The sequence below is a fragment of the Sphingomonas sp. DC5200-1 genome (assembly GCF_049897245.1).
Taxonomy (GTDB): Bacteria; Pseudomonadota; Alphaproteobacteria; order Sphingomonadales; family Sphingomonadaceae; genus Sphingomonas; species Sphingomonas aquatilis.
Genome location: NZ_JAFCVW010000013.1, coordinates 1 through 56,149 on the forward strand (window position 1 = coordinate 1; position 56,149 = coordinate 56,149).

At 67.4% G+C, this 56,149-nt stretch carries 51 protein-coding genes, 1 tRNA gene and 1 other RNA gene (1 of these 53 cut by a window edge); 27 read left to right on the forward strand and 26 right to left on the reverse strand.

The window, feature by feature from the left end; all coding sequences use genetic code 11:
- Positions 1-529 precede the first annotated feature (529 nt).
- Positions 530-5,059, forward strand: coding sequence for a hypothetical protein (locus ACP7A3_RS18570; RefSeq protein WP_426256912.1), 4,530 nt, complete (start codon positions 530-532; stop codon positions 5,057-5,059).
- 234 nt (positions 5,060-5,293) lie between these two features.
- Complete coding sequence (locus ACP7A3_RS18575; protein WP_426256911.1) at positions 5,294-6,796, forward strand: serine/threonine-protein kinase; 1,503 nt, start codon at positions 5,294-5,296, stop codon at positions 6,794-6,796.
- Between the two features lie 98 nt (positions 6,797-6,894).
- Here ACP7A3_RS18575 and ACP7A3_RS18580 read toward each other — a convergent pair whose 3' ends face one another.
- Positions 6,895-8,298, reverse strand: coding sequence for a helix-turn-helix domain-containing protein (locus tag ACP7A3_RS18580; protein WP_426256910.1), 1,404 nt, complete (start codon positions 8,296-8,298; stop codon positions 6,895-6,897).
- A 589-nt stretch (positions 8,299-8,887) separates the two neighbouring features.
- On the opposite strand from ACP7A3_RS18580, the gene ACP7A3_RS18585 reads away from it, so the two are divergent.
- Both ACP7A3_RS18585 and ACP7A3_RS18590 read left to right on the forward strand, forming a co-directional pair.
- Positions 8,888-10,123, forward strand: coding sequence for a toll/interleukin-1 receptor domain-containing protein (locus tag ACP7A3_RS18585; protein WP_426256909.1), 1,236 nt, complete (start codon positions 8,888-8,890; stop codon positions 10,121-10,123).
- Between the two features lie 88 nt (positions 10,124-10,211).
- Positions 10,212-10,766 carry a hypothetical protein gene (locus ACP7A3_RS18590; RefSeq protein WP_426256908.1) on the forward strand — a complete coding sequence of 185 codons (555 nt, stop codon included), beginning with the start codon at positions 10,212-10,214 and terminating at the stop codon, positions 10,764-10,766.
- A 234-nt stretch (positions 10,767-11,000) separates the two neighbouring features.
- Here ACP7A3_RS18590 and ACP7A3_RS18595 read toward each other — a convergent pair whose 3' ends face one another.
- The 4 genes from ACP7A3_RS18595 to ACP7A3_RS18610 form a co-directional block, all read right to left on the reverse strand.
- Positions 11,001-11,555, reverse strand: coding sequence for a toll/interleukin-1 receptor domain-containing protein (locus ACP7A3_RS18595; protein WP_426256907.1), 555 nt, complete (start codon positions 11,553-11,555; stop codon positions 11,001-11,003).
- 6 nt (positions 11,556-11,561) lie between these two features.
- The gene (locus ACP7A3_RS18600) at positions 11,562-12,944 is read right to left on the reverse strand and encodes an SIR2 family protein (RefSeq protein ID WP_426256906.1); all 1,383 of its coding nucleotides are present in this window, start codon (positions 12,942-12,944) and stop codon (positions 11,562-11,564) included.
- A 93-nt stretch (positions 12,945-13,037) separates the two neighbouring features.
- Complete coding sequence (locus ACP7A3_RS18605; RefSeq protein ID WP_426256905.1) at positions 13,038-13,535, reverse strand: TIR domain-containing protein; 498 nt, start codon at positions 13,533-13,535, stop codon at positions 13,038-13,040.
- Between the two features lie 104 nt (positions 13,536-13,639).
- The gene (locus tag ACP7A3_RS18610) at positions 13,640-14,416 is read right to left on the reverse strand and encodes a hypothetical protein (protein WP_426256904.1); all 777 of its coding nucleotides are present in this window, start codon (positions 14,414-14,416) and stop codon (positions 13,640-13,642) included.
- A gap of 377 nt (positions 14,417-14,793) precedes the next feature.
- Between ACP7A3_RS18610 and ACP7A3_RS18615 the strand changes: the two genes are divergently transcribed.
- Positions 14,794-15,138 (forward strand): DUF1203 domain-containing protein, encoded by a 345-nt coding sequence (locus ACP7A3_RS18615; protein ID WP_426256903.1) that lies wholly within the window; start codon positions 14,794-14,796, stop codon positions 15,136-15,138.
- 55 nt (positions 15,139-15,193) lie between these two features.
- Here ACP7A3_RS18615 and ACP7A3_RS18620 read toward each other — a convergent pair whose 3' ends face one another.
- Genes ACP7A3_RS18620 through ACP7A3_RS18635 form a run of 4 tightly spaced genes read right to left on the reverse strand, consistent with a single transcriptional unit; the run spans position 15,194 to position 21,193 of the window.
- On the reverse strand, positions 15,194-15,454 hold the full coding sequence (locus ACP7A3_RS18620) for a hypothetical protein (RefSeq protein WP_426256902.1): 261 nt from the start codon (positions 15,452-15,454) through the stop codon (positions 15,194-15,196).
- Between the two features lie 6 nt (positions 15,455-15,460).
- Complete coding sequence (locus ACP7A3_RS18625; protein ID WP_426256901.1) at positions 15,461-18,724, reverse strand: error-prone DNA polymerase; 3,264 nt, start codon at positions 18,722-18,724, stop codon at positions 15,461-15,463.
- A complete protein-coding gene (locus ACP7A3_RS18630; protein WP_426256900.1) occupies positions 18,724-20,511 on the reverse strand; it encodes a DNA polymerase Y family protein in 1,788 nt (595 codons plus the stop codon). The genes ACP7A3_RS18625 and ACP7A3_RS18630 overlap by 1 nt, the downstream gene beginning before the upstream one ends.
- Positions 20,429-21,193, reverse strand: a complete 765-nt coding sequence (locus ACP7A3_RS18635; RefSeq protein ID WP_426256899.1) for an ImuA family protein — start codon at positions 21,191-21,193, stop codon at positions 20,429-20,431. Before ACP7A3_RS18635 ends, ACP7A3_RS18630 begins: the two co-directional genes overlap by 83 nt.
- Before the next feature lie 73 nt (positions 21,194-21,266).
- Between ACP7A3_RS18635 and ACP7A3_RS18640 the strand changes: the two genes are divergently transcribed.
- Positions 21,267-21,647: a hypothetical protein gene (locus tag ACP7A3_RS18640; RefSeq protein ID WP_426256898.1), complete on the forward strand. Its 381-nt coding sequence runs from the start codon at positions 21,267-21,269 to the stop codon at positions 21,645-21,647.
- A 12-nt stretch (positions 21,648-21,659) separates the two neighbouring features.
- Entirely contained in the window at positions 21,660-22,286 is a 627-nt protein-coding gene (locus ACP7A3_RS18645) for an SOS response-associated peptidase family protein (RefSeq protein ID WP_426256897.1), read from the forward strand.
- Here ACP7A3_RS18645 and ACP7A3_RS18650 read toward each other — a convergent pair.
- The gene (locus tag ACP7A3_RS18650; RefSeq protein ID WP_426256896.1) at positions 22,279-22,560 is read right to left on the reverse strand and encodes a DUF427 domain-containing protein; all 282 of its coding nucleotides are present in this window, start codon (positions 22,558-22,560) and stop codon (positions 22,279-22,281) included. The two genes, ACP7A3_RS18645 and ACP7A3_RS18650, sit on opposite strands and share 8 nt — an antisense overlap.
- Before the next feature lie 133 nt (positions 22,561-22,693).
- Here ACP7A3_RS18650 and dinB point away from each other — a divergent pair, with 133 nt between their 5' ends.
- From dinB to ACP7A3_RS18670, 4 genes are read left to right on the forward strand one after another with little or no spacing between them, the layout of a single operon-like run.
- Positions 22,694-23,776: a DNA polymerase IV gene (dinB, locus tag ACP7A3_RS18655; protein ID WP_426256895.1), complete on the forward strand. Its 1,083-nt coding sequence runs from the start codon at positions 22,694-22,696 to the stop codon at positions 23,774-23,776.
- Entirely contained in the window at positions 23,773-24,336 is a 564-nt protein-coding gene (locus ACP7A3_RS18660; RefSeq protein WP_426256894.1) for an alpha-ketoglutarate-dependent dioxygenase AlkB, read from the forward strand. The genes dinB and ACP7A3_RS18660 overlap by 4 nt, the downstream gene beginning before the upstream one ends.
- Positions 24,333-24,503: a hypothetical protein gene (locus ACP7A3_RS18665; RefSeq protein WP_426256893.1), complete on the forward strand. Its 171-nt coding sequence runs from the start codon at positions 24,333-24,335 to the stop codon at positions 24,501-24,503. The genes ACP7A3_RS18660 and ACP7A3_RS18665 overlap by 4 nt, the downstream gene beginning before the upstream one ends.
- A complete protein-coding gene (locus ACP7A3_RS18670; protein ID WP_426256892.1) occupies positions 24,500-24,775 on the forward strand; it encodes a hypothetical protein in 276 nt (91 codons plus the stop codon). The genes ACP7A3_RS18665 and ACP7A3_RS18670 overlap by 4 nt, the downstream gene beginning before the upstream one ends.
- On the opposite strand, the gene ACP7A3_RS18675 is transcribed toward ACP7A3_RS18670, so the two are convergent.
- The 4 genes from ACP7A3_RS18675 to ACP7A3_RS18690 all read right to left on the reverse strand — a co-directional run bounded on the left by ACP7A3_RS18675 (position 24,772) and on the right by ACP7A3_RS18690 (position 29,028).
- Complete coding sequence (locus tag ACP7A3_RS18675; protein WP_426256891.1) at positions 24,772-26,697, reverse strand: DUF6538 domain-containing protein; 1,926 nt, start codon at positions 26,695-26,697, stop codon at positions 24,772-24,774. The two genes, ACP7A3_RS18670 and ACP7A3_RS18675, sit on opposite strands and share 4 nt — an antisense overlap.
- Positions 26,698-26,795: 98 nt before the next feature.
- Positions 26,796-26,870 (reverse strand) — tRNA-Glu (locus ACP7A3_RS18680).
- A 56-nt stretch (positions 26,871-26,926) separates the two neighbouring features.
- Positions 26,927-28,681, reverse strand: a complete 1,755-nt coding sequence (gene recJ / locus ACP7A3_RS18685) for a single-stranded-DNA-specific exonuclease RecJ (protein ID WP_426256890.1) — start codon at positions 28,679-28,681, stop codon at positions 26,927-26,929.
- Positions 28,682-28,758: 77 nt separating this feature from the next.
- A complete protein-coding gene (locus ACP7A3_RS18690) occupies positions 28,759-29,028 on the reverse strand; it encodes a hypothetical protein (protein WP_426256889.1) in 270 nt (89 codons plus the stop codon).
- 83 nt (positions 29,029-29,111) lie between these two features.
- On the opposite strand from ACP7A3_RS18690, the gene ACP7A3_RS18695 reads away from it, so the two are divergent.
- From ACP7A3_RS18695 to ACP7A3_RS18705, 3 genes are read left to right on the forward strand one after another with little or no spacing between them, the layout of a single operon-like run.
- Positions 29,112-30,761 carry a DNA polymerase III subunit gamma/tau gene (locus ACP7A3_RS18695; protein ID WP_426256888.1) on the forward strand — a complete coding sequence of 550 codons (1,650 nt, stop codon included), beginning with the start codon at positions 29,112-29,114 and terminating at the stop codon, positions 30,759-30,761.
- Positions 30,758-31,081, forward strand: coding sequence for a YbaB/EbfC family nucleoid-associated protein (locus tag ACP7A3_RS18700; protein WP_018251134.1), 324 nt, complete (start codon positions 30,758-30,760; stop codon positions 31,079-31,081). The genes ACP7A3_RS18695 and ACP7A3_RS18700 overlap by 4 nt, the downstream gene beginning before the upstream one ends.
- Positions 31,081-31,260, forward strand: a complete 180-nt coding sequence (locus ACP7A3_RS18705) for a hypothetical protein (RefSeq protein WP_017977875.1) — start codon at positions 31,081-31,083, stop codon at positions 31,258-31,260. The genes ACP7A3_RS18700 and ACP7A3_RS18705 overlap by 1 nt, the downstream gene beginning before the upstream one ends.
- A gap of 328 nt (positions 31,261-31,588) precedes the next feature.
- Here the strand turns inward: ACP7A3_RS18705 and ACP7A3_RS18710 are convergent, their stop codons facing one another.
- The gene (locus tag ACP7A3_RS18710) at positions 31,589-32,245 is read right to left on the reverse strand and encodes an alpha/beta hydrolase (protein ID WP_043059448.1); all 657 of its coding nucleotides are present in this window, start codon (positions 32,243-32,245) and stop codon (positions 31,589-31,591) included.
- Positions 32,246-32,378: 133 nt separating this feature from the next.
- Here ACP7A3_RS18710 and ACP7A3_RS18715 point away from each other — a divergent pair, with 133 nt between their 5' ends.
- The 5 genes from ACP7A3_RS18715 to ffs all read left to right on the forward strand — a co-directional run bounded on the left by ACP7A3_RS18715 (position 32,379) and on the right by ffs (position 35,482).
- Positions 32,379-33,395 (forward strand): cysteine desulfurase family protein, encoded by a 1,017-nt coding sequence (locus ACP7A3_RS18715; RefSeq protein WP_426256887.1) that lies wholly within the window; start codon positions 32,379-32,381, stop codon positions 33,393-33,395.
- Entirely contained in the window at positions 33,392-34,453 is a 1,062-nt protein-coding gene (locus ACP7A3_RS18720) for a cysteine desulfurase family protein (protein ID WP_426256914.1), read from the forward strand. The genes ACP7A3_RS18715 and ACP7A3_RS18720 overlap by 4 nt, the downstream gene beginning before the upstream one ends.
- Entirely contained in the window at positions 34,450-34,758 is a 309-nt protein-coding gene (locus tag ACP7A3_RS18725; RefSeq protein ID WP_426256886.1) for a 2Fe-2S iron-sulfur cluster-binding protein, read from the forward strand. The genes ACP7A3_RS18720 and ACP7A3_RS18725 overlap by 4 nt, the downstream gene beginning before the upstream one ends.
- Before the next feature lie 263 nt (positions 34,759-35,021).
- A complete protein-coding gene (locus tag ACP7A3_RS18730; RefSeq protein WP_294284407.1) occupies positions 35,022-35,345 on the forward strand; it encodes a hypothetical protein in 324 nt (107 codons plus the stop codon).
- A gap of 43 nt (positions 35,346-35,388) precedes the next feature.
- An RNA gene (gene ffs, locus ACP7A3_RS18735) (signal recognition particle sRNA small type) lies at positions 35,389-35,482 on the forward strand.
- A gap of 208 nt (positions 35,483-35,690) precedes the next feature.
- Here the strand turns inward: ffs and ACP7A3_RS18740 are convergent.
- The 3 genes from ACP7A3_RS18740 to ACP7A3_RS18750 all read right to left on the reverse strand — a co-directional run bounded on the left by ACP7A3_RS18740 (position 35,691) and on the right by ACP7A3_RS18750 (position 38,086).
- Positions 35,691-36,371, reverse strand: coding sequence for a 2OG-Fe(II) oxygenase (locus ACP7A3_RS18740; protein WP_017977881.1), 681 nt, complete (start codon positions 36,369-36,371; stop codon positions 35,691-35,693).
- An 83-nt stretch (positions 36,372-36,454) separates the two neighbouring features.
- Complete coding sequence (locus ACP7A3_RS18745) at positions 36,455-37,402, reverse strand: RcnB family protein (RefSeq protein WP_426256885.1); 948 nt, start codon at positions 37,400-37,402, stop codon at positions 36,455-36,457.
- A 138-nt stretch (positions 37,403-37,540) separates the two neighbouring features.
- The gene (locus tag ACP7A3_RS18750; RefSeq protein ID WP_147035494.1) at positions 37,541-38,086 is read right to left on the reverse strand and encodes a (2Fe-2S)-binding protein; all 546 of its coding nucleotides are present in this window, start codon (positions 38,084-38,086) and stop codon (positions 37,541-37,543) included.
- Positions 38,087-38,163: 77 nt separating this feature from the next.
- Between ACP7A3_RS18750 and ACP7A3_RS18755 the strand changes: the two genes are divergently transcribed.
- Positions 38,164-38,964, forward strand: coding sequence for a DODA-type extradiol aromatic ring-opening family dioxygenase (locus tag ACP7A3_RS18755; RefSeq protein WP_426256884.1), 801 nt, complete (start codon positions 38,164-38,166; stop codon positions 38,962-38,964).
- A 98-nt stretch (positions 38,965-39,062) separates the two neighbouring features.
- Entirely contained in the window at positions 39,063-40,355 is a 1,293-nt protein-coding gene (locus ACP7A3_RS18760) for a sugar MFS transporter (protein ID WP_426256883.1), read from the forward strand.
- Position 40,356: 1 nt separating this feature from the next.
- On the opposite strand, the gene ACP7A3_RS18765 is transcribed toward ACP7A3_RS18760, so the two are convergent.
- From ACP7A3_RS18765 to ACP7A3_RS18790, 6 genes are all read right to left on the reverse strand, one after another.
- The gene (locus ACP7A3_RS18765; protein ID WP_426256882.1) at positions 40,357-41,475 is read right to left on the reverse strand and encodes a CaiB/BaiF CoA transferase family protein; all 1,119 of its coding nucleotides are present in this window, start codon (positions 41,473-41,475) and stop codon (positions 40,357-40,359) included.
- 236 nt (positions 41,476-41,711) lie between these two features.
- The gene (locus tag ACP7A3_RS18770; RefSeq protein ID WP_426256881.1) at positions 41,712-42,896 is read right to left on the reverse strand and encodes an acyl-CoA dehydrogenase; all 1,185 of its coding nucleotides are present in this window, start codon (positions 42,894-42,896) and stop codon (positions 41,712-41,714) included.
- A gap of 121 nt (positions 42,897-43,017) precedes the next feature.
- Positions 43,018-45,126: a TonB-dependent receptor gene (locus ACP7A3_RS18775; RefSeq protein WP_426256880.1), complete on the reverse strand. Its 2,109-nt coding sequence runs from the start codon at positions 45,124-45,126 to the stop codon at positions 43,018-43,020.
- Between the two features lie 130 nt (positions 45,127-45,256).
- Positions 45,257-46,039, reverse strand: a complete 783-nt coding sequence (locus ACP7A3_RS18780; protein WP_426256879.1) for a tryptophan 2,3-dioxygenase — start codon at positions 46,037-46,039, stop codon at positions 45,257-45,259.
- A 24-nt stretch (positions 46,040-46,063) separates the two neighbouring features.
- Positions 46,064-46,357: a hypothetical protein gene (locus ACP7A3_RS18785; RefSeq protein WP_426256878.1), complete on the reverse strand. Its 294-nt coding sequence runs from the start codon at positions 46,355-46,357 to the stop codon at positions 46,064-46,066.
- A complete protein-coding gene (locus ACP7A3_RS18790) occupies positions 46,354-46,530 on the reverse strand; it encodes a hypothetical protein (RefSeq protein ID WP_167509714.1) in 177 nt (58 codons plus the stop codon). The genes ACP7A3_RS18785 and ACP7A3_RS18790 overlap by 4 nt, the downstream gene beginning before the upstream one ends.
- 118 nt (positions 46,531-46,648) lie before the next feature.
- Between ACP7A3_RS18790 and ACP7A3_RS18795 the strand changes: the two genes are divergently transcribed.
- Positions 46,649-47,239 (forward strand): S24 family peptidase, encoded by a 591-nt coding sequence (locus ACP7A3_RS18795; protein ID WP_426256877.1) that lies wholly within the window; start codon positions 46,649-46,651, stop codon positions 47,237-47,239.
- Here ACP7A3_RS18795 and ACP7A3_RS18800 read toward each other — a convergent pair.
- Positions 47,236-47,406 carry a hypothetical protein gene (locus tag ACP7A3_RS18800; protein WP_017977893.1) on the reverse strand — a complete coding sequence of 57 codons (171 nt, stop codon included), beginning with the start codon at positions 47,404-47,406 and terminating at the stop codon, positions 47,236-47,238. The two genes, ACP7A3_RS18795 and ACP7A3_RS18800, sit on opposite strands and share 4 nt — an antisense overlap.
- 177 nt (positions 47,407-47,583) lie before the next feature.
- On the opposite strand from ACP7A3_RS18800, the gene ACP7A3_RS18805 reads away from it, so the two are divergent.
- The 5 genes from ACP7A3_RS18805 (at position 47,584) to ACP7A3_RS18825 (ending at position 55,730) form a co-directional block, all read left to right on the forward strand.
- Positions 47,584-47,793 carry a hypothetical protein gene (locus tag ACP7A3_RS18805; protein ID WP_043059437.1) on the forward strand — a complete coding sequence of 70 codons (210 nt, stop codon included), beginning with the start codon at positions 47,584-47,586 and terminating at the stop codon, positions 47,791-47,793.
- 142 nt (positions 47,794-47,935) lie between these two features.
- Positions 47,936-48,085: a hypothetical protein gene (locus ACP7A3_RS18810; RefSeq protein WP_156021399.1), complete on the forward strand. Its 150-nt coding sequence runs from the start codon at positions 47,936-47,938 to the stop codon at positions 48,083-48,085.
- Between the two features lie 193 nt (positions 48,086-48,278).
- Positions 48,279-50,249 carry an autotransporter assembly complex protein TamA gene (locus ACP7A3_RS18815; RefSeq protein WP_426256876.1) on the forward strand — a complete coding sequence of 657 codons (1,971 nt, stop codon included), beginning with the start codon at positions 48,279-48,281 and terminating at the stop codon, positions 50,247-50,249.
- 8 nt (positions 50,250-50,257) lie between these two features.
- Positions 50,258-54,367: a translocation/assembly module TamB domain-containing protein gene (locus tag ACP7A3_RS18820; protein ID WP_426256913.1), complete on the forward strand. Its 4,110-nt coding sequence runs from the start codon at positions 50,258-50,260 to the stop codon at positions 54,365-54,367.
- A gap of 49 nt (positions 54,368-54,416) precedes the next feature.
- Positions 54,417-55,730: a chloride channel protein gene (locus ACP7A3_RS18825; protein ID WP_426256875.1), complete on the forward strand. Its 1,314-nt coding sequence runs from the start codon at positions 54,417-54,419 to the stop codon at positions 55,728-55,730.
- A gap of 133 nt (positions 55,731-55,863) precedes the next feature.
- Here ACP7A3_RS18825 and ACP7A3_RS18830 read toward each other — a convergent pair whose 3' ends face one another.
- Positions 55,864-56,149 carry the 3' end of an MBL fold metallo-hydrolase gene (locus ACP7A3_RS18830; RefSeq protein ID WP_426256874.1) on the reverse strand. It continues 950 nt past the right edge of the window, so only the last 286 of its 1,236 coding nucleotides appear in the window; the start codon falls outside the window, past its right edge; the stop codon is at positions 55,864-55,866.

Here is a 56,149-nt window from a genome sequence, read left to right on the forward strand (position 1 = left end):
GTAGAACAGCGCGCCTTGCGCCACCTGCCGACCCATCATGTCCATACTCCCGCCGCCTGGCAGGAGTGAATCACGCCTTCCTCGTCGTCGCAAGCACGCGTTTTTCAACAGTCTCGAGCGGTTGTGGTACCAGGAAGCCGCGCCATCGTGGGATGATCGAATGGCAGAAACTGAACCTGCGAAAATGGGACTGTCAACGTCTGCACTTGGTCGCCAGGAAAGAAGGGAAGAGCGGCAGATCCCGACCAAACCCGGTCATTCACATCAACCGACAGGAACGTCTGCTCTGGACAAAAGCGGCCAAACGGTAGTTCCGAAGCGGAATGTCAGCAAGGTGCCCTTTTATCGGACGTTCGGGGTGCTGACAGCCGATCCTGAATGCCGCCGCTTGTTTGGGTCGCGCCGGCAAGCTCGACCGCGCAAAGGCTGTAAACCACAGCCATCCCGTTGAATCTCTAGCTGCGCTTCCGATTAGTGACTAACCACCATAAATTGCCGTAAGCGCAACGGCGATTTCGGAACGATTATAGTGATTAAATCTACGTCGCCGACCGGCGGCCAAATCAATCTTTCCGGTATTTTATACCAGTTGCTGGCGAGCCTCGCCGATGGCCTCGACGCTGTTGTGACCACGCTCACCGCCGATGAGGAGGCGGCGACGATCGAGCTGCAGGTCGAGCCATTCGAGGGTGGCGACTATACGGTGCTGAAGCCGCACCGGACCGTCGTGCAGGTCAAGCGTCGCGCGGCGCACCGCCACTGGACGCTCGGCGCGATCATCGCCGACGTGCTGCCCGATCTCTTCAAGGCGGTGCGGCCGGGCACGGACGACGCCTACCAGTTCCTGACCGACAATGACGCCGGCTGCGAGGATTTCCGCCGCTTCCTGCAATGGTATCGGGCACGGGCGGCCAATGAGCTCACCAATAACGAGCCGTTTCGGCTAGGGCGGGGCGGCCGCAAGTTGAGCGGGGAGGCGGTGCTCGACTCGGTGCTCGAGGCGCTCGATATATCCGGCCCAGAAGACCCGCGGCTGGCGGCGTTGCTTTGTGCACTGACGATCGTGCGGCGTAGCGAAGGCGATCTCGACGAGGCGATTGCGCGGCCCTTGCAGATCATGGTCGAGAATGTCGAGGACGTCGCCGCCAAACGTGCGCAGCTGGTCGGCGAGCTGGTCCGGCTCGGCGGCCGCGGCGCCACGCTGCGTACGTCTGAGTTCCTGCGGGCAGCCCAGCTCGACCCCCGCCGGCTGGTCCATGCCGGGCGACTGGCGGCGAAGTTGCGCGACGAGCTCATAGGCGCGTTCCCGCGGTTCCGCTACGACCCCGCGCGTGACGTGCGCCGACCGCTTACCGCGCCGACCCGGTCGGTGACGGTACTGCGTGGCGAGTCCGGTCTGGGTAAGAGCTGGCGGCTATGCGCGACCGCGCTGCGGATGGCCGAGGCGGGCCGCCCCGTCGTGCTACTGCGCGCGACCGCCGACGTCGATCGCCTGCGGGAGGCGATCGCTTCGCTGGTGTGGAACCCGGTTTATACCGCGGCGGCGCCCTTGCGCTCGATCGCCGACCGTCTCCGGGCGGCGCTCGGCGACGAGCGCGGCGTCTGGCTCACCGTCTTCCTCGACGATCTCAACGATCCCGCGCTTGCTGGCCGGGTGATCGAGGACGGCTGGGACCGGCTCGGTATCGACCTCGTCATTTCCGCGCAGCCCGCCACCGCCGAATGGCTGCGCACATCGTTCGCCGCGCCGCACATGATCGACGTACCCGAGTTCACCACGCCTGAGCTGATTGCACATCTCGAAAAGCATCGTATTGATCATTCGCACGTCCCCGACGATGTCTTCTCGCTCCTGCACAAACCCGTACTGGCGAGCCTCTATTGCCAGCTCCCGCATGGCCTAGTGCTCAACGAGGAGACCGAATATCAACTGATGCAGAGCTTCTGGAGCCATGTCGCGAGCGAACGGCCGGCGTCCTTGGCCGAGACGTTCGACCTCGACCAGCTCCAGCTTTTGGTCGGCGACATGCTTGCCGCGCCGCCGACCTATCCCTGGCCGCCTTCGGCGTTCGTGCGCACGCTCGATTTCGACGCGGTCGAGCGGCTGGTGCTGCGCGGGCTGGTCGAACTCGACGGCGATCGCCGACTAGCGATGACCCACGACCGGCTGCTCAACTGGACGATGGCGCGCCACCTCGCCGATACCGCGCGCGACCGCGACCTCGATTCCACCCAGCTGCTCGACCTGCTGCGCCAAGTCCAAGATCTGGTGACAGTTGCCGGGGTGAAGATCGGTGCGCGGTTCGGCTATGTGCTGATGGACCTTTTGTGGCTGTTGCTCGAACCCGCGCGCTGGCCGGCGGCACGCGTCGCCGAATTGCTGCTCGGCTACATGCGTGACCCCGAATTCGAGTCGCACGACCACCGCTTCTTCTGCCGAACCCTGCCGACACTCGGCGAGCGCGCGGTGCCTTTGCTCCGCGCGCTCGCCGAAAGCGGTATGGGCGGCGATCGCGAGGCGCTTTGGCCGGCCTGGGTCGCGCTGGGCTTGCGCAAGGCGGCCGACGTCGCCTCGGACGATGTGCGCACCGCCGCCGTCGAGATGTTTCAGAACAACGATCCCGCGATTGCCGAGATCGCCTTACGGGTGCTCGGTAAGGTCGCTGCGCCCGCGTTGCTTGAACAGCTCCACGCGCTGAACGTCGCCCGTGCCGCCGCGCTCGACGAGGCGGACCCCGACATCCGGATGGATCGCATCCACGACAAGGAGCGCTCGACCGCGGCGTTCGCGCGCGCCGCGGCGGCCGATCCGGCCTGGCTCGACCGGAAGATCGCGGCGACCACCGAAAACCTCGAGGCCGAGCAATTGTTGTGGGCGCTACGCGAACTCGACCGTGCCGCGGCCTTCCCGATCTGGCGGGCGCGGCGCAGGCACCTGTTCGCCGTCATCCGCCCGACCGCGCGGGTCCTGCCGCAAGCGGTGCGGACCTTCGCCGACCCGGCCGACCTGCCGCGCCTCGTCCTGCCTGCGCCGGAGGGAGCGGACATGCTGTTCGGGGCAGCGACCTTCGATGCGATAGCTCGGCTCGATCCCGAGCGCGCGCTCGCCTTGCTTCACGCCGACCGCGGCGATGAAAGTGCGTTTGACGAGATCGGTGCGGACGGCTGGTGGGTGCCCGGGCTGCACTACCGCGCGCGCGGGCGGCTCGGCGCGGCGCTGCGCGAGCGCGCCGGCCGCGGCGACCCGGCCATGAGCATCAACGGACTGGCCTCGATCTACCAGCGCCACCCCGAGCTGATCGACGAAGAAACTGCCGACCTGTTGCTCGACGCACTCGCCGCGCGGCTCGAGGCGCCCGCAACCGACACCGACGATCCGCTGCGCGGCAGTTGGCGCCTGTTGTCGACGCTCTCGTCGCTACGCACCGCTGCGGCGCTCGATCGGATCGCCGCACGGCGCGGCACGGCCCTTGAGGCGGCTTTGGCCCAGCTCGCCGTTGGGCGGCCGCCGAACAGCTCACGGGTGGTGGACCGGGACGGGGAGATGGTCGCGCGGCTGCTGGCGGTCATGGCTGGCGAGGGGTTCGACCGGCTGACCGTCGCCCAGATCGACAGCCCGGGTAAGACGACGCGCGACTACGGGCTCGGCCACGCCTTGTGGACGACCTCGCCCGCGGTAGGCGCCGCGCTCGACCGGCTGTCAAACGCGACCGATCCCAACGACGATCGGCCCTATCATCTCATGCAGGCGCTGGCGGCGCATCGCGGCGACAGCGGCATCGCCCGCCTGATCGGGGCGAGAAGTCCGGTCTACACCCATGCTGTCGACATCCGGCAGGGCCATGCCGGGGAGGACGAAACGCTCGTGACGGCGATCCGCGCGCGGGTCGCGACCTCTGACCCGCAGGCCCATATCGAGGCCGTCGACCTCTCGCATTTCCTGCCGCCGCAGACGGCGCTCGACCTGACCGCGCCGCTGATCGCGGTGGCGGCACGAGGTGACGCGCTCGCGCGCCGGCTTATGATGCTGCATTTCCATCACGGCCATTACGAGCCGGCGTTGCGCGCCAAGCTTGCACCGCTTTCTGACGGGGAGGACGACGCCGGCGAAATCGCGGCGCTGCATCATGCGTTACATGGCGACGCGGGTGGGCGCGCGCTCGCCGTGTGCTGGCTCGAGGGTCGCGGCATGGATCGATGGCGCAGCGTGCAGGTCGCGATGACGCTGCTTGATCATGCCGACAGCCGCACCGCGGCGATCTCGTTTCTCGACCGCCATCGCGACCGGCGGTTCCATATGGGCCGGCTTGACGCCGAGGTGCTCGACGCGCTCGCCCGCCACGGCGATGCGCTCGCTTCGGAGGAGCTGGTCCAGCTTGCGTTCGGGACCGGTGCGCGCGATCTCGACGCGGTCGCTGGCGCGGTCCGGCTTGTAGCCCAACAGGGAACGCCTGGGATATTCCAAGCGGCGCGCCGGCTGTTCGCAAAATCGGGTCAGCAGGAAGCCGCCCGGCTACTGATCGAGACCAACGCGCGCGAAGGCCTTACCGAACTGGTCACCGCTTATGTCGGCGCTCCCTTGTCGCGGCGCCTCGCAATCGCCCGGACCTTGCGCTGGAACGTCTCGCGCGCACGGCTCGCCCCGGCACTCGTGGGGATGAGCCGGGCGAGCGACGAGGCGACCCGGCAGATGGCGGCTGAGATCGCGGGCTGGCTGCCGCACCGATGGCAATTGCCGTGGCTGGCGGACCTCGCTGCCGACCCGGTCCGCGAGGTCGAGGAGGCCGCGCTCGCCGCGTTCCACCGCCGCGCCGCCGGGGCAGCCGCAGTCGAGTTGATGGCCGTCATCCCGGGGCTCGCCAAGCCCGCGCAATGGGCTTGCCTCAGCGCGTTGGTCGAGCTGGTCGATCCGCATCTCCTGATTAAGACAGGCGATACCCTCGACATCCGGCCGTTGCTCGAGCGCCTGCCGCCCGAATTCGGGATCGAGGCGAAGCGCACGCTTGAACGCCGGCGTGAGGACATCGATCGCAAGGTCGCGCGCGAGGCCAAGGACTAGCCCGAGCTCAGGCCGCGCCGTCAGTCTTGGCGGCGCCCCCGGCATCGTCGTCGATCGGGCCCCGTTCGCGCCGCCCTTCGCGTTCCCAACGCCGCTTCATTTGGTGATCTCGATTTATTACCAGCCCATATTCGCGAGATTGGCGGTTCATTCGAGTTGATAAGCATGCTGGATGTTCGCTAGGCGTTCTAAACCACACTCGCCAATCATTGCAGCGCAATTTCGGGGGTTTTTGTGCCGACGATCCGACTAGAAAAGGGTCAATGGACTTTCAGTGAAACTGACCAACTTGGACCGCCAGGTGGATTTGGTGAAGTGTTTCGTGGTGAGGGCGATGGGAGACGGGTCGCGGTAAAAAGGCTCAAAATTTCAGCCGGTGCGGCTTCACACCGCGAAATGGCCATCGGGTCCGCACTAGCGGAACGGGATCATGCTCACATTGTCCCCATCTTTGATTATGGCCAGGATGCCGAGAGTGATCGCTATTATCTGGTGATGCCAGTGTGCGACCATAGCGTTCAGGACCTTTTGAACACCACCGGTCCACTTTCTTATGACGCTGCCAAGTCCGCTGCGCTCAGTGTCATTAAGGCCTTGTTGGAAGTCAAAGACATTGTTCATCGCGATCTGAAGCCGGGTAACGTTCTCTGGCACGAAGACCGATGGAAGATAGCTGATTTCGGCATCGCCAAGTTCGTAGAAGATGCCACGTCTCTTGAGAGTTTAAGGTCGTCCCTCACGCCAGCTTATGCAGCCCCCGAACAGTGGCGAGGCGAACGTCCAACAAATGCCACCGACGTTTACGCGCTTGGTTGCATGTATTACGCCATGTTGGCCGGTCAGGCTCCGTTCGTTGCTGACTTGGATACGATCCGCGAGTCACATTTGCATCAGCCAGCTCCGGCTTTATCGGGCGTTGACCCCCGCCTCGCCGGCTTGATTGCCACAATGTTGAGAAAGTCGCCGGTCGCTCGACCATCGTTGGAGCGCTGCAAGACTGTGCTTGAAACGCTTGCTGCTGGCGTGGCTTCGACCGGTCGCGCCGCGCTTGCGGCTGCGGGGAATGCCGTTTCTCAGCAGGAAGCTGCTGCCGAATCTGAACGAAAGGCGAAGGAAACAGCCGCCGCTCAGCGCCAAGAGCTAGAACGTGAAGGGCTAGCCGAGTTAGACGGCATTATAGGGCGGCTGTTCGACGTGATTGCTGCGAGTGCTGAAAACGTCCGGCGCGAACCGCGAAGCGTTCGGCTTGGGCCGGCTCACCTAACGTTGGGCGAAGGTAGCACAACAGCCTACGGCCGTACGCAGCTATATGCAGGTGGGGACAATCCCTACGATCACGGCTGGGACGTAGTGGCAAACGCCTATCTGACGTTAAAATGCGACCTCGGTGGCCCAAGTTCGTATCGGCCCAGCGACTATAGCTTCAGCACCACGCTAGCATTCGCAACCATGCCCGGCGATAGTGACTACCGCTGGCGTGAGTTGTCGTTCATGGAGGTTTTCTCCGCCAAACCGATGCACGAACAGCCGATTGCTCTGAATCCACTAAGCCAAGAATTCGCTGTTGCACTCTCGAATGTCATTGGCCGCCATCAAGTTGCGTGCGGACCTTGGACGATTGATGGTGAGGACGAAGGTCTGTTCGAAGAGCGCTGGTTGCGGCTATTTGCGAAGGCGGCGAATCGTCAGCTTCAGCCTCCCAATCAACTCCCGTTGCCTGACAGCTTCTTCGCATAGGAGTGGTCGGGCGATAGCGGCCTCGATGAACAACGATCTTTTGAGGCAGCTCCCACCGGCGGTGGGTCACCTGCCCCGTGCCGGAGGCTGATCGCGCTTTAACCGTCCATCTTGCGTTCGATCAGCTTGCGGACGCTCGTCTCGACCAACTCGGCTGAAGGCTCGTAACCCTCAAAGACCGAAAAGAGCGGGGCGACAGCGGCGCTCACATAGGGCGCCAGCGCCGCGCCGGGTGTTTCAAGTGGAACAGTGACGTAGGCTTCCGCCGATGAGCTGCGCGAGGTGCTGCCGCTTCGTCCGACTGAGCGAAAGGCGTTCACCCAGGGTCGCAATGCCCGATCCTTGAGGCCGGTCCAAGAAAAAGCAAATCCCGCTTCTTTCTGCGCCTCCCATCCCAGGCTTCGGCCGAGGATCGTGCCTACCGCCAGCACTTCCGCGACGCGATAGATCATCAAAATAACATCAAGCGCAGTACCCGGCGCGACCTTCTCGGTGAGGTCGTCCTGCATCACACGGTGCAAGTAGAAGTCACCGCGCGGGTCTAAGCGGAGAAAATCGACGTGCTCTGACCACCCACCGTCGAGATCGACGATCAGCGCTTCCCACATGCCGCTGGCCACGTACGGGCGATCCAGCTTTTCGGTGAACCCGCGGCTGTCGAGCCAAACCGGCCACCCGGAGTAGTTGGGATTGCTCGACGAAACCTTGTTCAGAAATTCCTGTGTCGGTAGGGCGTCGGGCCGTGGCGGATCGAAAGCCAGTCCGACATGCATCGTCAGCGCATTGTCGATGCGCTTGCGCTGCTCTGGTGTCGCGCGCTCAGCGATTGCTGTACCGGCAACGGCGGTACCGGACTCCAATATGGCGAACGCACGCTCGCGGAGCTTGCTCTCCTCGCTTTCTATTCTAAGCGCTGACGACAGGGTCGCGGCCGACCCGACACCCGCCAGATGGCGCCGGAAGAATCGCCCGATATCAGCCTCGCGGTTTTCGAAGCAAACATCGAGCAGGTCGGCGTAGTCGAGCGGCAGAATGCGCGCGCTGCTGGCTGTGCCGTTTGAGTTGAACGTGCGGAAATAGAGATCTCCTTCAGCGAGCAGTTTCTTGCCACCTTGGCCGATCAAATCCCGCCTCACGACCGCAGGCACCTGCACGCCTTCGGGAATGAAGATTACCGGGTAGACTTGGCCGTCGCGATCAGCAAACGCGATCTCGATCTCGAATGAGGGGTTGACGTACCGCGAGACCAGACCCTGCAAGGTATCGATATGGAACAGCGTCTCGACGGGCTGATCGAAGGCGTAGGGATCGGGCGCCCTCGTCGCATTGTCGAATCCAATCAGCAGGAAGCCGCCATTGCGATTTCGAATTGCGAACATCGCCTTCACCAGTTTCGCAATTCCGTCCTCGGTACGCGGATCGAGCCACGTCTTTAGTTCGACCTGCAGGGCCTCGACAGGTTGCTCGACAAGAGCTCTTATCTGATCAGGATCGACAGCCATGGCGCAAATTTAACGCGCCTTGGCCGTCAACGCGAGCATGGGAAACATCGACGTGCTCGGCACCGTTGGCAGGGTGACCGGAGTCCGCTCAAGCCCTAACTTGTAGGGCGAAGTGTCCGCGAGGCCGAGCGGCGATATGAAGCGGCGCAGGGCGGCTTCAGCCGGCACTGGCGTAGTACGAGTTGCGGCCAGTAGTTATCAGACGTATCCGCGCTGGCGCGCCAATCGCCGACCCAGTCGGCGACAGCAAATGGCGGGCCCTACCAGCCAACGCTAAATGTCGGTTCCCCCGTTCGCGTCGCGGAAAGCTGCCAGCGGCTAACGGCCCATCTACGGTCGCACATCGATGGCCGGTCCGGGAATCACCGGACGTCGGCTATTAGCGAGACCTGCCGTTCGACACTGTCCTTTTGGACGGCGGCAAGGTCCCACGACCCGACATTCGCTGGCGGCGGCCGTCGACCAGTTCAAGACGTTCAGCATCGTGCATGTAAGCGTCATCTTTTTGCCGGAACCCGCCGTTTAGATCGCGCAAACCCGATGGGCAGTTGACCCCTAATGCGTTTGCCTTTGTATTGGCGGGATGACGATGACCTTTAAGCGCAACGGGCGAACGGTTACGTCGCGGCAGTTCTTTGACGGGCTGAAGGATGACGCAGTCGAGGTGGCGATGTCCGCAATTGCCGATGACATGCGCGGCAAGGCGGCCGCGATCGTCGACCCGGCGACCGGCAAGCACGCCGCGGTCATGGTGCGACGGATAGGGACCGATCGCCTTTCGATCCATGCGGACGCGTCCCCGGCGTTCGCCCGAATACTGGAGGGCCGCTTGGGATTAAGAAACGGAGAAGTGAGGAGGATCACCGAGCCTGCGGCGGGGACACGCCTGGTCTACCTCGCTCACGCGACCGACGATAAGACGATCGCCAAGCCCATCGCGGAGGGTCTGCGCGCCCGCGGCATCGAGGTTTGGTTCGACGATTGGGAGATCGGGATAGGCGACAGCCTACGACAACGCATGGAAGAGGGGTTGGGCGACTGCACGCACTTCCTCGTCCTGCTGACGCCCACGTCGATTACAAGGCCTTGGGTCGCGGAGGAGATCGACGCGGGTCTGATGCGCGCTGTCGAAGGATCCGCCCGTTTCCTGGGCGTCCGCCACGAGCTCGAGTTGGACGCCCTTTCACCTTTTATGCGGACTAGGAAGACACCATCGCTCGGCGAGGGGGAGGCAGGCATCGGCGAACTGGCCGACGACATCCTCGGCGTCCGGTCCAAGCCACCCCTCGGGGATGAACCGAAGCACGTCCAGAGCTTCGACACCACAAACGGATGGTCCGTCCCCGCGCAAGCCGTAGCCAAGTGGTTCGTTGATAACAGCCAGCACGGGGGGCTATTCGATCCCCAGACGACGCTCGCAGACTTAGTCACGAACACGGGCATGCCGCTTAATTCGGTGAGGGTGGGGGTGCTCGACCTCGCCGGGTCCGGACTGCTAGCACGTCAGGACTATTACGGCGGCCAAGTGGACCTTCATCCGAAGCCCGATCTCTTCGTGACGTTCGATGCTCAATTCAAGGAATGGGACCCGAGCAAGGACGCCCAGAACCTAGCGGTCGCGCTGCTGAACCTTGAGGCCGACCAGGCGGACGCGACTGAGGTGGCAACCGCGCTCGGGTGGCCGCCTCGCCGGTTCAATCCGGCCGCAGCATACCTCGTCTCTGCCAACATCATCAGGGCAATGGAGTATAGCGCGGAGGACGACTATTGGCCGCCAGCGTTCATCCTCGGGGACGAGCTCCTGCGCTTCGTCAGCGACCTTTGACGTCGTCGCCACTCGCCACGAGCTATGCTGCCTTGTGGCCGTTCCGCCTCGATCGAGAAGCGGCCGCCCATGCAGGATGGGCGCGTCGATGCTGACCGTAGATCAGGTGCGCGCGGCGGCCGGTGCGGAAAGGATCCGCACCTCCAAGTCGGACAAAGAAATCCTGGAGGCGGCGGCCAGAAAAATTGCCGATCGCTACGACATCTTCCTTTCTCACTCCTTCCGCGACCGCGACCTGATCGTTGGCACCCGAAAGCTCATCATGCGGATGAAGCTGTCAGTCTACGTCGACTGGATCGACGACGGCGACCTCGACCGTAAAGCGGTGGACGGCAAAACCGCAGCGCGCCTGCGGGACCAAATGCACAGATGCGACACGCTCTTCTACGCCCACTCGCCATCCGCGACACTCTCGCGCTGGTGCCCATGGGAGCTCGGCTACTTCGACGCCTTGCAGCACCCCGACGAACAGGTCTTTGTTTTACCGATCGTGGACGGCGACGAGGGCTACTCGGGACAGGAATACCTTTCGCTGTACCCTGTCGTCGACCTCGCGACCTACAAGCACGAGCCGCGCAGAGTACGCGAGGAGCGCGAGTTTGAGTTGAGGATGCTCCGATCGGCAATTGGCGTCCGTAAGTAGCAGCGAACCCGTCTGCCCCGCACCCATGTCGCTGCGTCAGCCGCAAACCGGCGACCTCTTATTGTTCGGGTCAAAGCCCAACCGGTTGAGGAACGGCGCTGGACTGCGCCACTTGGAAGGGATGGTCGACTAGTTCGTCAAGCTCTCCGCATCCGCGAGAAGCGTGCCTCTCGTCGCGCGACAACGCGCCGTTACAAGCCTCCAGCGGCTGTTTGCCGTCCATATATGACAACTTTAATGGCCTCTGAGCCATTTGCTCAATTCGGTGGCGGTGTTCGTCTTCTCGTCGAGCACCATCCAGACATTTCCCTGATGTCCCGCCAGTTCGCCATACGCGATCCGGTCGTAGAGGCCGAGATATTCCCAGGATGCCCAGGACTGATCGTAGTTCGAGTCCGAAGCGGGAAAGAGCGCGATGCTGGTCCGAGGTTTCATGCCATCCGCGATGCCGAGCTCCCAGGGGACCCACTTGCTCTCCTTGCTGTTCTTGCTCGCGAGAAGGACGAAGCGGCTCGTGTCACGGATGCGCGTCTTCAGTAGGGCGGCCGTATTCGCATTCGTGTAGGGCGGCATCTCCGGGTCGATCTCGTCGACGTACACCTTGGTCCCATGATTTTCGAGGATGAGGATCGCTCCGGCCACCAGATCGTCGTCCTTGCTCGAGTGCGAGAGGAAGGTGGAGCCGGATGGCGACCGGGATCCCGCCGTGCGTCGAAGGTTGGCGGCCCGCTCCGCACCGACCTCCCGCGCGAAGCGCCGCAGATCGTCCCGCGAGGCATATAGCGCCATGCTGGATCAGATCCGCTTGTCGATGCGGGTCAGGATGGCGGCCACTAGCTTGACGACCTCCTCTACCGTTATGTCGGCCCGTGCGAGCTCCCCGAGCTCATCGTCCGTCGGGCGCATCGCGTCCCGGCCGGAAGTCTCCACTGCGGACCCGGTGAGGAGTTCGGAGATCCGGGCGGCCGCGCCACCTGTGGAAGCGATGGGGATCATGAAGCAGTCGGCGGCTTTGGCGGCTTCGAACTCATCGAGCACGCCACCCGCGACCGTGGGGGAGCCGGTGGCCGGATCGATCTTCACGCCTCCGACGAACACGACGATGCCGGCAATCCTGGCAAGTTCGGCCCGCAGGGCTACCCACTGGTCTTTGTCGGGCATACCTCCGGCGATCGGCTGGGGAAATGGGCGGGCGATCAGGCGCCGCTCGAGGTCCCAACCGCCGCCGGATCGGAGCACGTCGAGGAACCCCGCGACGGAAGCCGACCCGACGACGAGCCCCGCTCCGCTGACCAGGTCGCGGTCGCGATCACCCACCAGCCGGCCGATGGCATGGGCGATGCCATAGGCCTTCGCCATCCCGTCCCCGACCTCGGGCGGCCAGCTGCCGCTCACCCAAACCCGCCGCGCGGCCACCCGCCGTTCGACCTGCCGCAGGAGTTCGGGCACCTCGGAATAGTTGTCGATCTCGACCACTAGCAGTCCGTAGCGCTTCAGGTCGCGGCTCCAGTGCTTGTGCTGGGTGCTCCGCGCCTCGAATTCGGCGTCCGTGTCGTAGTCGTCGCGCTGCGGCGGGCGTACGATGGCGAAGTGCTCGGGCGGCGCCGACGTGAAGCTCTCCCGGATCAGCGACAGGACGTGGCGGATGTTCGGATCGGTGAAGCTGATGCCAAGGAAGAGCATCGACATGCTGGAGAGGTGCGCTTGCAGCAAGGGCAGGAAGGCGCCGCGCTTGGATCGATAGAGTTCGTAGTCGTCGGTCGAAATGACGACGTCGTCCAGTCGCTCGACCGAGCCATGCATCTTGAAGAGGCGGGTCGCCCCCGGCTTCGCGCGGAGGGCGAGATCGGCGGCGCCGGACACGGTGTCCAGCGGCCGGTTGACGCCGCCGAACGCGCGTTCGACCAGCGTGTCGTAGTTCGTGGTCCAGATGAATTTGGCCGGCAGTCGGGCGATGACCTCGAGGGTCGCCGGCACGGGGCGCTCCACCCCGATCTGCTCCTTGATGACGTTCCTGACGCGGGTCGCGGATCCGTTCTCCTGGATGCTCCACTGTGCAAGCGCGGCCAGGTCGTGGAGCTCGCCGGACTTCACGCCCAGTTCCTCGCCGACCTCCGTAAGGAGCGAGGCCCACGAGGGATACCCGGCGCCCATGGACACGCCGGCGCCGACGAACACGGCGCCACCTCCTGAGATGAGGGCTTCAGTATAGTCCTTCAGGAATCGCTCAGTTGTCGCTGCACCGGCCATCTCGTTGCCTCTCTCAAACGTTCAGTTGCGACCCCGGATGGCAATCGCGTTCTCGATCCACTGCTCTATCCCGTTCGAGATCGAGGCGTAGACTGCCCTGCTGTCGCTGCCGCTTGGGGTGATCAGCGGCGCGACGGACGACAGCTTGCGGTTGGTGCCGCCGATGGTGATCGCGTCGAAGGGGTTGGCGCCGGCTACCGACGTCTGACTGTGCCGATCGAGCAGCCTGTCGATCCGAATCCCCAGAACTCCCCTCCTGTCGTCCCAGGCCTTGATGATCTCGTGTATCACCCAGGGGCGGCTTGCGGTCTGCGCCCCAACAAGGACGACCACACAGCTCTTCCCGTACATGTTGTCGGCGATCCATTTCTCGATGGATGCCTTGCCCTTGCGCTTGACCTCCTCCCAGGCGTTCGGCGTACACAGGGGTTGCCCCTCGAGCGCGCCGATGTTCCTGACCTGCTGCGTTCGCCAGTAATCCTGGTCGAAGTGGAAACTGAAGAAGACCCGACGTGCCACGCTATTCCCCTAATGATCGATCATAGATTGATGTGTTCGAAGGCGAGATTTTGCCACGGCGTCTGACGGAGCGATCATGATCGCAAGGTTGGTCTAGTGTCCGTTCAGGCCCGAGGTCTCGCCGGCGCTACCAAGTCGTATAGCCGAGTGAGCGCAGCGGGACCGGTAATGCCCTTCGTTTGATCCTCCCAATTTTTGTAGACCTGTCCATTTATTTGGCTCAGGTGATCGAGGTCGACGTCGTAGCGCACCTTGAGCTCCGCATCGTAGCTCTCGGTGACGGCGGTTGTCTTGGTGCGTCTATGCGCTTCGGGCGAACGCTTCTCGATCAGGCGGGTCATCGCGATCTCGGAATAGATCCACGGAGAGTCCGTCGTGTCGCCCTGAATGTAGTCGCGCGAGGATATCGAATGCGGGGTGTTAACGAATATGATGCATTCGCAACGGTCGATCATCCGGGACAGGGCGACCGAGAGCATCATGTGGACATGAGAGGTCGAACGGTTCCGCTTCTGGTAGTTGTAGGATCGCGCCTCGTCGTTGTAGCAAAACTCATCGTCCAGTATCCTTAGCAGATCGTTCGCATAGCCCCAGACGGCGGAATCCACGAACGACTTGAGACCGAAACGCTTGTGAAGATGTCCGGAGAGACCCAGCGCGAGTTCGCTGTCCTTGTGGGCATGCGAAATGAACACCTGAGCGTCGATCTCGGGAAACCAAGCGGCCGTCATCTCTTTCGAGAGCAAGTCGCCCGATTGATCGCGGAAATGGCTTAGTCGGCCGTCAACCTGCCGCTTGATCTCGTGGTGCTGCGATAGGCCCGCATCCTTGAAATCCTTGAAGAAGCTGTCGCTCACGGAAAGTTCAAAACCACGGAACATGCGAGATCCTCGGAAGATGGCGGCGTAAGGTTGGTGATCGCCGATCCGCTTCTAGCCCGTCAGCCTGCGCCATCGCGACCGGCGGGTCTAGCCGCCGGGCCCGATTTTAGTTCCATTTCGGTAGCGGCGATCGGGACACGTTCCCCCGTGATGCAGGTGAGTGGCCACCTCGACACGATTGTAAACAGAACCGGCAATTTAAACAGAAAGCGTTACCGTTTCCGTTGTCCTGCGACATCGGTCGAGTGCACGGTGAACGTCGGCCTCTGGCAAAAGCTGCCGCTTGAGATGTACGATGCGAACGTCGGGAATGTCCCATTTTTCGCCGCTCCGCGCTCTCGATACGTCACTTACGGGGAGCGGACCAGTCTACATGAATGAATGACCGAAGCTGGGAAGTCGACATCGGTGATGCGGCCATCCTTCTCAACTACGAGCATCAACCCGCTGACACACCCTACCGGTCGCGGCATGCCATCTTCGTGCGCGAGGGAGCGCAGCAGGCCCTTGATGTGGTCGATGAGGTTCCGGAGGTGATCCGCATACGTCCCATCTCGCTGCGGGCCTTCGATGCAGCCGGCCACATGCTGCACGCCGAACTGGAGGATGGCAGCAAGCTCGAGCCGCTGATCGTGCGCTTCCTTGCCGACCCCGAGGTCGCGTACCTCCATGCGCATTATGCCAAGCGAGGCTGCTATGCGGCTCGTATCGTCCGAGCCTGAACGAGCGTCTGCTTCTGGAAAGCCACCAAGGGCACCGGAATGAACGGAACTGGGTCTATTCTGTATAGTTGAGCCCAAGCTGCCGTTTGATGCCGTTCAACGCCGCGGTGCAACCCTGCGCACGGCCGATGTCGTGGTCGGTGCCGGCCGAGTTCCAGAACATGTCGAGCGGCCACCGCTCCGGGCAGTGGGCGATCAGGCAGCGCAGGGCGAGGCGGACCTCGATCGTGTCGACCTTGCCCCGTCCTGAGCGGGCGGCGGCGGCGCGCAGGATGTGGAGGGACAGGGCGATGATGATCCGCTGGTGGCGCGACATGCGCGATCAATGGAAGTCGCGGGATTTGATACGCACGGCCGCCTCCGGATCCACGCCGTTGGCGTGCGGCGGCCAGTAGCTGTCGCGGGGGCCCGGCCGCCAGCCGGCATCGCCGCGATCGGGGCTGCCGGCGTGGCGCGCGCCGTCGCCGCGGCCGGTGGCATGCGGAAAGTCCATCTGGCCGACCTGCGCGAGCAGCGGGCCATGGTCGATGATCCGGTCGCAGATGACGTGGATCACCTGCCCCTCCTTCTGCACCCGGCCCTTCATCCCGATCATTGCCGCCGACATGACGGTGCGGCGCTGCGCCTCGAACCGGTCGGGCCAGAGGATGCCGTTCGCGATGCCGGTCTCGTCCTCGATCGTGATGAATAGCACGCCCTTGGCGCTGCCGGGCTTCTGGCGGACGAGGATGATCCCGGCGACCTCGACATGGCGGCCGTCCTTGATGTGGGCGAGGTCGGCGCAGCGGACGATGCCGCGTCGGGTGAGATCCTGCCGCAGGAAGGCGAGGGGGTGCGCGCGCAGCGACAATTGTAGCGCGCGGTAATCCTCCACCACCTCGCGGCCCTCGGTCAGCGGGCGCAAGAATACGTCCGGCTCCAGTCCCTCCGGGCTGAACGAGGCTTCGCGGGCATCGGCGGCGGCGAACAGGGGTAGCGGTGCCTCGCCCAGCCCCTTCACCTTCCACAGGCCCTGCCGGCGGTCCTCGCCGAGCGTGTGAAAGACATCCGCCTCGGCAAGCCGTTCGATCGCCGCGCGCGGCACGCCCGCACGCCGCCAGACCTCTTCGACCGACTGGAAGGGCGCGCTCCCCCGCGCCGCGACGATCGCCGCGCCATGCGCATTGGCGAGGCCGCGCACCTGCCGCAGGCCCAGCCGCACCGCGAGATAACGGCCGCGGGTCGGTTCCAGCGTACAGTCCCAGCGGCTGGCGTTGATGCAGGCCGGCCGGACCTCGACGCCGTGCTCGCGCGCATCGCGCACGACCTGTGCGGGCGCGTAGAAGCCCATCGGCTGCGCGTTGAGCAGCGCGGCGCAGAAGACATCGGGATGATGATGCTTCATCCAGCAGCTGGCGTAGGCGATCTTGGCGAAGGAGGCGGCGTGGCTCTCGGGAAAGCCGTAGGAGCCGAAGCCCTCGATCTGCTTGAAGGTCCGTTCGGCGAAGTCGCGGGGGTAGCCCCGGCTGACCATGCCCTCGACCAGTTTGTCGTAGAAGTGGCTGACCCCGCCGGTGAACTTGAAGGTCGCCATGGCGCGGCGCAGCTGGTCGGCCTCGACCGCGGTGAAGCCGGCGCCGACGATCGCGACCTTCATCGCCTGTTCCTGGAACAGCGGCACGCCCAGCGTCTTCTCGAGCACCGCGCGTAGCTCGGGACGCGGATAGTCGGGCTTCTCGCGCCCCTCGCGGCGGCGCAGGTACGGGTGGACCATGTCGCCCTGGATCGGCCCGGGGCGGACGATCGCGACCTCGATGACGAGGTCGTAGAAGCGCGCGGGCTTCATGCGCGGCAGCATCGACATCTGCGCTCTGGACTCAATCTGGAAGGTGCCGAGCGTGTCGGCCTTCTGGATCATCGCATAGACGTCCGGGTCGTCGTCCTGCAGATCGGCCATGCCGACCGCCACGCCCTTGGCCTCCTCGAGCAGGTTGAAGGCGCGGTTCATGCAGCCAAGCATGCCGAGGCCGAGCACGTCGACCTTCATGAACTTCAAGGCATCGATATCGTCCTTGTCCCATTCGATCACCTGCCGGTCGACCATCGCGGCGGGCTCGATGGGGACGAGATCGTCGAGCCGATCGTGGGTCAGCACGAAGCCGCCGGGATGCTGCGATAGATGGCGCGGCACGCCGATCAGCTGGCGGGAGAGGTCGAGCGCGAGGCGCAGCCGCCGGTCGTTCATGTTGAGGCCCAGCTGCGCGACCTGCTTCTCGCCGACGCCCTCCTGGCTCCAGCCCCAGACGAGGCCGGCGAGCGCCTTGGTCAGATCCTCGGGCAGGCCCAAAGCCTTGCCGACCTCGCGCACTGCGCCGCGCGCGCGATAGCGGGTGACGACAGCCGTCAGCGCGGCGTGGTTGCGGCCATAGGTATCATAGATCCACTGGATGATCTCCTCGCGTCGCTCATGCTCGAAGTCGACGTCGATATCGGGCGGTTCGCGGCGTTCGCCGGAGACGAATCGCTCGAAGAGCAGCTCGTGCTTGATCGGATCGATGCTGGTGATGCCGAGCACGAAGCAGACGCAGCTGTTGGCGGCCGATCCGCGCCCCTGGCAGAGGATGCCCCGCCTGCGGCTCTCGGCGACGATGCTGTTGACGGTCAGAAAATAGGGGGCGTAGCCGAGTTCGCCGATCAGCCGCAGCTCGTGCGCGATCTGGTCGCGATAGGCTTGTGGCAGGCCGTCGGGGAACATCCGCGCCGCGGCGGTCTCGGTCAGCTGTTCTAGCGCGCCCTGCGCGGTCAGCCCCTCGACCACCCGCTCGTGCGGATATTGGTAGCTGAGTTCGCCGAGGTCGAAGGTGCAGGCGCGCGCGATCGCGGCGGTGGCGGCGATCGCATCGGGGAAGGCGGCGAAGCGCCTCTCCATCTCGGCCGGGGATTTGAGGTGCCGGTCGGCATGCCGCTCGCGCCGGTAGCCGAGCGTGTCGACCGTGCATTTCTCGCGGATCGCGGTGACGACGTCCTGCAACAGCCGCGCCGCGGGAGCATGGTAGAGGATGTCGCCGAGCGCCACCGCGCGGATACCCGCCGCCCCGGCGAGCGCGGCGAGATCGTGGAGCCGCAGCGCATCGTCGGGCCGGCGGCGGAAGGCGAGGCCGCAATAGCCACGCGCGCCGAAGGTCGAGCGCAGTTCGGCGAGATGCGCTGCGGTCACCGCGTCGGCCTCGCCCGGCAGCAGGATCGCAATCAGCCCCTCGCGCCACGCGACGACGTCGCTCCAGCCGAGCGTGCAGCCGCCCTTGCCGGCGCGCGCCTTGCCCAGTGTCAGCAGCCGGGTCAGCCGCGACCAGGCGGGCTTGTCAGTCGGGTAGAGCAGCAGCGCGCGGCCGTCGTCGAGGTCGACCCGTGCGCCGGCGATCATCCGCAGGCCCGTCGCCTTCTGCGCCTCCCAGGCGCGCACCAGACCGGCGACGCTGCCGCGATCGACGATGCCGAGCGCGGTGTGGCCTTGCAGCGCGGCGGCGGCAAAGAGTTCGTCGGGGCTGGAGGCGCCGCGCAGGAACGAGAAATGGCTCGTCACCTGAAGCTCGACATACGTCGTCATCAGCCGAACAGCCCGTGGAGATACCAGCTGAGGTCGCCGGTGGCGGCGTCCACTCCGTCACCGCGGCGGAATAGCCAGAAGCGCGCACCGCTCTCGTCCTCCACGCGGAAATAGTCGCGCACCGCCCAGACCTCGCCGTCGCGCCGCCACCATTCGCCATGGATGCGCTCCGGCCCATCGCCCGCGACCACGGCATGGACTTGGCCCCGCCAGGTGAAGCGGCGCGGCGGCGCGTCGGGGAGGAGCGCGAGCACGCCGGTCAGCGGCTCGGGCCGGCTGAGCCGCCGCACCGGCCGCCGCCAGACCGGCCAGCCGGTCGGCGCAGCGAGCGGGTGCGCGCGGCGCACCGCGCGTTCGGGCACGTCGCTCTCGACCGGCGCGGCGGTGAATAGCGCCGCCTCGCCGACCCGGCCGGCGATCTGGTCGACGAGCGTCGCGACATCCGGCACCGCCGCCTCACCGGTCAGGTCGCCCACGACCGCGGTCGCACCGAGCGGATCGGTGCGGGTCGCGGCGAGGCGCATCGTCTCGATCCCGTCGCCCGGATCGATCCGCTCGATGCGCAGGTGGAAGAGGCGGGCGAGATGCACGGCATCGCGGGTCGCCCGCGCGGTGCCGATCGCGAGCCGCTGCTCGCTGCCGTCGATCCGCTCGAGCAGCAGCACCAAGGTGCGCGCGCCGCGCCCGCGTTCCTGCAATAGCAGCATCATGTCGGCGAGAAGGTCGGCGATCACCTGTTCGATCGCCTCGGCGGTGCCGATCGGTTCGAGTAGGCGGCGCTTCGCGACCGGCGTTTCCTCGGGCACGACCGGTACGATCGGCTCCGCCACCCTGCCGAGCGCCGCATCGAGCCGGGTGACGCTGGCAAGCCCTAGCCGCCGCGCGAGCGGCCCGCGTGGCAGCGGCAACAGGTCGGCGATCCGGTCGAAGCCGAACCGCTGCGCCGCGGCGATCGCATCGGGGGTCAGGCGCAGCGCCGCGGGCGGCAGCCCGCTGATCGCCTGTGCCTCACCGCCTGCCGGGACCAGCGTCACCGCCTCGTGCCCGTAGCGCGCCAGCGCATGCGCCGCGCCCGGAGTCCCCGCCACCGCGACCCTTGCGGTATAGCCGAACTGCCGGCAGAAGCGGACCAGCCGCGCACAGAAGCGCGCCTCGCCGCCATGAAGATGCGCAGCGCCCGTCAGGTCGAGCCACAGCCCGTCCGCCCCGCTCGGCGCGGCGGTCGGGGTCCAGTGGCGCACCGCGTGGAGTGTCAGCCCGTCGAGCACCGCCCCGTCCGCCGCCGGATCGGCGGGGCGGATGTCGAGATCGGGCACCAGCGCGCGCGCCTGGGTGATCGCCATGCCGGGCACGAGGCCGAGCGCCAGCGCCGCGGGGCAGGCGGCGGCGATCACCTGCCGCTGGCCGATCGCCTCGGCGAGGATCAGCGGCACCGCATGGGTCATCGCCGCCGCCGCCACCGGCCGGGGAGCCGCAGCGGTCGCCGCTGCCCGCTTGAACGGATGCTCCGCCGCCTCCGACCGGCGGCCGAGTTCGCGCATCGTCGGCTGCTGGTGGAGCGGCAGCGCCGCGGCTTCCTCGGCGATCGCGGCGCGCGCGCTCTCCGCCTGCGCCCAGCGCGCGCCCGGCCGCCAGCCGCCGCCCCGCGGCACCGAACAGGCGCCGGGGTCGTCGTCGACCGGCAGCAGCGGCAGCGCGGGCGCGTCAGGCAGCGCGCGCGGCCGCTCCCGCCGCCGCAACCGCTCGATCGCGAGGTGCGGCAGGTAGAGCGAGGCGACCCGTGGCATCGCAAGCCTCCAGTTCGAGGGTGAAGCCCGGTCCGCCGCGCTGGCGGGCGAGCTCGACGGTCCAGCGCGGCCGGCCGACGCCCGGCGCGGGGAGGGGGGCGGACGGCGCACAGGCGATCCGCCAGCGCGTCATGGCGGCGGAAAGTTCAGTCAGCGGATCGATGGCTTGGCGACGCCAGCGCCGCGACAACAGGGCAGGGGTGTCACCCGTCATGGCGGCGAGCTGGAGCCGGCGACTGGCGACCATGTCGGCCCGCTTCACCTCACCGACGACGGCGGCGAGTCCGCCGTGGCGCAGGGCGTCCTCCATGACGGCGAGCACATCCTTGTCCTCGCGTGTCTCGACAAACAGCAGTGTCGCCGGGTCGAGCCCCGCCTGTTCGAGGCCGGGCGCATAGAGATCGAAGCGGGTCACCGCCCACAGCACGCGTCGACTTCGATCGGCTGCGGCGCGCGCCGCGATGCCCACCGCAAACAGCGTGGCCGCAGCATCGTCGCTCAGCGTCGACGTTGCAGGCGATACCTCGTGCAGCCCGTTCAAGGCGAGGCCTCCTGCCGCCAGTCGTCCGTCCATCGCCTCGATCCCGAAGGGCAGGATGGTCGTGTCGTCGACGCGCGCAGCGTCGCTGCACTCTCGCAGGAGCGCCTCGGCTTCTTGGCGGCGAAGGGCAGCGGACATCATTGCAGCGACTCATGTGTTCGCTTTATGTTCCGTATTTCTTGATGAAGGGTCAAGGCGTTGCGGAGCCGAATCGATGAACCGAACAGCGGGGGAAGGCCCAGTCGCCAGCACACGCCATGCCTCGTCCGGCAGCGACTATGACCATGTCGGCCGCCGCCTGCGGACGCTCGAACAGTGCGCGTTGCACAAGCGGACGCTGCGGCTCGCCTGTCCCGAATGCGGCTACATCCGCGTCCTCGACGCCGTGTCGCTGTGGTGGCTGTTTCATCGGCGTGGCTGGGAGGACACGCTGCCGGCTGTCTGCGGAAGGCTGCACTGCTCGGCCTGCCGGGCTCGTGACGGCCTCAAGGCACGACCGCGGATCACCGTGGGTCGCGATCCGCCGACGGGCGAACCGCTGCCCTATCCCGACGCTGCGACCTGGAAGAGGCTTGTGTCGCGCTACCGCTCGTGATCGAACGGCGAAATGTGCAATCTTTACAGCCTGAAGGTCGACCCGCGCGGCTATTTCGACGCGCTGGCCGCCGCCGAGGACCCGGCCAACACCCTGGCGGTCGAGAAGGATTACGCCGCTCCCGGCAAGCCCGGCTTCGTCGTGCGGCAGGAGGGCGGGAGCCGCGTGCTGAGCACGATGCGCTGGGGCTTTCCGACCCGCAAACCGCGCAAGCGACCGGCGCGGGAGGGCGAGATGCCCTTCCTCTACGACTGGTGGACCAACGCGCGGAACATGCAGAGCAACATGTGGAAGCCGTGGCTGCTCAAGGCCGAGCACCGCTGCCTCGTGCCCTTCACCCGCTTCGCCGAGCCGAAGGCTGCTGCCGACCGGCAGGGGCCCGGCGACACCAATTGGTGGTTCACCGTCGCGGATCAGCAGACGCCGTGTTTCGCCGGGCTGTGGAAGTTCGACCAGGACCACGACCGCGTCTACGCCTTCTGCACGACCGAGCCCAACCCGCTGGTCGCGCCCAAGCACCCGAAGGCGATGCCGGTCATCCTGCTGGCCGAGGATCAGCAACGCTGGCTGACTGCGCTCGTCCAGGAGACGGTGGGGCTGCTGACGGCATATCCGTCGCAGCTGATGGGCGTCAGCTGACCGTCACGCCTTTCCAGAAGGCGACCCGGTCTCGGATTGCCTCAGCCTTTGGCTTCGGGTCGGGATAGTACCAGACGGCGTCGGCATTCGTCGCACCATCGACGTCGAGGCTGTAGTAATGCGCCGTGCCCTTCCACGGGCAGACCGACGTCGTGGCGCTAGACCGGAGCACCGACTGGTCGACCGAATTCGCTGGGAAATAGTGGTTGCCTTCGACCACCACGGTATCGTCGCTCCTCGCAATCACCGCGCCGTTCCACCGTGCCTCAACCATCGTGCTTCTCCTCTGCAGGGGTACAGGTTGGGCGGGGCGGGCCCATGGTCAAGCCGGAGCGCGCGCCGGTGCATATTCCCCAGCGTCCCCAACAGGATGTTCCCATTCCGTTCCGACTGCGGTAGAAGGCGCCATGGCGGTGCGCAAGATCATCCACGTCGACATGGACGCCTTCTTCGCGTCGGTGGAGCAGCGCGATGATCCGTCCTTGCGCGGCAAGCCGGTCGCGGTCGGTCATGCCGCCGCACGGGGCGTGGTGGCGGCGGCCAGCTACGAGGCGCGCACGTTCGGCGTTCGCTCTGCTTTGCCCTCCGTCACGGCGTTGCGCTGCTGCCCCGACCTCGTCTTCGTCCCGCCGCGCTTCGAGGTCTATCGCGACGTATCGCGCCAGATCCATGAGGTGTTCGCGCGCTACACCGACCTGATCCAGCCACTGTCGCTCGACGAGGCGTATCTCGACGTCACCGCGAACAAGCGCGGGCTGGAGACCGCCTGGCTGACCGCCAAGGCGATCCGCGCCGACATTCTCGCCGAAACCGGGCTGACCGCGTCGGCGGGTGTTTCGTACAACAAGTTCCTCGCCAAGCTCGCCTCCGACCATCGCAAGCCCAACGGACAGTTCGCGGTGACGCCGGACATGGGCGCCGCCTGGGTCGAAACGCTGCCGGTCAGCCGCTTCCACGGGGTCGGGCCGGTGACGGCGGAGAAGATGAAGCGGCTGGGAATTGAGACGGGCGCCGACCTCAAGGCGAAGTCGCTGGCGTTCCTGCAGCAGCATTTCGGCAGCGCCGCCGAATGGTATCATGCCATCGCGCGCGGGCAGGACGACCGCCCGGTCAATCCCAACCGGGTGCGCAAGTCGTCCGGATCGGAGACGACCTTCGACCGCGACCTGACGCAAGCGGCGGAGATCGAGGCGGGCGTGCTCAGGATGGCAGACGACGTGTGGTCGTGGTGCGAGCGCCGGCAGGCGTTCGGCCGGACGGTGACGGTGAAGGTGAAATATGCCGATTTCCACCAGATCACCCGGCGCCGCAGCCAGCCCGTGGCGGTCGCCAGCCGCGAGGCGCTGCACGCCGCCGCGCTGGCGCTGATCCGATCGGTGCTGCCGACGCAGAAGGGCATCCGGCTGGTCGGCGTGACGGTGTCCAACTTCGCCGAAGTGACGACCGATGCCGCCGACGAACTGCCGATCTTTGTCGAGGCGGCGGCATGATGCTGGACCTGTTCGACACGCCGCTACTGCCGGGTCTCGCACAGCGTCCGTCGCTGATCAGCGTGGAGGAGGAGCGCCTGCTGATCGAGCGGATCGATGCCACCGAATTGGCGCCGTTCCGGTTCCAAGGCTGGACGGGCAAGCGGCTGACGACCTCGTTCGGCTGGAGCTATGACTTCGAGGTGGGCCGTCCCAAGGACGCCCCGCCGATGCCCGACTGGCTACTCCCCATCCGCGACCGCGCGGCCGGGTTCGCCGGCCTGACACCGGCAACGCTGATCCAGGCGCTGCTGATCCGCTACGACCCGGGCGCGGGGATCGGCTGGCATCGCGACCGGCCGATCTACGGCCATGTCGTCGGCCTGTCGCTCGGCGAGCCTGCCACCATGCGCTTCCGGCGCCGGCGCAGCGACGGGTTCGAGCGCGTATTGGTGCCGCTCGACCCGCGCGGTGGCTATCACATGACCGGCCCCGCACGACACGAATGGGAGCATAGCATCGCACCGATGGAACGACCGCGCTGGTCGATCACCTTCCGCAGCCTGGCAGACACGCGATGACCGGCGTGACGGGAAGTCTCGTGACGGAGCAGGCCGGCGGCATCGACGCACCCGATTTCGTCGTCGTCGACGTCGAGACGTCCTGCTCGCAGGTGAGCAGCATCTGCCAGATCGGGATTGTCGGCTTCAAACGGTGGAGAGGCCTTCGCGTATTAAGCGTTGCTTGATCCATGCACCGCTTTTCGTCATTAAGCACATGTACCACGGCATCGCCGCCAACCATATCGTGGGGCTGTCGACATTTGCCGACGCTCACATGGTCATCGCGGGCAATTTGTCAGGCCGGGTCATGGTTACTGACTGTGCTGTTCGACAAGAGCACAATGGCCGCCGCCAGTCTGGTTCACTGGCGCGTTCCAATCCAGACATCGTGACTCGACAGCGTGCGCATGATGCAATAGCCTCGGTCAAGCTGCCAAATTGCCGGCTGAAAAATTAGTTCTGAATTAAAGCGCCACCTTTGGTGATACCCAGGCGGATGAGGCGTTTCTGGGCACAGGCTACGACGTCGTCCCACGCTACACTTCGAAACTCCAGGCGATCGAGGTCGGCCTTCAGCGTTTCGGTGGATGACCCTTGTCCGTAGCGGCCCCCCACCGACACCGGAGCATGGCCGGCAAGTTGGTCGAGGCTTTGGTGGTCGATCCTGAGCCGCCTCCCCTCACGCTTCATGGTATGGCGTGTGGAGTAAAAGGACTTATCGGGTTCATGGATGCCGAGCTTGCGCAAAGCGTCGTTGATCCGGCGTGACAGGTACTTGTATCGGTCGCCATACTTGTCGGCCTCGAGATCGTCGAACAGCCACTCCGCGCCACGATCCCGCTGCCGCCGTGCGAAATCAACAAAGCCCGCTTCGAGCAGGATCCAGTGGATCGGCACATCGCGGACCGAGCTGCGTGTCTTCTGTCGCCGCGGGCGCGTTTCATTGTTTGTGGCAGCGGTGGGGCGGATGCGGCGGTCGCGGCGGAACCGCATGACCCATTCGCCATCGTCCTGCACGATCTCGCTCGGCTTGAGCTTGCAATGCTCGCCTGGGCGCGAGCCATGGAACGGTGCCAAGAACAGGATCCAGAACATCGTGTCGTCGCAGGCATCGGGATCGGTCATCAGCGGCGAGGCATAGATCCGCTGCATGTCCTCATCCGAGAAGTGGTCGCGTTCGTCACCCTCCCAGGCGGCTCCCTCGACGGAGATGCCTCGCGCTGGATTGCCGGTAATCCACTCTGCATCCTTGGCCACGCTCAGGATCGCTCGGAGGGCGGTTAGCTGCTTGCCGACGGTCGGTGGCGACAGCGTCGGCAACGCTTTTGCATGCCCCACTGCGATCTGCTCGCTCAGCGGCAGCACGCTGACGGCTCTCTTCGGGCGGAACGGCAGTTGCTCGACCAGCGAGATGAACGTCCGCACCATCGCTGGCGTGATCGCTTCGACCATGCTGGTGCCGGTCAGTTCCTCGAAGCGCGCGATCGCCTTGGCGAACTCGTCGCCGGTCTTGTCCTTGCCGGTGATCCGCTTGCGCCTACGCCAGAGACTGAAGGCTTCGGACAACGTGTGATGATGCGCCGGGGTAGGGCAGGGTGGTGCTGCGGAAAACGCCGGTGGCGTCGCCGCTATTGCTGGCGCGGCAACGCCGTTCGTAGTTGACGTGACGACGGGGCGAAGCGCTTCACGGATGCCGATCGGCCAGGACCCGAACGCATGCTCGGCCAAGCGCGTTAGATATGCATGCGCGACGCGGTCGTAGGCAGCCTTGGTGGAGAGATCGATGGCCGGGACCAGATAGGGCAGGTAGCTGATGGCGAAGTACAGCGGTTCGTACACGCCGCGCGAGAGTAACTCGCGAGCGAGTTCCTGGTAGACGATACCGCTGGTCGCAGCGTTGCTTTCGAGGATTTCGGCGCGCACTTGGAACCGGCGGCGCTCCTCATCGTCGTCGATCGACAGGATCGACGCTGGTTCCGGGTCGAGCAGGCTGGTCCAGGCCTCGCCGAGATGCTGCCGTTCCACGGCTCGAGCATGAGCATTGCTCCACGACGACCGGACGATAGATGCGAGCTTCTGCAATTCGCCGGCGATGGCCAAATCCATCGAGCAGGTGAATTGAGCCAGCTTATTGAAGGCCTGATCGACGAGCGCGTCGGTGGATTGTTGTGCCTCATGCGCCGCAAGCATCCGCAGCCGGATCACCTCGCCCTTGTAGTGGGCGCTCCAGGCAGCGCGGCGCTGTGCGGCGAGGTTGGGCTCTGCGGTGTGCAAGGAATGCTGCCAGGACGTCTTGCCGGCAAGATGACGAATGTCTTTGGGGACATCCATCCGGAACCATGCATTTCGCGAGTTCGCGCGCTTGTGCGAGTGACTCATTCGACGCCCCATTCGTAGCACCCTTTCGTAGCATCGGGCACCTAATGAAGCGTTGATATCCGCCGTTTTCCGTCAAACTCCGCGACTTATCGCTGGAATGGTGACCCCTACGGGAATCGAACCCGTGTTTCAGCCGTGAAAGGGCCGCGTCCTAACCGCTAGACGAAGGGGCCGTGAAGGCGTTGGGGGCGGTTAGGGGAGGCGGGGCCGTCGGTCAAGCCTCTTTTCGTCAATCGGCCCAGGCGGCGTCTTCCAGATGCAGTTCGGCGGCGGGGCGGCTGCCCCAATCGTCGATCTTGGCGCGGCCGGCGAGCCACAGGCGACGGTGCGGGGCGGCGGCGAGCAGCGCCTGCCCCAACGCGCTGTCGGCGGCGCGGAAGGCGACCGCCTTGAAACTGCGGCCGTCGTCGCCCGCGACGATGGCGCGGACGTGGCCGTTGCCGACCACGTCGGCCTTGATGATGCGGACCGGGCCGGCGGCGATGCGCGGCGCGGGCCAGCCCATGCCATAGGGACCGCCGACATCGAGCGAATCGACCAGTGCCGGATTGACGCCGCCGGGGGCGAGCACGGCGTCGACCAGCAGCGCACGCTCGCCGATCGCACGGGTGACGGCGGCGGCGAGGCGGTCTTCGAGGAAGGCGGTAAAGGCCGCGACTTGATCGGCGGCGATGGTGAGGCCTGCGGCCATCGCATGGCCACCGCCAGCGACGAGCAGGCCGTGTTCTTTGGCAGCGAGTACCGCGGCGCCCAAGTCGACGCCGGCGATCGACCGGCCAGAACCCTTGCCGACGCCATGTTCGTCGATCGCGATGACGATCGCGGGGCGGCCGAGCTTTTCCTTCAATCGCCCGGCGACGATGCCGATGACGCCGGGGTGCCAGCCTTCGCCCGCGACGACGGCGACCGCGCGGTCGCTCGCGATCATCGCGTCGGCGGCTTCCTGCACGCCGCTTTCGATCAGGCGGCGCTCGTCGTTGAGGCGGTCGAGTTCCTCGGCGATCGTGCGCGCTTCGGCGGGGTCTTGCGTGGTGAGCAGGCGTACGCCGAGGTCGGCCCGGCCGACGCGGCCACCGGCGTTGATTCGGGGGCCCAATGCGAAGCCGAGGTCGCTGCACGTCGGCGCGCGGGTGAGGCGAGACGCCTGGATCAGCGCGTCGAGGCCGATGTTGCGGCGCTGTGCCATCACCTTCAGCCCCTGCGCGACGAAGGCGCGGTTGAGGCCACGCAATTGCGCGACGTCGGCGACGGTGCCGAGCGCGACGATATCGAGATGATCGATCAGTCTGGGTTCGAGGCGGCTCGCGAAGAAACCACGGCGGCGCAGCTCGCGGATCAACGCGGCGGCGAGCAGGAAGCAGACGCCGACGGCGGCGAGGTGGCCGTGCGCGGCGCCTTCGTCCTCGTCGAGCCGGTTGGGATTGACCAGAGCATGCGCGCGGGGGAGGGCGGCGGCGCATTTGTGATGGTCGACGACGACGACGTCGACCGGGTGGGCGTGCGCCATGGCGAGCGCGTCGAACGCCTGCGCGCCGCAATCGACGGTGACGATCAGCGAGGCGCCTTCGTGGGCCAGGCGGACGAGCGCGTCGCCCGACGGGCCATAGCCTTCGAGCAGGCGGTCGGGGATGTAGGCGCGCGCCTCGATCCCGAGGTCGCGCAGGACGAGGATGAGAAGGGCGGCGGAGGTGGCGCCGTCGACGTCATAATCGCCGAAAACGGCGATGCTCTCACGGGCTTCGACCGCGTCGGCGAGGCGGACGGCGGCACGATCCATGTCGCGGAAGACCGAGGGGTCGGGCATGAAGGCGCGGATCGAGGGTGCGCGATGCTGCTCCAGCGCCTCGCGCGGGGCACCGCGGGCCAGAAGGAGCTGCGTCACCAGATCGTCGGTGCCGAAGCCCTCACGCCCGTCGGCGGCGAGGCTGCGCCAATGCCAGGGCTGGCCGAGAATCGAGTGGGTAACGCCGAGAACGGGGGACATGGGAGCAGGATTTTCCGAAGGGGGCGCGGGCCGCGCGCGACGTCTCCCTTAGGGCAGACCGAGAGCGGCCGCAAACATCAGGCGGTGGCGGGGCGCCTGCGGAACCACCAGAGCCACAGGACGGTAAACCCGGCGAGCGTGCCAATGCCGCGCATCACCAGCGCATCCGTCTCGCCCCCGAACGGCGCATTGCCAGTGTAGCGCGCGATGGCGTAGCCGAACGCGAGCATGAAGCCGCCGAATGCCGCGGGCAGGCGCGGGGCCAACCGGCCGAGCACCAGCCGGGTGACGAGCGCGATGAGCAACGTGGACGCGAAGGCGTTGAGCAGATGGGCCGCGAGTGACATCGCGCGAGTCTACGCGGCGGCAGGCGTCTGCACCAGCGTCCGCCCTTCGACACCAACCCCTTGCGCTCCTATAGAGGAACGTGATGGCTGATTCCTTTGACCTTGGCGAACCGCCCCAGCCTGCGAAGGCGAATCCCTACCGCGTGCTCGCGCGCAAATATCGTCCGCAGACCTTTTCCGAGCTGATCGGGCAGGATGCGATGGTGACAACGCTGGGCAATGCGATCAAGCGCGACCGGCTGGCGCATGCGTTTCTGATGACCGGGGTGCGCGGGGTCGGCAAGACGTCGACCGCGCGGCTGATCGCCAAGGCGCTGAACTGCGTCGGACCGGATGGGCAGGGTGGGCCGACGATCAATCCGTGCGGGGTGTGCGAGCCGTGCCGCGCGATCGCCGAGGGGCGCCACATCGACGTGATCGAGATGGACGCCGCCAGCCACACCGGCGTCGACGACGTGCGCGAGATCATCGATGCGGCGCGCTATGCCGCGGTCAGCGCGCGCTACAAGATCTACATCGTCGACGAAGTCCACATGCTGTCGAAGAACGCGTTCAACGCGCTGCTGAAGACGCTTGAGGAGCCGCCTGCGCACGTCAAATTCCTGTTCGCCACCACGGAAGTGAACAAGGTGCCGATCACGGTGCTGTCGCGCTGCCAGCGATTCGACCTGCGCCGCATTTCGGCGGAGCAGCTGGCCGAGCATTTCGCCTTCGTCTGTCGCGAAGAGGGCGTCGAGGCGGAGTCGGAAGCGCTGATGCTGATTGCGCGCGCGGCGGAGGGGTCGGCGCGCGACGGCCTGTCGATCCTGGACCAGGCGATCGCGCATGCTGGCCTGGAAGGTGGCGGCGTGACCGCGGCGGCGGTGCGGCAGATGCTGGGCCTGTCCGATCGCGGCGCGGTGCGCGACCTGATGGCGTTGCTGCTGGCCGGCGATGCGGCGGGTGCGCTCGCCAGCCTGCGGCGGCAATATGACTATGGTGTCGATCCGCAATCGGTGCTGCGTGCGTTGCTGGAGACGGTACACGGCATCACGCTCGCCAAGGTCGGCACGGCGGAGGACCCGGCGCAGCCGGTCGAGCAGCGGCAGGCGCGGGGCGAATGGGCGGCGAGCCTCTCCTTTCCGGCGCTGCACCGGCTGTGGCAGCTGATGCTGAAGGGGCATGACGAGGTCGCCAAGGCGGTGCTGCCGATCGAGGCGGCGGAGATGGCGCTGCTGCGCGTCATCCATGCGTCCAGCCTGCCCGATCCGGGCGAGTTGGCGAAGCAGATCGCGAGCGGCAAGATCGGTGGTGCTGCGCCCGCGTCCGCCCCGACGGCGGCCCCGGCGCCCGGGCCGGTTGCGGTCATCGATGAAAAGCCAGCCATGCCGGCCGATTTCGAGGCGCTGGTCGCGATGCTGGAGGACAAGGGGCATCACGCCGTCGCCGCCCAGTTGGGCTATGGCGCGCGCGTCGTGCGGTACGAACCGCCCGAGCTGATCCTAAGCGGATCGCGGCCGATGTCGGCGGATACGCTGCGCGATGCGGCCGATGCGCTGAAGCGCGCGACCGGGCAGGTGTGGAAGATAGCCTTGGAGGATGCGCCCGGCGCGCCTACCTTGCGCGAGAAGGACAAGGCCGAGGAAGAGGCGACGCGGCAGGCGATCCTGGCGACCCCGCTGGTACAGGCGGCGTTGGCGGCGTTTCCCGACGCGGAACTGGAAACCTGGCCCGGTAAACGGAGTGTGGCATGAAGAACCTCGATGAAATCCTCGCGATGGCGCAGAACGTCCAGAGCGAGCTGCAAAAGGCGCAGGACCAGCTCGATACGATCGAGGTCGAGGGCGTGTCGGGCGGCGGCCTGGTGAAGGTGAAGGCGACCGCCAAGGGCCGGATCATCGGCATCGCGATCGACGATTCGCTGATCGAGGTGAGCGAGAAGCAGATGCTGGAAGACCTGCTCGCCGCCGCGTTCAACGATGCGCGGGCCAAGGCCGATGCGGCGTCGGGCGCCGAAATGTCGAAGATGACGAGCGGCCTGCCGTTGCCGCCGGGCTTCAAGCTGCCGTTCTGATGGACGGTCCGCTGGGATCGGTCGCGCGTGCCGCACCGGCGATCGCGATGCTGGGGTGCTTCGCCTGCCTGATCGGCGGCGGCGCGCTGCTGGCGCGGGGCGGCGACCGGAAGAAGGCGGTGCTGTTGCTGGTGATGTCTGCCGTGCTGCTGGGGAATGTGCTGATCTGGCAGATGTGATGTTGTAGGCCCTCCCTCGCTTTAGCGGGGGAGGGGGACCGTTCGCGGAGCGAATGGTGGAGGGGGCGTTTGCGCGGACGCCCCGTGCGCGGGATTTCAGAGCCTCGTGGCGGCGGTGCGCTTGGCGTCGCGGCAATGGCTAGGAGTGCCGTATCCTCCCCCTCCGTCACGCCTTTGGCGTGCCACCTCCCCCTGGCGGGGGAGGAATTTGGGAGCCGCTGGTCGCCCGGCATAGGCGAAGCCTATGCCGTCAGTCGGTGCTGCGCCCCGCTGGCCGGGCTGGCGGCCGAGACGCGGATTAGCGTGCCGCTATTCCGCTACGCCAGCCTCACCGGATCGGCGAGTTCGGGTCCAGCCGCATATCCAGATAATTGTCGACCGAGCGCATCAGTTCGGGCGTCTCGTTCTCGAAGAAGTGGTTCGCCTTCGGGATCGTGTCGTGGTGGATCGTGATGTGCTTCTGCGTGCGCAGCTTGTCGACCAGCTTCTGCGTCGCGCCAGGCGTCGCGACCTCGTCGGCTTCGCCCTGGATGATGATGCCCGACGAGGGGCAGGGGGCGAGGAAGCTGAAATCGTACATGTTCGCCGGCGGCGCGACCGAGATGAAGCCGCGAATTTCGGGGCGGCGCATCAGCAACTGCATGCCGATCCACGCGCCGAAGCTGACGCCGGCGATCCAGGTGGTCGAGGCCTCTGGATGGAAACTCTGCACCCAGTCGAGCGCGCTCGCCGCATCGCTGAGTTCGCCGACGCCATTGTCGAAGGTACCCTGGCTCTTGCCGACGCCGCGGAAGTTGAAGCGCAGCGTCGCGAAGCCGCGGCGCTGGAACGTCTTGTAGAGCTCCTGCACCAACCGGTTGTTCATCGTGCCGCCCGCGCTGGGATGCGGGTGCAGGATCATCGCGACCGGTGCGCGGGGACGGGGAGCGGGGGCGAAACGCCCTTCGAGACGGCCTTCGGGGCCGGGAAAGATGACTTCGGGCATGGGTCTCGCCACAGATAAGGGGCGCGCGGGTATGCGCAGAATGTTGCGCGCTATATAGGCCGCACACCCGTTTTCGCAATTGGAACGAATCCTGCCAGACCGTCTCTACCTGGATCATGCCGCGACGACGCCGATGACCGCCGCGGCGCGGGCGGCTGTAGCGAAGGGGTTCGACCTGTGGGCCAATCCGTCGTCGCCGCATCGCGAAGGGCGCGCGGCGCGGGCAGCGCTGGAAGAGGCGCGGCGGACGATCGCGGCGGCGCATGGTTGGCGGGGGGAGACGATCCTGACCAGCGGGGCGAGCGAGTCGCTCGGCATCGCCCTGGGGCGGACGACCGCGCCGCGGCGACTGATGACCGCGGTGGAGCATGATGCGGCGTTACGCGCTGGCGGCGATGCGGGCGTAGTGCCGGTGGGCAGCGACGGGCTGGTCGACCTCGCTGCGCTGGAGGCGATGCTGGCGGCGGGGCCGGCACTGGTCTGCGTACAATGGGCGAATAGCGAGACGGGGGTGCGCCAGCCGCTGGCGGCGATCGCCGAGCGTGTGCGTGCGGCGGGGGGATGGTTGCTGGTCGATGCGGCGCAGATGCCGGCTTCGACGGAACTGGCCGACCTTGCCGATATGGTCGCGCTGTCGGCGCACAAGCGCGGTGGGCCGCCGGGCGTGGGCGCGCTGCTGGTGCGTGATCTGGCGATGTTGCATCCAAGCGGGGGGCAGGAGCGCGGCTATCGCCCGGGCACCGAGAATCTGCCGGGGGTCCTGGGCTATGCCGCCGCGCTGGCCGAGCCGGAGCCGGATCATGGCGCGCTACGCGCAAAGCTGGACGATGCGATCCGGCGGTCGGGCGGTGAGGTGGTCGCGGAGGGCGCGCTGCGGCATCCGGCGATCGGTTCGTATCGGTTGCGCGGGTCCGCGGCGGCGGCGCAGCTGATCCTGCTCGACAGCGCCGGCTTTGCAGTCTCGGCGGGCAGCGCCTGTTCGAGCGGGAGCATGAAGCCGAGCCATGTGCTGGCCGCGATGGGCTGGAGCGCGGAGGCGGGGCGCGAGGTGATCCGGGTGAGCTTTGGCCGCACGACGACCGAGGCGGAGGTCGACGCCTTCATCGTGGCATGGCGCGCCATGGCGAAGCAGATGCGGCGGGCGCCGTGATCTACCTCGATTATCAGGCGACGACGCCGCTCGCGCCGGAAGCGCTGGCGGCAATGCTGCCCTGGCTGCGCGACCAGCACGCCAATCCGCATTCGCCGCATCGTCCCGGCCGGGCCGCCAAGGCGGCGGTCGAGGTGGCGCGCGCGCAGGTCGCGGCGCTGCTGCCGCCGGGCGGGCGCGTGATGTTCAGCAGCGGAGCGACCGAGGCACTTAACTGGGCGATCAAGGGAACGCAGGGGGCGATCGTCACGCTGGCGACGGAACATGCCGCGGTTCTCGATACGGTGCGGGCGTCGGGGCGGGCGGCGTCGGTGTTGGGAGTCGGTGAGGACGGACTCGTCGCCGCGACGGACGTGTCGGTTGAGGGTGGGCTGGTCGCGGCGATGCTCGTCAACAACGAGATCGGGGTGGTGCAACCGATCGCGGAGCTGGCCGCGCGGGCGCAGGCCGGATCTGCGCTGATGCTGTGCGATGCGGTGCAGGGCTATGGTCGCGTGGCGATTCCGGAGCATGTCGATCTGGTCGCGGTGTCGGCGCACAAGATCTACGGGCCGAAGGGGATCGGCGCGCTGTGGGTGCGCGATGGCGTCACGCTGGCGCCGTTGCTGCACGGTGGCGACCAGGAGGGCGGGCGATCGGGTACGCTGTCGCCCGCGCTCTGCGTCGGCTTCGGGGTGGCGGCGCGACTGATGGCGGAGCGGTGGGACGCAGACGCAGCGCATGTCGAGCGATTGTGGGGCCGAGCGGTCGAGCGGCTGCGCGGGTGGACGATCAACGGTGCGGTCGAACCGCGCTATCGCGGCAATCTCAACGTGCGCTGCGACGGGCTGGATGTGGCGCGGCTGATGTCCGATTGTCGCGACATCGCTTTTTCGGCGGGATCGGCGTGCGCGAGCGGATCGGGGCGGTCGAGCCATGTTCTGCGCGCTTTGGGGCTGAGCGAAACGCAGGCGCGGTCGAGCATCCGACTGGGCTGGGGGCGCTACACGACCGAGGACGAATTGGAGCAGGCGCTGGAGGCGATCGCTTCGGCGGCGCGGGCGCAGGGGGTGGCGTGATCCGGGTGCGGTTCATCGGGGCGGACGGCAGCGTGCGCGAGGCGAAGGGCGTCCAGGGCGCGCGGCTGCTCGATGTGGCGCAGGCGGACGGGCAGCCGCTGGAGGGGACGTGCGATGGCGATATGGCCTGCGCGACGTGCCACGTGATCGTCGCGGCCGAGGATGCGGACCGCCTGCCGCCGCCACGGGAGGAGGAGGAAGACCTGCTCGACATGGTGCCGCAGGCCACGAGGACCAGCCGGCTTGCGTGTCAGATCCGGTTGAGTACAGCGCTCGACGGGCTGACGGTGCGGGTGCTGGGGTAGGGGCGTGGATCTTACCGTCACCCCGGACTTGATCCGGGGTCCCGCTTCTGTTCGCCGGCCTCTGAAAAAGCGGGACCCAGGATCAAGTCCGGGGTGACGAAGAGGGGCGGGTCTTCGCGGCGCTTGGCGCGTGTTGATCCCTACACAAAGCTCCCGCCTTTCCTGACGGTTGGACAACGACGGGTTCAGGGATCGTGCATCGCGGATCGGCGATTGTACGCTCATGCCCGCTTCGGCGGGTTCATGAGAGGGAGTGTTCGATCATGAAGCTTGTCGCTCTATTCGGTGCCGCCGCGCTCGCCGCGGGCACCGTCGTCGCCGCCGCCCCGGCCGAGGCCGCCCCGGGGCCGCATGGCTGGCATGGCCCGCGTGGCGGACCGGGCTGGGATCGCGGACCCGGTTGGGGTCGCGGTCCGGGTTGGGATCGTGGGCCGGGTCGCCACCGCGGCTGGGATCGTGGTCCCGGCTGGGATCGCGGGCCAGGCTGGGGTCGCCCGGGTTATGGCTACGGTCGCAGCCGCGTCGTCTGCCGGTTGCAGCCGGGCTATTACGGGCCGGTGCGGCGCTGCTTCCGCGTATGGCGCTGATCTGACCACTTGATCCTGCCGCCCGACCCCGCCATATGCGCCGCGGGAGTCGGGCGGACGTGGTCGTCGCCAACCCGGTCAGGTCCGGAAGGAAGCAGCCGCAACGATTTCGCCGCGGGTCGTCCCGGCTCCCACCGCAGCATGTGAGGCATGCTGCGCGGCCGGCGGTGCAGAGCACCGTCCGACGTCATGGCTTCGCCATGATGCGTTTTTGCTAATTTTGCCTTTTGTCGGTGCATCCTCTGCGGCGCGTCCCCACTGATCCGTGCGCGCAAAAGAAGCGGGACCCCGGATCAAGTCCGGGGTGACGGTGTATGTGGGTTAGGTGCCCGAACGGCCCGAGCCTTATCCTCGTTTGAGCCACGATCCTTCGCGGAACCACTTGGTCACGATATATTTCGTGCCCTCCACCACATCCATGCCCTCGTGCAGCGTCAGCGTGTTGGGCGTGCCGTCCGGGTTCATGTTGTTCCAGGCGAGCAGCAGCCCGCGACGCGGTGCGATCTTGAAGCCGGCCTGCGGGAACCAGGTTTCGCCGCCTTCGGCGACGTCGTTGAGGTAGATCATCGCGGTCCACGTCCGCTGCCCGCCCGACGCCTGGATCTGCGGCCAATAGCTTTCGGTGTCGTGGAAGTAATCGTGGTGTGCGCGGAAGTGCTGGCCGGGCGCGTAGCGCTGGCCCTGCATCGTCTCGCCCTTCTCGTGCGGCAGGCCGAGCAGGTCGGCGATCGATTCGTCGATCGGCTGCACCTCTGGCGCGTAGCGGTTCATGTCGCAGCTTTCGCTGGTGCGAAAATCCGATTCGGGGCGGTCGGACAGCAGCGACGACGGCCGGCGGTCCGCGTCGATCATCGCGATCAGCGTGTCGCATTGCGCGGCATCGAGAAAATCGAGGTGGTAGAACAGCTCAACGCCCGACACCTCGGCCGCCGTCATCTGCGGATTGGCGGCGAGGCGGGTGGCGACCGCGCGACCCGTGTCGCGGCGTGCGGGCGAGGGGGCGGCGGCTTTCTTGCGGAAGAACATGGCGCGGGGAAAATGCCGTCGGGACAGGGACAAGACAAGAGGCCCGATGTCGCCACCGGGCCTCCCGTCATCCTGCCGATCGATCAGAAGAAGATGCCGTAGACCGCATCGACCACCAGTCCGCTGCGGACGTCGACGAGCAAGGCGTCGTCGTAATAGCGCACCCAGCGATACGGGCCGTAGGCTTCGGGCAGACGATAGACGAAGGGATCGTCGATCCAGTAGCTCTGCGAGAAGAGCAGCGGCGCCAGCGAGATGCCGATCGAGAAGCGGCGGTAGCCATAGCCCCAGCCCGACGGCGCGTAATAGCGCGGCAGGCGGAAGACACCGCGGTTGGCCGCGCGCTCACGCGCCCAGTCGTAGCGCCGATCGTTGCGCCAGCCCCGATCCCAATTATTACGGCCCCAATCGTTGCGGCGGTCGAAGCGGCCGCGCTGGTTCCAGCCCTGATCCCAGCCGCGCTGTTCGGTCCAGCGGCGGTCGATGTCCTGACGCCGCTGCCAGTCGCGCTGTTCGCGGTCGCGCCGCTGCCAATCCTGGCGTTCGCGGTCGCGGCGATCCTGATCGGCACGGTCCGGTCCGGGGCGGTTCCAGTCGGGGCGGGGACCCGGGTCGATCCCCGGTCCGGGCCGGCCCGGACGCTGCCAGTCGGGGCGGCGCTCCATGCCGGGATCGGGGCGATCCGGCCGCTGCCAGTCGGGGCGTTGCCCATCGGGGCCGGGGCGCCGATCCGGGCTGGGCGCAGGGCCTTGGCCGTCCGGGCCGCCGGGCCGGTCGCGGCGCCACTGCCCGCCATCGGGGCCGCCGGGGCGCTCGCCGCGCCATTGCGGGCGCTCGGTACGAATCTGGGCATCGACGCCGACCTCGGCCGACAGCGGCGGACGACCACCGTCGGGGCGCGGGCCACCCGGCGCCTGCCAGTCGCCACGACGGCCGGGACCGCCAGGGCCGCGCTCGCCCACCTCCTGCGCCTGCACCGCAACCGGCATCAGCATCGATGCAGCCAGCAACGCCTTAATCACGCTCTTCATGACGAACGTTCGTCCTTCCACTGCCGGCGCACGAGCCGGCCCCGATGATGACGTCGGAATGACACACCGGCGCTGTGCCGAAGCTGAATTGGTTCGTCAGCGTTGCGAAAGCTTGGGCCCGTGGCGGACCCGTTTCCCCTACCGCGCGGGCGGCGGCACCAGCGCGGGGACGACGCGGGCGGCGTCGGCGGGATCGATGCCGGGACGGGCGCCGGCGGGGATGGTTTCCTCACCCCGCGCGGCGCGGGCGGCGCGCTGGATCGCCTCGACCAGCCGGGGGTAGATGCCGCAGCGGCACAAGTTGCGGATCGCCGCCTTGATCGCCGCTTCGTCGGGGTCGGTGTCGCGCTTCAGCAGCACCGACGCCGCCATGATGATGCCGGGGATGCAGAATCCACATTGCGGCACATTGGCGGCGATGAAGGCGAGTTGCAGCGGGTGGTTTCGTTCGCGCGACAGCCCTTCGATCGTCGTGACGTAGCTGCCCTCGATCGACCCGATGGGAACGCGGCAGGACAACACTGCCCGGCCGTCGATATCGACGGTACAGGCACCGCAATCGCCGGTGCCGCAGCCATATTTGGTGCCGCTTAGGTTCGATGCGTCGCGCAGCGCCCACAGCAGCGGCGTTGCGGGGTCGAGCCGATATTCGACCGGCTGGTTGTTGACCGTGAGGCGCGACATGAAAGCCCCATAAGCGAAACGCGGCGTTTCGATCCACAGCGATTGCGGACGGGTCGGCGTGCGGCGATCTTGTCGGCATGACGCTTCCGACGCTGTTCGTGCCGCATGGCGGTGGTCCGTGCTTCTTCATGGACCCGCATGGCGGCCCGCCCGACCCGATGTGGCGGCCGATGCAGGCGTATCTTGCCGGGTTGATCGCGTCGCTGCCCGAACGGCCGCGTGCGATTCTGATGGTATCGGGGCATTGGGAGACGCCCGATCTGACCGTGCATGTCGGCGAGCGACCCGGGTTGCTGTTCGACTATTACGGCTTTCCCGACCACACCTATCATTTGCGTTGGGATGCACCCGGGGCGGTCGATGTGGCACGGGCGGCGGCAGACACGTTGCGCGCGGCAGGGCATGCCGTCGGCGAAGAGGCACAGCGCGGCTGGGATCATGGCGTCTTCATCCCGATGATGGTCGCCAACCCTGACGCCGACATCCCGCTCGCCCAGCTGTCGCTGCGGGCCGATCTGGACCCCGCCGCGCATATCGCGATCGGGCGGGCACTGGCGCCGTTGCGCGATGCGGGGGTGCTGATCGTCGGATCGGGGATGAGCTTCCACAATCTGCGTGCGCGCGGGCCTGCGGTGACGCCGGTCGCGCGCGAATGGGACGATGCGCTGGTCGCCACCGTGACCGATCCCGATCCCGCGCGGCGTGCGGTGCGGGTGGCAGCGTGGGAGACGCTGCCGCACGCCCGGTTCGCGCACCCCGAGGCCGAGCATCTGCTGCCGCTGATGGTCGCGCTAGGGGCGGGTGCGGACGATGCGGCGCTCTGCGACTATCGCGACGTGGTGATGGGCTGGGCGGTGTCGGGGTTTCGATTCGGGTGACGGGTATGCCGGGGGTCGGTGGTGCGGCTTGCCAGCGATGGCGGCGGGCGCCTATGCGCTGGGGATCATAATCTTCCCCAGGAGAGGCTGCCAGTCCCATGGCCATGCATGTCGACACAACCCAAGCCGCGGCCCGCGGCGATGCCGCGCACGGCTATGACGCGCCCGATCTGCGCATCTTCGTCATCGCGCTGTTCTTCATCTTCGGCGGTATCACCAGCCTCAACGACATCATCATCCCGAAGCTGAAGGAGCTGTTCACGCTCGACCATGCGACGTCGATGCTGGTCCAGTCGGCGTTCTTCCTGGCCTATGCGCTGTTCTCGCTGCCGGCGGCGGCGATCGTGCGCAAGGCGGGCTATATGCGCACCGCGTCGATCGGCCTCGTCACGATGATGGTCGGCTGCCTGCTGTTCATCCCGGCGGCGCAGAGCGCGACCTTCGCGATGTTCCTGGTTGCGCTGTTCGTGCTGGGTGCGGGCATCACGATCGTTCAGGTCGTCGCCAACCCGCTGATCTCGCTGCTCGGCAAGCCGGAAACGGCGTCGAGCCGCCTGACCTTCGCGCAGGCGTTCAACTCGCTGGGCACCACGATCTTCCCGCGCGTCGGCTCGTCGCTGATCCTCGGCGGGCTCGCCAGCGTCAGCGCGGCGTCGCTCAGCGGCGCGGCACTGGTAACGTACCGTCAGGAAGCGTCGCAGGCGATCGTCCATACCTATCTGGGCCTCGCGGTCGCGCTGCTGGTGATCGCCGCCGTCGTGTGGACGCGTCGCAACCGCCTGAAGGAAGAACAGGACCAGACGGGCAGCATCTTCCACGCCTTCACCCTGCTGAAGCGCCCGCGCTTCGCGATGGGAGCCGCGTGCATCTTCCTGTACGTCGGTGCGGAAGTCGCGATCGGGTCGGTCATCGTGCTGTATCTGATGCAGGCGTCGGTGTTCGGCATCGGCGATCAGGCCGCGGGCAATTATGTGCCCTATTATTGGGGCGGGGCGCTGGTCGGCCGCTTCATCGGATCGTGGGTGCTGACCCGCGTCGCGCCGGGCAAGGTGCTCGCCTCCGTGGCGACGGGCGCGATCGCGCTGATCCTGATTTCGGCGAACACCACCGGCGCGCTGTCGGGCTATGCGCTGCTGGCGATCGGCCTGATGAATTCGATCATGTTCCCGACGATCTTCAGCCTTGCCAGCGAAGGCCTGGGCAAGCGCGCCGCGGAAGGATCGGGCGTCATCGCCACCGCGATTGTCGGCGGCGCGATCATCCCGCCGCTGACGGGCAAGATCGCCGATGTCACCGGATCGATGCAGTTTTCGCTGACGCTGCCGGCGATCTGCTACGCGATCATCCTCGCCTACGGCCTGTACGCGCGCCGTTCGGCAGTGACGGCCTGAGCTACAGGCCGAGGCTCGCGATCTCCGCGGGCGTGAAGCCGAGATCGGCGAGCGTGGCGGCATCGGCCCGCTCGCTCGCCAGCGCAGGGGCCACGGTGGCGCTCGCCGAGTAGCGTGGGGCGGGGGCGGGCTGGATCACGCCGCCCGCCTCGACCAGCGTCTCCCGCGCGACATTGTGCGGGTGGGTGGTGGCTTCGTCGAAGTCGAGAACAGGAGCCACGCACGCCTCGCTGCCAGCGAAGGCCTCCACCCAAGCGTCGCGCGACCTGGTCCGGAAGACGGCCGCCAGACCATCGCGCATCGCCGGCCACGCGGAGGGATCGAGCTGGCGGTCCCACAGCGGATCGCTGAGGCCGAGAACTCGGCGGAGCGCGGCGTAGAAGGCCGGCTCGATCGCGCCGACCGCGATCCATTTGCCATCCTGCGTTTCGTACGTGTCGTAGAAGGGGGCGCCGCCGTCGAGCAGGTTGGTGCCGCGCGTGTCGCTCCACCGGCCCATGCCGCGGAAGCCCCAGATCATGCTCATCAGCAGTGCCGATCCGTCGGTCATCGCGGCGTCGACGACCTGTCCTTCGCCGCTGCGTTGCGCGTGGAGCAGCGCGGCGAGCATACCAAACGCCAGCATCATGCCGCCGCCGCCAAAATCGCCGACCATGTTGATCGGCGCCGTCGGCTTGTCGCCGGCGCGCCCGAAGGCGTGGAGCGCGCCGGAGATGGCGATATAGTCGATGTCGTGGCCAGGGTCGGCGGCAAGGGGGCCGGTCTGTCCCCAGCCGGTCATGCGGCCGTAGACGAGGCGCGGATTGTCGTTCAGCAGCACGTCGGGGCCGAGGCCCAGCCGCTCCATCACGCCGGGGCGGTAGCCTTCGATCAGGCCATCGGCGCTCGCGACGATGCGGCGGACCGCGGCGATGCCCTGCGGCGTCTTGAGATCGATCGCGATGGAGCGACGCGAGCGCAGCAGTGGGTCCTTGGCCGGATCGCTGAACCCAGGTTGATGCCCGCGATCGATGCGGATCACTTCCGCCCCATGGTCGGCGAGCATCATGCCGCAGAACGGGCCGGGACCGATCCCCGCCATCTCGACGATGCGCAGCCCGGTGAGTGGTGGTGGCGCCATGGGTCCTCTCCCTCTGTTTCGGGGGAGGGTAAGCAGCGCGACGAGCAAGCACAACAAATGTTATGCCAGGGGCGCGAGGCGTCCTCACCCATGCAATGCCCCACTTCCGTCACCCCGGACTCGATCCGAGGACCCGCTATGTCTGCGCGGACCAAGAAGCGGGACCCCGGCTCAAGGCCGGGGTGACGATGGGAGGTGGCGGACCGGCGAACCCCTAGGCGCCCCTCGCGAGGTCCTCAGAACGCCGCGATGCCGGTGATTGCGCGACCCAGGATCAGCGCGTGGACGTCGTGCGCGCCTTCGTAGGTGTTGACCGTCTCCAGGTTCATCGCGTGGCGCATGACCTGATATTCGCCGCTGATGCCGTTGCCGCCGTGCATGTCGCGCGCCATCCGGGCGATATCGAGCGCCTTGCCGACGTTGTTGCGCTTGACGATCGAGACCATCTCGGGTGCGAACCGCCCCTCGTCCATCAGGCGACCGACGCGCAGCGAGGCTTGCAGGCCGAGTGCGATCTCGGTCTCCATGTCGGCAAGCTTCTTCTGATAGAGCTGGCGGCCGGCGAGCGGCGTACCGAACTGCTTGCGGTCGAGGCCGTATTGGCGGGCGGCGTGGAAGCAGAATTCCGCCGCGCCCAATGCGCCCCAGCTGATGCCGTAGCGCGCGCGATTGAGGCAGCCGAACGGACCCTTCAGCCCCTCGACGTTGGGCAGCAGGGCGTCGTCGCCGACCTCGACATCCTCCATCACGATGCCGCCGGTGATCGAGGCGCGTAAGGAGAGCTTGCCCTCGATCTTCGGCGCGGACAGGCCCTTCAATCCCTTGGTGAGGATGAAGCCGCGGATTGCGCCGCCGTGTGCGTCGCTCTTCGCCCAGACGACGAAGACGTCGGCGATCGGGCTGTTCGAAATCCAGGTCTTGGCGCCGTTGAGGACATAGCCGCCGTCCACCTTGCGCGCCCGCGTCGTCATGCCGCCGGGATCGGAGCCGGCATCGGGTTCGGTCAGGCCGAAGCAGCCGATATATTCGCCGCTCGCGAGCTTGGGCAGGAAGGCGTGGCGCTGTTCCTCCGAACCGTAGGCGTAGATCGGGTACATCACGAGGCTCGACTGGACGCTCATCATCGAGCGGTAGCCCGAGTCGATCCGCTCGACCTCGCGCGCGACCAAGCCATAGGCGACGTAGCTGGCGCCGACGCCGCCATATTCTTCCGGGACGGTCGGGCCGAGCAGCCCCAGTTCACCCATTTCGCGGAAGATCGCAGGGTCGGTATGTTCGTGCTGGAACGCCTCGACGATACGGGGGGCGAGGCGATCCTGCGCATAGGCGCGTGCGGTGTCGCGGATCATCCGCTCGTCTTCGCTCAACTGCTCGTCGAGCAGGAAGGGATCCGCCCAGTCGAACTTGCCCATGCCGGCCATCGCATCGTCTCCTTTTGAAGAGCCGGTACGGGAGGATGCGGGAGGGGGCAAGGGGGCAGCCCATTCATCCCGTCACCCCGGAACACGTCCGAGGTGACGAGGGAGGTGTGGCGAGCGGCGGTTACAGGCCGAAGCGCAGCGTCACGCGGATGTCGCGGCCGGCGAGCGGCGCGAAGTCCTTCAGGAAGCTCGAATGGCGGCGCGCCACGACATCGAAGATGTTGTTCGCCGACAGCAGCAGGCTGGTCTTGCTGTCCTGCCCGAACGGACGGATCGAGGCGCTGGCGTTGACCATCGTATAGCCCGGCGTGCGCGTTTCGAAGGCGGCGAGGCGATTTTGCGGGAAGACGTGTTCCGCCTCGATGCGGCCACCCAGCCGGTCGCCCTGCGCTTCCAGCCCGCCGAGGACACGGGCCGGCGGGATGCGGGGCACGGGGCCGACGTCGACGATATTGGCGTGGACGTAATCGCCGAGTAGGTCGGCGTTGATCGTGTATTGGCCGATGCGCGCGAGGCGGACCGAGGCGTCGGCCTCGAACCCGTAATAGCGCGCGTCGCCCTGCTGATACTGGAAGCAGGGCAGACCCGACAGGTCGTCGGTGCGGGCGAGGCAGACGGCGGGGTCGACGCGGTTTTCCGAAATGTAGTTGGTGAACCAGTTGTAATAGGCCGAGGCGTCGAGGCTGAAGCCGTCGCCGTGCGCGTGCAGCGTCGCCTCTAGGCCCCAGCTCTTTTCCAGGCTGAAGTTCGGGTTGCCGAGCTCATAGGCCTGGGTGCCGGCGTGCGGGCCGTTGGCCAGCAACTCCTCCGCCGAGGGCGCACGTTCGGTGCGGGACCCATTGAGGCCGATGCGCACCCCATCGGCGATCGCATAGGACGCACCGATCGAGCCGGACAGCGCCTCGAAATGGCGCTTGCCCCCGAAGAAGCGATCGTTGCCCACCGGCACGCGGCCGGCGACGTCGGTCAGCTCGTAGCGCAGGCCGCCCTCGGCGCGGAACGGGCCGTTGGCATATTGTTGCAGCGTGAAGAAGCCGGTCTGGTTGGTCTCGTTCTTGGGCAGGAAGGCTTCGTCGCCGACGACGTTGAAGATGCGGTTGAAATATTGAACGCCGCTGGCGCCCTGCCAGCCGCCGCGATTGGCCTGGACCAGCTCGAGACGCCCTTCGAGGCCCTTGTTGTAGAAGGCAGTGCCGACGCTGCCGTCCTCCTCCAGTTCGAAGTGGCGGTAGTTCGCCTGGCCGGCGCGGACGCGGATCTTCTCGAGGACGCTGCCGCCGGTCTGCACCTCGCCGCGCAGGTCGACGCGGTTCTGGACGACGGAGAGGCGCGGGGCTTCCTGTTCCTGACCCACCGCGGTCGCGTAGCGGATGGGGACGCCGTACAGGCTGTCATAATGGCTGTACGACACGCCCAGATTGCCGGTGTCGGTGATGATCGATGCGCCGGCACCCGCGGTCCACGTCTCCGACGCCGAATTGGGCAGGCGGTTCCGCAGCGCGGCCGAGGCGGCGAAGTCGATCGGTTCGTCGGTATCCTGCGGCAGGCCGACCTGGCTGAGTGCGGCGGCACGGGCGGCGGGAGAGAGGATGTAGCCGCGGCCGGTGCGCAGGTCGTTCGATTTCAGGTACGATCCGTCGGCGTGCAGCACGATGTTCTTGGTGACCGCGACATCGCCCGCAGCGCCGCCCGACCGCTCGGTCGCCGCCGAGCCGTAGGCAGCGATGCCGTTTAGGCGGTAGCCGTTTTCGGGCACGGTGCGCGGAATGCGCGTGTCGATGACGTTGACGACGCCGCCGACCGCGGACGATCCGAACAGCAAGGCGGACGGGCCGCGCAGCACCTCGACCCGCTCGGCGAGCAGCGGATCGATGATGACGGCATGGTCGACGCTGGTGTTGCTGACGTCGATCGCGCCGATACCGTCGGTCAGCACGCGGATCCGGTCGCCCTGGAAGCCGCGCAGGATGGGGCGCGAGGCGCTGGGGCCGAACGAGGTCGCGGACACGCCGGGCTGGCGGGCGAGCGTTTCGCCGATCGTCGGGCGCAATTCGCGGGTCAGCTGCTCGCCCGACAGGACGGTGGTGCCCTGCAATACGTCGCGCTCGCTCTGCGGTACGGCAGCGGTGACGATGATGTCCTTGCCCTGCGGTGCGGCTTCGGGGGCGCCGGTCTGGGCGAAGGCGGGACTGGCGAGCAGGCTGGCGCCGGCGAGCAGGAAGGTGCGCATGGATACTCCGCGTAAGAACAGGCCCGGACCCGGGCGTTGTGCAACTGCGAAGCGTCTGTGCGACGTGATACGTTATATCAAGATGAAATCGGTGTGGCGGTGCGGTTACGTCAGCACTATGGCCCCGATGCTACAGGCTGGTGCGAACGTTGAGCAGCTCGGGGAAGAATCGCTGTTCCACCACGCGCGTCAGATAGGGGACGCCCGCGGTGCCGCCGGTGCCGGTTTTGAAGCCGATGACGCGCTCCACCGTCTTCAGATGGCCGAACCGCCACAGCTGCACGTGATATTCGAGGTCCACCAGCTTTTCGGCGAGTGCGTACAGATCCCAATGGTCGTTGGGATGGCCGTAGATCGTCGCCCAGCAGGCTTCGACGTCGGGCGACGGGGGGACGCTTTGGGCAAAGTCGCGCTCCAGCCGGTCGGCGGGGATCGGCAGGCCGCGGCGCGCGAGCAGGCGCAACGCCTCGTCATACAGGCTGGGGCGGGCGAGTTCGTCGGACAGGCGGGCGCGGACGTCGCCTTCGTCGAACACGTCGACCATCGCCGGATTGCGATTGCCCATCACGAATTCCAGGCTGCGATATTGGTCGGACTGGAAGCCCGAGCTCGACCCCAATTTGCCGCGCATCGCGGCGTAATCGGCGGGGGTCATCGTCGCCAGCACCTCCCACGACTGGATCAGCTGCGCCTGGATGCGGCTGACCCGTGCCATCATCTTGAGCGCCGCCGCGACGTCATCCGCAGCGATCCGCCGCCGCGCCTCGCCCAATTCGTGCAGGCACAATTTCATCCAGAGTTCGGACGCCTGGTGGATGGTGATGAACAACAGTTCGTCATGGACGCCGCTCAACGGGCTCTGCACGTCGAGCAGTTCGGGCAGGCGCAGATAGCTGCGATAGGTGATCGTCATGGCGAGAGCGTAGCGCAGCCTGACTCAGGCTTCCAGCAACACCAGCAGCTCCAGCCGGGTGCCGTGTGCGTCCCGACGCACCGCCAAGTCGGCGACCAGCCGGCCGGGCGCGGAGACCTCCTCCTCCGGCAAGGCCGCGAACCAGGCGGTCGCGTCGCCATCAACCGTCACCGCCATGGTCAGGCGATAGCCAACGAAGGTGGCGCTGGACCAGGGCGTTTCCGAAAAGTCACTAAAAGTCGCACCGACGCCATAGTTTCGCGCACTGCGTTCCAAGGATTTCAACAGCCTGGCATGCGGGTCGTGGCCACGGCTCATGCGCGCCGCTCCGCCATGAAGCGTTCGATGCGATGTTCCAGATCCTGGCCGACGATCCGGCCGCGCATCATGTCGGTCACGAGCCGGGGATCGTTGACCGTCCGCCGCCCGAACTCGCTGCGCGACATCTTGGTTACGCGCAGATAGCGATCGATCTTCAACAGCAGGCACATCCATCTCCCTCCCGAGTCCGCGAGTCATGTTCCTCATATGTTCTCATTGTCGCGTCTTGTCTAGGAAATTTTCCTACGCTAGTGTTGCGCCGTGGAGCAGGACGATCCGAGGGGGCGATTGAAGGCCCTGGCCGAGGCGCGGGGCGACAGCCTGGCGGCGCTGTCGGCGATGATCGGGCGCAACGCCGCCTATTTGCAGCAGTTCGTAACGCGCGGGTCGCCGCGACGGTTGGCGGACGACGACCGGCTGCGGTTGGCAACCTATTTCGGCGTGGACGAGGATGTGCTCGGCGGGCCGCAGCCGCGGCGGGCGTTCACGGTGCCGCGGCTGGACGTGGCGGCGTCGGCGGGGCCGGGTGCGCTGGTCGACAGCGAGATCGTGCTGGGGGCCGAGGCGCTCGATCCGGCGCTCGCCGCGCGACTGGGCCTGCGCGAGGGGCTGACGGGAATCGTGCGGGTGCGCGGCGATTCGATGGAGCCGGGGCTGATCGACGGCGACCTGATCGTGGTCGACCGGGCGCGGCGATCACCGGATGCGACGGGCGCGGTGTTCGTGCTGCGCGTCGACGATGCGGTGATGGTGAAGCGCGTGGCGCGCGGGCGGGGCGGGGTGACGATCAGCAGCGACAATCCGTCCGCGCCGCCGGTGCCCGAGGGGACGGTCGAGGTGATCGGCCGCGTCGTCTGGCTGATGCGCGCGCCGCGTTAGCGCTGTCGGTCGCGCAGCCAGACCGCGACGGCACCGGCAGCGCCGATCGCCAGTCCTGCCAGGAAGCCGATCGTCACCTGTCCCTGCATCAGCCCGATGGCGGTGCCGCCGATCGAGCAGAGGGCGATCAGGATGCCGCCCGCGGCGGAAGGAGGAGTGTCGGCCATGGTCGAGCCCTGCCACGTCCCGCGCCGGGACGCCAGCGTCCCCGCTCGGGACAGGCGGGACGGCAGGCCGCACAGGCATTTACCATCGGACGCGGCAGGCGCGCGCCAATCCGCCGACATTGGCACGGCGATTGTAGATACGACCGGTGCCGCGTTCGCTTGAGGAGTTTTTCGCTTATGGTCGCTTTGTATGTCGTCGATGCGCAACAGGTCGCCGAGGCGGCCGAGCTGATCGCGACGTTCGGCGATCATGCCCCGGTGGAGGCCGCGATCCGCGCGGGCCATATGCGCGACATCGGCAACCACGTGCATTTCTGCCGCTGGCGTCAGACCGAGCGGCTGGTGGAGCTGCTGGCGTCGGACGAGGTGGTCGGTACGGTCCACTGAGGGCGGGCCGCGCGGGATTCGGGCTGCCGGCGCATGACGTCATCCGCCCGACAGTGTTTTGTCATGTGGGCGCTGCGATCCTCAGCAGATGGAGCAGCGCAAGGACAGGTGGCGGACGCCGTTGAGCTTGGGGAGCGCCGCCGTGGGTTTCGCCATCGCGCGGCTGGCGTTCAATAACGTCTGCCTTATCAAGCGGCATGACCTTATCCTGTTGGCGGCCGTGACGGCGCCGTCGATTGTGCTCGATGTCTATCGGCTGGTACGCCAGCGCTGGCCCGTAACAGCCAAATAGCATCGCCGGCGTGTGGGCGGGGGTACGTGCGAACGCAGGAGCACAAGCCCGGCGAGACGCCGTCTCATGGGCTGCGCAACTCTGGGCTTCGGCGTCTGCATGCGTCCGGCCGGTTCCTCGCTGCGTCGGGTCGATCGGGATTCGCGCCGGTGTGGGACTTTTGCGCCGGGGCGCCGCGCGCTAGGACAGGCGCATGGTGTCGCGTTGGGGGTGGTTCGGGCTAGGCGCGACTGCCGCGTTCCTTGTTGCCGGATCGGCTGCGGCGCAGACCTTGCCCGCGGGGGATACGGCGCGTCCACCATCCGCGCCCACAACCGACGGTGGCGTGTCGCTCGATCCCAACGCCCCGCTCGCGGCATTGCCCGATATCGGGGTCGCGTGGCCCGAGTTGAAGCCCGACGCGACCGAGGCGGCCGCGACGCAGGCGACCGATGCGGCGGGCGAGCGGCGCTATGGCTGGCGGATCGAGGGGATCGATAGCGCCGCGACGCCGCTGCTGCGCCGCCGGTTCGAGGAATTGTCGACGCTGGCGGAGAATGACGGCAGCGCCGCCAATGCCGCGCAGCTCGACCGGCGTGCGCGCGAGGACGGCGACCTGCTGCGCACGTTGCTGCGCGGCGAGGGCTATTATGATGCGCGCGTCACGACGCGGATCGAACCGGGCGCCAAGCCGCAGGTCGTGCTCGCGGCCGAGCCGGGGACGCTCTATCGCTTCACCACGGTGACACTGGGCGGCGTCGGCGCGGCGGGGGACAAGGCGCCGGTGCTCGACAAGGCCTTCGGGGTGAAGGCGGACGACCCGGTCAACGCCGACGCGATCGTTGCGGGCACGACGCAATTGCGCGCGAAGGCGGGGCAGGCGGGCTTTCCCTTCGCCGACATCGGCGAGCCGCAGATCGTGGTGGATCATGCGACCAAGACCGCGACGCTCGACCTTGCCGTCGCGACCGGCAACGCGCGGCGGTTCGGGCGGATCGTCGCACTGCCCGGCAATCGGGTGTTCGACGCGGACCATGTGCAGGAGATTGCGCGCTTCCAGCCCGGGGATGCGTATAACGCCGCGTCGCTCGACGATCTGAAGCGCGCGCTGATCCAGACGGGCCTGGTGTCCTCCGTCGAGGTGAAGCCGATCGCGGACGCCGATCCGGGCACGGTCGATATCGGCGTCAAGATGGAGCCGGCGCCGCCGCGCACGATCGCGGGCGAGCTGGGTTATGGCACGGGCGAAGGCGCGCGCGCCGAAATCAGCTGGACGCACCGCAACCTGTTCCCGCCCGAAGGCGCGCTGACGCTGCGCAGCGTGCTGGGCACGCAGGAGCAATTGGGCAACATCGTCTTCCGCCGCAGCAATGTCGGCGGGCGCGACCGGGTGCTGACGCTGCAGGCCGCCGCCGCCCATACGGTGCGTGACGCCTATGACGCGAAGACGTTCACGCTGGCCGGCAGCCTGGAGCGGCAGACGACGATCTTCTTCCAGAAGGCGTGGACCTGGTCGCTGGGCGGCGAACTCATTGCGTCGGACGAGCGCGACGTGATCGCGGCGACGGGTGAGCCGCGACGGCGCACCTTCTTTATCGGCGCGGTGCCGACCAGCCTGAATTACGACGGGTCGGACGATCTGCTCAATCCGACGCGCGGCTTTCGCATCGGCGGGCGGTTCAGCCCGGAAGTGTCATTGCAGGGCAATGTCTTCGGCTATGCGCGGATGCAGCTGGATGCCAGCGCCTACCAGCCCGTCCATAGCGGCGTGGTGCTGGCGGAGCGCATCCGGCTGGGGTCGATCCTGGGCGCGCCGCGCGATCAGATCGCGCCGTCGCGGCGCTTTTATGCGGGTGGCGGCGCGTCGGTGCGCGGATACGGCTTTCAGGCGATCGGCCCGCGCGACGTCAACAACGATCCCATCGGCGGGCGCAGCCTGGCCGAGTTCTCGATCGAGACGCGGGTGAAGACGTTCGGCAATTTCGGCATCGTGCCGTTCCTCGACGGCGGTACGGTCTACACCACCGCCTTCCCGGGGTTGGGCGATTTCCAATACGGCGCGGGCGTCGGCGTGCGCTATTATTCGAACTTCGGGCCGATCCGCCTAGACGTCGGCACGCCGCTGAACCCCAAGCCGGGCGACAGCCGCATCGCCGTCTACGTATCGCTGGGGCAGGCGTTTTGAGGCGCGCCTTGCGCTGGCTGGGGCTGGGCATCGCTGCGCTGGTGGCGGTGTTCGTCGCTGCGCTGGCATTGGTCGACACCGGCATCGGCCATCGCTGGGTCACGGAGCGGATCGCGACCGTGCGCACCGCCAACGGGCTGCGCTTTGCGATCGGGCGGATCGACGGGTCGCTGTATGGCCGGGCGCGGCTGACCGACGTGCGCGTCTACGACCTCGACGGACTGTTGCTGCAGGCGCCATCGGTCGATCTCGATTGGCGGCCCTGGGCATGGGTGCGGCATCGGCTGGTGATCCGGCGGCTGGCGGTGGGGCAGGCGGTGCTGTTCCACGCACCACACACGCGGGCAAACCCGCAGCGCGGACCGATCCTGCCGGATTTCGATATCGCGATCGACGATCTGCGCGTTGATCGGCTGATGCTGGCAAAGCCGGTGTTGGGGACGCCGCGGGTCGGGCGGATTGCGGGGCGGGCGGATATCCGCGACGGACGGGCCCTTGTGCGGCTGGGCGCGGTGGTCGCGGGGACCGATCGGCTGGCGGTGCGCATCGATGCGGCGCCGGATCGCGACCGGTTCGATATCGATGTGCGCGCAGCCGGCGCCGCGACCGGCGTGCTGGCGCGCGCCCTCGGCGTGCGGCGGGCGGTGCGGCTGGACGTCGACGGTAAGGGCAGCTGGACGCACTGGCGTGGGCGCGCGATCGGGCGGATCGGTACGGCACGGGCAGTCGACCTCGCGCTAGCCACGGATGCCGGGCGCTATACGCTGGGGGGCGAGGTGGCGACGGCGGGATGGACCAGCGCGGTCGTCCAGCGGCTGACCAGCCCGCGCGTGCGGATCGCGGGCTCGGCGACCTTCGCCGACCGACGGCTCGACGGCACGCTATCGCTCCGCAGCACGGCGCTGGCGATGACGACGACCGGGGTGATCGATCTCGGCACATCGGCCTGGCGCAACGTGCGGATCGAGGCGAGACTGTTGCGGCCCGCCGCGGTGATCCCGACGATGAGCGGCAGCGGCGTCGTGCTTCGCGCGGTGGTGGATGGCGGGTTCCGGACCGCGCTGTTCGACTATCGCCTGCGCGCCGACCAGCTGGCGATCGACCGGACCGGCATGCGCGGGGTGCGGCTGGCGGGCAGCGGACGGTTGGGCGGCCGTGTGCTGACGATGCCGACGCGCTTCGTCGCGGCGGAGGTGACGGGCGTGGGCGACGTCGCGGGCGGCATCCTGCGCAACCTCAGCCTCGACGGGCCGGTGCGGCTGACGGGATCGCTGCTGACCGCGGATGCGCTGCGGCTGCGATCGGACAAGCTCGACGGGCGGATCATGGTGTCGCTGGACCTCGCGACCGGGCGATACGAGGCGGGGCTGAACGGGACGCTCGGGCGGCTGTACATCAAGGGGCTGGGCGTCGTGGACGTCCGATCCGACCTGCGCGTGGTGCCGGGGCCGGGCGGCAAGGGCATGCGGATCGTCGGGCGTGGCACGGCACAGGTCGTGCGGCTCGACAATGGCTTCCTGCGCACGCTGACCGGTGGTTTGCCGCGCGTCGTCGCGTCGCTGGAACGCGCGCCCGACGGCACGATCCGCTTTGCCGATCTGGTGCTGACGTCGCCGCTGCTGACGTTGCGGGGCAGCGGCTATCGCCGCAACGACGAGACGTTCCATATCGACGCGACCGGGCGGCACGCGCGCTACGGCCCGGTGACGATGCTGCGGCTGGACGGAAAGATCGACCGGCCGACGCTCGATATCGTCTTCGCGGCGCCCAATGCGACGATGGGGCTGAGCCAGGTGCGACTGCACCTCGACCCGACGCCGACTGGCTTCAACGTTCAGGCGCAGGGCGGATCGCGGCTGGGGCCATTCGCGGGAACGGGGCGCATCCTGTTGCTGCCGCCGGGCGTCGACGACGTGCTGTTTGTCGACCGGCTGGCGGTGAGCGGCACGGTTGCATCGGGTCGGCTCGCGATGCCGCCGGGCGGGTTCGAGGGCACGCTGACCGTGGCGGGCGGCGGCCTGTCGGGTGCGTTGCGCTTCCACCCGGTGGGCACGGTGCAGCAGATCGTGATGAGCCTGGATGCGGCCAATGCGCAGCTGGCGGGCGCGACGCTGCGGCGCGGGCATCTGGAGGCGACGCTGCTGCTCGATCCGGCGGGCGCGTCGATCGACGCGACCGCATCGGGGCAGGGGCTGCGGCAGGGGCGGCTGAGCCTCGCGCGCTTTGCGGGGAATGCGAAGCTGCGCGGCGGCACGGGCGAGATCCGCGCGTCGATCGCCGGGTCGCGCGGCCGCGCGTTCGATGTACAGACCGTGATCGTGGTGGCGCCGGATCGCTATACCGTGTCGGCGCAGGGCACGCTCGACCGCCGGCCGCTGAAATTGCTCGAACCCGCGATCGTCACGCGCGATGGCGACGGGTGGCAGCTGGCGCCCACCAAGCTCGCCTTCGCGGGTGGTGAGGGCAGCCTGGCGGGGCGGTTCGCCGACACGGCGCTGGCGGTGGATGCCAGCCTGACGCGCATGCCGCTCGCGATCCTCGACATCGGTTTCCCGCGGCTGGGGCTGGGCGGCACCGCGTCGGGGCGGATCGTCTATGCCAGCCGGGCGGGCGAGGCACCGACCGGGCGGATCGACCTGACGCTGCGCGGGCTGAGCCGTGCGGGCCTCGTCCTCGCCTCGCGGCCGATCGACGTCGGGCTGGCGGGCGTGCTGTCCGCCGACCGGCTGGGCTTGCGCGCGGTGATGGCATCGGGCGGGCGCACCATCGGGCGGGCGCAGGCGCTGCTCAAGCCGCTGGGGGCGGGCGACCTCGCCAGCCGTATCGCCGCCGCGCCGCTGATCGCGCAGCTGCGCTATCAGGGCCCAGCGGACACGCTATGGCGGCTGACCGGCGTCGAGCTGTTCGATTTGTCCGGTCCCGTCGCGATCGGCGCGGACGTCAGCGGGCGGATCGGTGCGCCGGTGATCCGCGGCGTGTTGCAGGCCAATGGCGCGCGGATCGAAAGCGCCGCGACCGGCACCGTGCTGACCAACGTCGTCGCCAGCGGCAAGTTCGGGGGATCGCAATTGCAGATCGATCGCTTCGCTGCCGATGCGGGCAAGGGCGGGCGCGTGACCGGTGTCGGCACGTTCGATTTCGGCGCGGCGCGCGGCGTGGGCGTCGACGTGCGGTTGCAGGCGGATCGCGCGGTGATGATCAACCGCGACGATTTCGGCGCGACCGTCACCGGGCCGCTGACCTTCTTGTCCAAGGGCGTCGGTGGTCAGATCGCGGGTAATGTCCTGCTCGACCGCAGCCGTTATCGCCTGGGGCAGGCGAGCGCCGCCACCGCCGTGCCGCGGCTCAACATCCGCGAGATCAACCTGCCTGACGGCGGCGAAGAGGACGAGGCGCCGCCATCGCCCTGGACGCTGGCGATCAAGGCGAAAGCGCCCGACAAGATGATCGTGAGCGGCCTGGGCCTGTCGAGCGAATGGTCCGCCGACCTGTCGATCGCGGGCGAGCCGGGCAATCCGGCGATCACCGGCCAGGCGACGCTGGTCCGCGGCGACTACGAATTCGCCGGCCGCAAGTTCGAGCTGCGCCGCGGCATCATCCGCTTCGGCGGCGAGGTGCCAGCCAATCCCGCGCTGGATATCGAGGCGAATGCCGACAGCACGGGCCTGAGCGCCTCGATCCGCGTCACCGGCACCGCGCTGAAGCCCGAGATCAGCTTCACCAGCGTGCCGGCGCTGCCGCAGGATGAATTGCTCTCGCGCCTGCTGTTCGGCACGTCGATCACCAAGCTGTCCGCACCCGAGGCGTTGCAGCTCGCCGCGGCGGTGGCGGCGTTGCAGGACGGCGGCAACGGCCTCAACCCGATCAACGCGGTACGGCGCGCGGCGGGGCTCGATCGTTTGCGCATTCTGCCCGCCGATCCGCAGACCGGGCAGGGCACGTCGATCGCCGCGGGCAAGTTCGTGACGCGGCGGCTGTATGCAGAGATCGTCACCGACGGGCAGGGCTATTCGGCGACGCGGCTGGAATATCAGGTCACGCGCTGGCTCTCGCTGCTGTCCAGCATCTCCACCTTGGGCCGGCAAAGCGCGAACGTGCGCGTGTCGAAGGATTATTAACCCGCCGCCAGCGGTTCCGCTGAGCGCCATCGTCGGCTAGGGCCTGTCCATGTCCGACGCATCTGCCCCGTCGCCGCGTTCCCGCCGCTGGACGCTTTACCGCCTGCGCGCGCTGCTGCGATCGCGCGGGCCGACCAGCGTGCGCTTCCGGCGGCGGATCGCGGTGATCACCGGGGCGATCCTGATCGGCATCGTCGCGGTGCTGTTCGCCGAAGCGGCCGATTATACGGGACTGGTGTTCAGCGCCTATGCGCGTACCTGGCACTGGCTGCCGCTCGTCACGACGCCGCTGGGCTTCATGGCGCTCGTCTGGCTGACGCGGCGGTTCGTACCGCTGGCGCGTGGTTCGGGTATCCCGCAGGTGATGGCGGCGCAGACCGACCCGACCGCGGCGATGGGCGGGCTGATCGCGGTGAAGACGGTGCTGGGCAAGGTCGTGCTGACCATGGCGGCGATCCTGTGCGGCGCGAGCGTCGGGCGCGAAGGGCCGACGGTGCAGATCGCCGCGGCGGTGATGGGGATCAGTCACCGCGTGCTGCGCGTGCCGTTGAAGGGCGCGGTGGTGATCGCGGGCGGCGCGGCGGGTGTCGCGGCGGCGTTCAACACGCCGCTGGCGGGCGTGATGTTCGCGATCGAGGAACTGGCCGCCGCCTATGAGCAGAAGGTGACGCTGCTGGTCCTGTCGGCGATCGTTATCGCCGGCCTCGTCGCGCAGAGCCTGGCGGGCGACTATATCTATTTTGGCGCGATCGGCGCGCATATGCCGACCGCGAGCGCGCTGATCGTCGTGCCGGTCGCGGGCGTCTTCGGCGGACTGGCCGGCGGGCTGTTCTCACGCGTGCTGCTGGGGCTCGCCAGCGGGCCGGGCCGCGTAACGCGCTGGACGAAGGCGAACCCGGTGCTGTTCGCCGGCATCTGCGGCGTCCTCGTCGCGGTTCTGGGCGTGTTCTCGGCCGGGCTGACCTGGGGCACCGGCTATTCCGCGGCGCGGGCGATGATCATCGGCGTCGATGCACCCTTGTGGTTCGGGCCGGCGAAGGCGCTGGCGACGACGGCGACCGCGGTCGCGGGGCTGCCCGGCGGCATCTTCGCACCCAGTCTGGCGGTAGGGGCGGGCGTCGGCAATCTGTTGCACGCAGTGTTCCCGAACGATCCGGCGGGCGCGGTCGTGATCCTCGGCATGGTCGCCTATTTCGCGGGCGTCGTGCGTGCGCCGCTGACCGCGGTGATCATCCTGTCGGAAACGACGGTCAGCCGCGGGCTGCTGCTGCCGATGTTCGCCACCGCCTTCATCGCCGACTGGGCGAGCCAGCTGGTGTGCCGCGAGAAGCTGTACCACGGGCTGTCGCAGACGTTTCGGTAAGGCGCGCGACCACCAGCCCGTCCTCGTCATTCCCGCGCAGGCGGGAATCCAGATGCGCTACCGTTTCGATTCTGTCGCTGACGTTAGAGGTTATGGATTCCCGCCTTCGCGGGAATGACGGGGTGAGTTCGGTTTAGCGCAGTGCGCGCACCTCGGGCGTGTCGAGGCAGCGCATCATGTCGGCCGATTGCATCGCGCGGCCGGTCTGCGGCGGGGTGTAGACGGGTATGTCGAACGGCTTGCCGAGCCCTTCCGCCGTAAAGCCGCTGCCACCCGTGCAGCGCATCGCCGCCGCCAGCATTTTGGGCGGCGTGTCATAGCCTTCGTAGGACAGGCGGAACGTGCCCCAATGGATCGCCATCGATCGCGCCGCGCCCAGGCGCTGGTGGATGAGCGCCGCCTCTGCGGGGCCGACATGG

Coding starts and splice junctions, on each gene's coding strand:
- ACP7A3_RS18785 (WP_426256878.1), bottom strand. CDS start 46,357: ATGAGCCGTGGCCACGACCCGCATGCCAGGCTGTTGAAATCCTTGGAA.
- ACP7A3_RS18650 (WP_426256896.1), bottom strand. CDS start 22,560: ATGGTTGAGGCACGGTGGAACGGCGCGGTGATTGCGAGGAGCGACGAT.
- ACP7A3_RS18825 (WP_426256875.1), top strand. CDS start 54,417: ATGTCCGACGCATCTGCCCCGTCGCCGCGTTCCCGCCGCTGGACGCTT.
- ACP7A3_RS18710 (WP_043059448.1), bottom strand. CDS start 32,245: ATGCCCGAAGTCATCTTTCCCGGCCCCGAAGGCCGTCTCGAAGGGCGT.
- ACP7A3_RS18630 (WP_426256900.1), bottom strand. CDS start 20,511: ATGCCACGGGTCGCCTCGCTCTACCTGCCGCACCTCGCGATCGAGCGG.
- ACP7A3_RS18660 (WP_426256894.1), top strand. CDS start 23,773: ATGATGCTGGACCTGTTCGACACGCCGCTACTGCCGGGTCTCGCACAG.
- ACP7A3_RS18595 (WP_426256907.1), bottom strand. CDS start 11,555: ATGGCGCTATATGCCTCGCGGGACGATCTGCGGCGCTTCGCGCGGGAG.
- ACP7A3_RS18665 (WP_426256893.1), top strand. CDS start 24,333: ATGACCGGCGTGACGGGAAGTCTCGTGACGGAGCAGGCCGGCGGCATC.
- ACP7A3_RS18610 (WP_426256904.1), bottom strand. CDS start 14,416: ATGTTCCGTGGTTTTGAACTTTCCGTGAGCGACAGCTTCTTCAAGGAT.
- ACP7A3_RS18695 (WP_426256888.1), top strand. CDS start 29,112: ATGGCTGATTCCTTTGACCTTGGCGAACCGCCCCAGCCTGCGAAGGCG.
- ACP7A3_RS18705 (WP_017977875.1), top strand. CDS start 31,081: ATGGACGGTCCGCTGGGATCGGTCGCGCGTGCCGCACCGGCGATCGCG.
- ACP7A3_RS18690 (WP_426256889.1), bottom strand. CDS start 29,028: ATGTCACTCGCGGCCCATCTGCTCAACGCCTTCGCGTCCACGTTGCTC.
- ACP7A3_RS18635 (WP_426256899.1), bottom strand. CDS start 21,193: ATGATGTCCGCTGCCCTTCGCCGCCAAGAAGCCGAGGCGCTCCTGCGA.
- ACP7A3_RS18755 (WP_426256884.1), top strand. CDS start 38,164: ATGACGCTTCCGACGCTGTTCGTGCCGCATGGCGGTGGTCCGTGCTTC.
- ACP7A3_RS18615 (WP_426256903.1), top strand. CDS start 14,794: ATGAATGACCGAAGCTGGGAAGTCGACATCGGTGATGCGGCCATCCTT.
- ACP7A3_RS18805 (WP_043059437.1), top strand. CDS start 47,584: ATGGTCGCTTTGTATGTCGTCGATGCGCAACAGGTCGCCGAGGCGGCC.
- ACP7A3_RS18715 (WP_426256887.1), top strand. CDS start 32,379: ATGACCGCCGCGGCGCGGGCGGCTGTAGCGAAGGGGTTCGACCTGTGG.
- ACP7A3_RS18760 (WP_426256883.1), top strand. CDS start 39,063: ATGGCCATGCATGTCGACACAACCCAAGCCGCGGCCCGCGGCGATGCC.
- ACP7A3_RS18800 (WP_017977893.1), bottom strand. CDS start 47,406: ATGGCCGACACTCCTCCTTCCGCCGCGGGCGGCATCCTGATCGCCCTC.
- ACP7A3_RS18625 (WP_426256901.1), bottom strand. CDS start 18,724: ATGACGACGTATGTCGAGCTTCAGGTGACGAGCCATTTCTCGTTCCTG.
- ACP7A3_RS18620 (WP_426256902.1), bottom strand. CDS start 15,454: ATGTCGCGCCACCAGCGGATCATCATCGCCCTGTCCCTCCACATCCTG.
- ACP7A3_RS18675 (WP_426256891.1), bottom strand. CDS start 26,697: ATGAGTCACTCGCACAAGCGCGCGAACTCGCGAAATGCATGGTTCCGG.
- ACP7A3_RS18585 (WP_426256909.1), top strand. CDS start 8,888: ATGACCTTTAAGCGCAACGGGCGAACGGTTACGTCGCGGCAGTTCTTT.
- ACP7A3_RS18700 (WP_018251134.1), top strand. CDS start 30,758: ATGAAGAACCTCGATGAAATCCTCGCGATGGCGCAGAACGTCCAGAGC.
- ACP7A3_RS18750 (WP_147035494.1), bottom strand. CDS start 38,086: ATGTCGCGCCTCACGGTCAACAACCAGCCGGTCGAATATCGGCTCGAC.
- ACP7A3_RS18775 (WP_426256880.1), bottom strand. CDS start 45,126: ATGCGCACCTTCCTGCTCGCCGGCGCCAGCCTGCTCGCCAGTCCCGCC.
- ACP7A3_RS18770 (WP_426256881.1), bottom strand. CDS start 42,896: ATGGCCGGCATGGGCAAGTTCGACTGGGCGGATCCCTTCCTGCTCGAC.
- ACP7A3_RS18645 (WP_426256897.1), top strand. CDS start 21,660: ATGTGCAATCTTTACAGCCTGAAGGTCGACCCGCGCGGCTATTTCGAC.
- ACP7A3_RS18790 (WP_167509714.1), bottom strand. CDS start 46,530: ATGTGCCTGCTGTTGAAGATCGATCGCTATCTGCGCGTAACCAAGATG.
- ACP7A3_RS18740 (WP_017977881.1), bottom strand. CDS start 36,371: ATGTTCTTCCGCAAGAAAGCCGCCGCCCCCTCGCCCGCACGCCGCGAC.
- ACP7A3_RS18730 (WP_294284407.1), top strand. CDS start 35,022: ATGAAGCTTGTCGCTCTATTCGGTGCCGCCGCGCTCGCCGCGGGCACC.
- ACP7A3_RS18765 (WP_426256882.1), bottom strand. CDS start 41,475: ATGGCGCCACCACCACTCACCGGGCTGCGCATCGTCGAGATGGCGGGG.
- ACP7A3_RS18590 (WP_426256908.1), top strand. CDS start 10,212: ATGCTGACCGTAGATCAGGTGCGCGCGGCGGCCGGTGCGGAAAGGATC.
- dinB (WP_426256895.1), top strand. CDS start 22,694: ATGGCGGTGCGCAAGATCATCCACGTCGACATGGACGCCTTCTTCGCG.
- ACP7A3_RS18640 (WP_426256898.1), top strand. CDS start 21,267: ATGAACCGAACAGCGGGGGAAGGCCCAGTCGCCAGCACACGCCATGCC.
- ACP7A3_RS18780 (WP_426256879.1), bottom strand. CDS start 46,039: ATGACGATCACCTATCGCAGCTATCTGCGCCTGCCCGAACTGCTCGAC.
- ACP7A3_RS18815 (WP_426256876.1), top strand. CDS start 48,279: ATGGTGTCGCGTTGGGGGTGGTTCGGGCTAGGCGCGACTGCCGCGTTC.
- ACP7A3_RS18580 (WP_426256910.1), bottom strand. CDS start 8,298: ATGGCTGTCGATCCTGATCAGATAAGAGCTCTTGTCGAGCAACCTGTC.
- ACP7A3_RS18745 (WP_426256885.1), bottom strand. CDS start 37,402: ATGAAGAGCGTGATTAAGGCGTTGCTGGCTGCATCGATGCTGATGCCG.
- recJ (WP_426256890.1), bottom strand. CDS start 28,681: ATGTCCCCCGTTCTCGGCGTTACCCACTCGATTCTCGGCCAGCCCTGG.